Source organism: Methylobacterium sp. Leaf118 (assembly GCF_920984675.1).
Classification (GTDB): domain Bacteria; phylum Pseudomonadota; class Alphaproteobacteria; order Rhizobiales; family Beijerinckiaceae; genus Methylobacterium.
The window spans coordinates 1-55,194 of record NZ_CAKLBV010000006.1 but is presented as its reverse complement, the minus strand read 5'-3'; the positions used below and the strand labels follow the sequence as shown (position 1 = coordinate 55,194).

General features: G+C 70.9%; 54 protein-coding genes, 2 tRNA genes and 2 pseudogenes (1 of these 58 only partly in view). 27 read left to right on the top strand and 31 right to left on the bottom strand.

The window, feature by feature from the left end:
• Positions 1–6: the 3' portion of a hypothetical protein gene (locus tag LW587_RS04380; protein ID WP_232628377.1), read on the top strand. 741 nt of this gene lie to the left of the window's left edge; only the last 6 of its 747 coding nucleotides appear in the window; the start codon falls outside the window, past its left edge; the stop codon is at positions 4–6.
• A gap of 144 nt (positions 7–150) precedes the next feature.
• Here LW587_RS04380 and LW587_RS04375 read toward each other — a convergent pair whose 3' ends face one another.
• From LW587_RS04375 to LW587_RS04355, 5 genes and pseudogenes are all read right to left on the bottom strand, one after another.
• Positions 151–432, bottom strand: coding sequence for a DUF2312 domain-containing protein (locus tag LW587_RS04375; RefSeq protein WP_232628376.1), 282 nt, complete (start codon positions 430–432; stop codon positions 151–153).
• A 596-nt stretch (positions 433–1,028) separates the two neighbouring features.
• Complete coding sequence (locus LW587_RS04370; protein WP_232628375.1) at positions 1,029–2,288, bottom strand: extracellular catalytic domain type 1 short-chain-length polyhydroxyalkanoate depolymerase; 1,260 nt, start codon at positions 2,286–2,288, stop codon at positions 1,029–1,031.
• A 75-nt stretch (positions 2,289–2,363) separates the two neighbouring features.
• Positions 2,364–2,783, bottom strand: coding sequence for a CopG family transcriptional regulator (locus LW587_RS04365; protein WP_232628374.1), 420 nt, complete (start codon positions 2,781–2,783; stop codon positions 2,364–2,366).
• Positions 2,784–3,067: 284 nt separating this feature from the next.
• Positions 3,068–4,164, bottom strand: a pseudogene (locus LW587_RS04360) (IS630 family transposase).
• Positions 4,165–4,554: 390 nt separating this feature from the next.
• Positions 4,555–5,166, bottom strand: a complete 612-nt coding sequence (locus tag LW587_RS04355) for a TetR/AcrR family transcriptional regulator (protein WP_232628373.1) — start codon at positions 5,164–5,166, stop codon at positions 4,555–4,557.
• 82 nt (positions 5,167–5,248) lie between these two features.
• Between LW587_RS04355 and LW587_RS04350 the strand changes: the two genes are divergently transcribed.
• Positions 5,249–5,719, top strand: coding sequence for a cupin domain-containing protein (locus LW587_RS04350; protein ID WP_232628372.1), 471 nt, complete (start codon positions 5,249–5,251; stop codon positions 5,717–5,719).
• Positions 5,720–5,794: 75 nt separating this feature from the next.
• A pseudogene (locus LW587_RS04345) lies at positions 5,795–6,558 on the top strand (IS5 family transposase); the annotation flags it as partial.
• A 153-nt stretch (positions 6,559–6,711) separates the two neighbouring features.
• Here the strand turns inward: LW587_RS04345 and LW587_RS04340 are convergent.
• From LW587_RS04340 to LW587_RS04325, 4 genes are all read right to left on the bottom strand, one after another.
• Positions 6,712–6,801, bottom strand: a tRNA-Ser gene (locus LW587_RS04340).
• A 334-nt stretch (positions 6,802–7,135) separates the two neighbouring features.
• On the bottom strand, positions 7,136–8,743 hold the full coding sequence (locus tag LW587_RS04335) for a heme biosynthesis protein HemY (protein WP_232628371.1): 1,608 nt from the start codon (positions 8,741–8,743) through the stop codon (positions 7,136–7,138).
• Positions 8,744–8,867: 124 nt separating this feature from the next.
• On the bottom strand, positions 8,868–11,222 hold the full coding sequence (locus LW587_RS04330) for a COG4223 family protein (protein WP_232628370.1): 2,355 nt from the start codon (positions 11,220–11,222) through the stop codon (positions 8,868–8,870).
• 135 nt (positions 11,223–11,357) lie between these two features.
• The gene (locus tag LW587_RS04325) at positions 11,358–12,068 is read right to left on the bottom strand and encodes a uroporphyrinogen-III synthase (protein ID WP_232628369.1); all 711 of its coding nucleotides are present in this window, start codon (positions 12,066–12,068) and stop codon (positions 11,358–11,360) included.
• A 178-nt stretch (positions 12,069–12,246) separates the two neighbouring features.
• Between LW587_RS04325 and tsaD the strand changes: the two genes are divergently transcribed.
• Positions 12,247–13,290 carry a tRNA (adenosine(37)-N6)-threonylcarbamoyltransferase complex transferase subunit TsaD gene (tsaD, locus tag LW587_RS04320; RefSeq protein ID WP_232628368.1) on the top strand — a complete coding sequence of 348 codons (1,044 nt, stop codon included), beginning with the start codon at positions 12,247–12,249 and terminating at the stop codon, positions 13,288–13,290.
• Between the two features lie 184 nt (positions 13,291–13,474).
• On the opposite strand, the gene LW587_RS04315 is transcribed toward tsaD, so the two are convergent.
• The 4 genes from LW587_RS04315 to LW587_RS04300 form a co-directional block, all read right to left on the bottom strand.
• Positions 13,475–14,449 carry a tripartite tricarboxylate transporter substrate-binding protein gene (locus LW587_RS04315; protein ID WP_232628367.1) on the bottom strand — a complete coding sequence of 325 codons (975 nt, stop codon included), beginning with the start codon at positions 14,447–14,449 and terminating at the stop codon, positions 13,475–13,477.
• Positions 14,450–14,485: 36 nt separating this feature from the next.
• Positions 14,486–15,991: a tripartite tricarboxylate transporter permease gene (locus LW587_RS04310; RefSeq protein WP_232628366.1), complete on the bottom strand. Its 1,506-nt coding sequence runs from the start codon at positions 15,989–15,991 to the stop codon at positions 14,486–14,488.
• 16 nt (positions 15,992–16,007) lie between these two features.
• Positions 16,008–16,673: a tripartite tricarboxylate transporter TctB family protein gene (locus LW587_RS04305; protein WP_232628365.1), complete on the bottom strand. Its 666-nt coding sequence runs from the start codon at positions 16,671–16,673 to the stop codon at positions 16,008–16,010.
• 317 nt (positions 16,674–16,990) lie between these two features.
• Positions 16,991–17,980, bottom strand: a complete 990-nt coding sequence (locus LW587_RS04300; protein WP_232628364.1) for a Bug family tripartite tricarboxylate transporter substrate binding protein — start codon at positions 17,978–17,980, stop codon at positions 16,991–16,993.
• 263 nt (positions 17,981–18,243) lie between these two features.
• Between LW587_RS04300 and LW587_RS04295 the strand changes: the two genes are divergently transcribed.
• The 4 genes from LW587_RS04295 (at position 18,244) to LW587_RS04280 (ending at position 21,037) form a co-directional block, all read left to right on the top strand.
• Positions 18,244–18,906, top strand: a complete 663-nt coding sequence (locus LW587_RS04295) for a Maf-like protein (RefSeq protein ID WP_232628363.1) — start codon at positions 18,244–18,246, stop codon at positions 18,904–18,906.
• Positions 18,903–19,106 (top strand): DNA gyrase inhibitor YacG, encoded by a 204-nt coding sequence (locus tag LW587_RS04290; protein ID WP_232628362.1) that lies wholly within the window; start codon positions 18,903–18,905, stop codon positions 19,104–19,106. The genes LW587_RS04295 and LW587_RS04290 overlap by 4 nt, the downstream gene beginning before the upstream one ends.
• Before the next feature lie 128 nt (positions 19,107–19,234).
• Positions 19,235–19,310, top strand: a tRNA-Phe gene (locus LW587_RS04285).
• A 392-nt stretch (positions 19,311–19,702) separates the two neighbouring features.
• Positions 19,703–21,037: an LLM class flavin-dependent oxidoreductase gene (locus LW587_RS04280; RefSeq protein WP_232628361.1), complete on the top strand. Its 1,335-nt coding sequence runs from the start codon at positions 19,703–19,705 to the stop codon at positions 21,035–21,037.
• An 8-nt stretch (positions 21,038–21,045) separates the two neighbouring features.
• Here LW587_RS04280 and LW587_RS04275 read toward each other — a convergent pair whose 3' ends face one another.
• Positions 21,046–21,369, bottom strand: coding sequence for a hypothetical protein (locus LW587_RS04275; protein ID WP_232628360.1), 324 nt, complete (start codon positions 21,367–21,369; stop codon positions 21,046–21,048).
• A 70-nt stretch (positions 21,370–21,439) separates the two neighbouring features.
• Positions 21,440–21,682, bottom strand: coding sequence for a hypothetical protein (locus LW587_RS04270; RefSeq protein WP_232628359.1), 243 nt, complete (start codon positions 21,680–21,682; stop codon positions 21,440–21,442).
• A gap of 355 nt (positions 21,683–22,037) precedes the next feature.
• On the opposite strand from LW587_RS04270, the gene LW587_RS04265 reads away from it, so the two are divergent.
• The 3 genes from LW587_RS04265 (at position 22,038) to LW587_RS04255 (ending at position 24,597) form a co-directional block, all read left to right on the top strand.
• Positions 22,038–22,241, top strand: coding sequence for a hypothetical protein (locus LW587_RS04265; protein ID WP_232628358.1), 204 nt, complete (start codon positions 22,038–22,040; stop codon positions 22,239–22,241).
• 19 nt (positions 22,242–22,260) lie between these two features.
• Complete coding sequence (locus LW587_RS04260) at positions 22,261–22,563, top strand: hypothetical protein (RefSeq protein WP_232628357.1); 303 nt, start codon at positions 22,261–22,263, stop codon at positions 22,561–22,563.
• A gap of 144 nt (positions 22,564–22,707) precedes the next feature.
• On the top strand, positions 22,708–24,597 hold the full coding sequence (locus LW587_RS04255; protein ID WP_232628440.1) for a tetratricopeptide repeat protein: 1,890 nt from the start codon (positions 22,708–22,710) through the stop codon (positions 24,595–24,597).
• Between the two features lie 87 nt (positions 24,598–24,684).
• Here LW587_RS04255 and LW587_RS04250 read toward each other — a convergent pair whose 3' ends face one another.
• On the bottom strand, positions 24,685–25,146 hold the full coding sequence (locus LW587_RS04250) for a hypothetical protein (RefSeq protein WP_232628356.1): 462 nt from the start codon (positions 25,144–25,146) through the stop codon (positions 24,685–24,687).
• A gap of 254 nt (positions 25,147–25,400) precedes the next feature.
• Here LW587_RS04250 and LW587_RS04245 point away from each other — a divergent pair, with 254 nt between their 5' ends.
• Positions 25,401–26,210 carry an enoyl-CoA hydratase/isomerase family protein gene (locus LW587_RS04245; protein WP_232628355.1) on the top strand — a complete coding sequence of 270 codons (810 nt, stop codon included), beginning with the start codon at positions 25,401–25,403 and terminating at the stop codon, positions 26,208–26,210.
• A 123-nt stretch (positions 26,211–26,333) separates the two neighbouring features.
• Here the strand turns inward: LW587_RS04245 and LW587_RS04240 are convergent, their stop codons facing one another.
• Positions 26,334–27,008 (bottom strand): GntR family transcriptional regulator, encoded by a 675-nt coding sequence (locus LW587_RS04240; protein ID WP_232628354.1) that lies wholly within the window; start codon positions 27,006–27,008, stop codon positions 26,334–26,336.
• Between the two features lie 230 nt (positions 27,009–27,238).
• Between LW587_RS04240 and LW587_RS04235 the strand changes: the two genes are divergently transcribed.
• The gene (locus LW587_RS04235; RefSeq protein ID WP_232628353.1) at positions 27,239–28,288 is read left to right on the top strand and encodes a threonine aldolase family protein; all 1,050 of its coding nucleotides are present in this window, start codon (positions 27,239–27,241) and stop codon (positions 28,286–28,288) included.
• A gap of 73 nt (positions 28,289–28,361) precedes the next feature.
• Here the strand turns inward: LW587_RS04235 and LW587_RS04230 are convergent, their stop codons facing one another.
• The 5 genes from LW587_RS04230 to LW587_RS04210 form a co-directional block, all read right to left on the bottom strand.
• On the bottom strand, positions 28,362–28,901 hold the full coding sequence (locus LW587_RS04230) for a DUF4142 domain-containing protein (protein ID WP_232628352.1): 540 nt from the start codon (positions 28,899–28,901) through the stop codon (positions 28,362–28,364).
• Between the two features lie 83 nt (positions 28,902–28,984).
• Positions 28,985–30,112, bottom strand: coding sequence for a carboxylate-amine ligase (locus tag LW587_RS04225; protein WP_232628351.1), 1,128 nt, complete (start codon positions 30,110–30,112; stop codon positions 28,985–28,987).
• Between the two features lie 79 nt (positions 30,113–30,191).
• Positions 30,192–30,551 carry a hypothetical protein gene (locus tag LW587_RS04220; RefSeq protein WP_232628350.1) on the bottom strand — a complete coding sequence of 120 codons (360 nt, stop codon included), beginning with the start codon at positions 30,549–30,551 and terminating at the stop codon, positions 30,192–30,194.
• On the bottom strand, positions 30,548–32,158 hold the full coding sequence (locus tag LW587_RS04215) for a S10 family peptidase (RefSeq protein ID WP_442919093.1): 1,611 nt from the start codon (positions 32,156–32,158) through the stop codon (positions 30,548–30,550). Before LW587_RS04215 ends, LW587_RS04220 begins: the two co-directional genes overlap by 4 nt.
• 62 nt (positions 32,159–32,220) lie before the next feature.
• Positions 32,221–32,673, bottom strand: a complete 453-nt coding sequence (locus LW587_RS04210; protein ID WP_232628348.1) for a DNA polymerase III subunit chi — start codon at positions 32,671–32,673, stop codon at positions 32,221–32,223.
• A gap of 175 nt (positions 32,674–32,848) precedes the next feature.
• On the opposite strand from LW587_RS04210, the gene LW587_RS04205 reads away from it, so the two are divergent.
• A complete protein-coding gene (locus LW587_RS04205; RefSeq protein WP_232628347.1) occupies positions 32,849–33,154 on the top strand; it encodes a hypothetical protein in 306 nt (101 codons plus the stop codon).
• A gap of 68 nt (positions 33,155–33,222) precedes the next feature.
• On the opposite strand, the gene LW587_RS04200 is transcribed toward LW587_RS04205, so the two are convergent.
• The 5 genes from LW587_RS04200 to secG form a co-directional block, all read right to left on the bottom strand.
• A complete protein-coding gene (locus LW587_RS04200) occupies positions 33,223–34,386 on the bottom strand; it encodes a glutathionylspermidine synthase family protein (protein WP_232628346.1) in 1,164 nt (387 codons plus the stop codon).
• Positions 34,386–34,991 (bottom strand): DUF1190 domain-containing protein, encoded by a 606-nt coding sequence (locus LW587_RS04195; RefSeq protein WP_232628345.1) that lies wholly within the window; start codon positions 34,989–34,991, stop codon positions 34,386–34,388. The genes LW587_RS04200 and LW587_RS04195 overlap by 1 nt, the downstream gene beginning before the upstream one ends.
• 4 nt (positions 34,992–34,995) lie before the next feature.
• Positions 34,996–35,394, bottom strand: coding sequence for a DUF350 domain-containing protein (locus tag LW587_RS04190; protein ID WP_232628344.1), 399 nt, complete (start codon positions 35,392–35,394; stop codon positions 34,996–34,998).
• A gap of 116 nt (positions 35,395–35,510) precedes the next feature.
• Positions 35,511–37,139, bottom strand: a complete 1,629-nt coding sequence (locus tag LW587_RS04185) for a CTP synthase (protein WP_232628343.1) — start codon at positions 37,137–37,139, stop codon at positions 35,511–35,513.
• Positions 37,140–37,317: 178 nt separating this feature from the next.
• Positions 37,318–37,803 carry a preprotein translocase subunit SecG gene (gene secG, locus LW587_RS04180; protein WP_232628342.1) on the bottom strand — a complete coding sequence of 162 codons (486 nt, stop codon included), beginning with the start codon at positions 37,801–37,803 and terminating at the stop codon, positions 37,318–37,320.
• A 220-nt stretch (positions 37,804–38,023) separates the two neighbouring features.
• Between secG and LW587_RS04175 the strand changes: the two genes are divergently transcribed.
• Positions 38,024–38,305: a hypothetical protein gene (locus LW587_RS04175; protein ID WP_232628341.1), complete on the top strand. Its 282-nt coding sequence runs from the start codon at positions 38,024–38,026 to the stop codon at positions 38,303–38,305.
• Between the two features lie 178 nt (positions 38,306–38,483).
• Here the strand turns inward: LW587_RS04175 and LW587_RS04170 are convergent, their stop codons facing one another.
• Positions 38,484–38,954 (bottom strand): Tsi3 family protein, encoded by a 471-nt coding sequence (locus LW587_RS04170; protein ID WP_232628340.1) that lies wholly within the window; start codon positions 38,952–38,954, stop codon positions 38,484–38,486.
• Positions 38,951–39,715 carry a triose-phosphate isomerase gene (tpiA, locus tag LW587_RS04165; protein ID WP_232628339.1) on the bottom strand — a complete coding sequence of 255 codons (765 nt, stop codon included), beginning with the start codon at positions 39,713–39,715 and terminating at the stop codon, positions 38,951–38,953. Before tpiA ends, LW587_RS04170 begins: the two co-directional genes overlap by 4 nt.
• 232 nt (positions 39,716–39,947) lie before the next feature.
• On the opposite strand from tpiA, the gene LW587_RS04160 reads away from it, so the two are divergent.
• From LW587_RS04160 to LW587_RS04105, 12 genes are all read left to right on the top strand, one after another.
• Complete coding sequence (locus LW587_RS04160) at positions 39,948–41,849, top strand: peptidylprolyl isomerase (RefSeq protein WP_232628338.1); 1,902 nt, start codon at positions 39,948–39,950, stop codon at positions 41,847–41,849.
• Between the two features lie 8 nt (positions 41,850–41,857).
• Positions 41,858–43,375, top strand: a complete 1,518-nt coding sequence (trpE, locus tag LW587_RS04155) for an anthranilate synthase component I (RefSeq protein ID WP_232628337.1) — start codon at positions 41,858–41,860, stop codon at positions 43,373–43,375.
• A 176-nt stretch (positions 43,376–43,551) separates the two neighbouring features.
• Complete coding sequence (locus LW587_RS04150) at positions 43,552–44,154, top strand: anthranilate synthase component II (protein WP_232628336.1); 603 nt, start codon at positions 43,552–43,554, stop codon at positions 44,152–44,154.
• Between the two features lie 202 nt (positions 44,155–44,356).
• Positions 44,357–45,370, top strand: coding sequence for an anthranilate phosphoribosyltransferase (trpD, locus tag LW587_RS04145; RefSeq protein WP_232628335.1), 1,014 nt, complete (start codon positions 44,357–44,359; stop codon positions 45,368–45,370).
• A 31-nt stretch (positions 45,371–45,401) separates the two neighbouring features.
• Positions 45,402–46,250 (top strand): indole-3-glycerol phosphate synthase TrpC, encoded by an 849-nt coding sequence (gene trpC, locus LW587_RS04140; protein WP_232628334.1) that lies wholly within the window; start codon positions 45,402–45,404, stop codon positions 46,248–46,250.
• Positions 46,247–46,738 carry a cyclic pyranopterin monophosphate synthase MoaC gene (gene moaC, locus LW587_RS04135; RefSeq protein ID WP_442919089.1) on the top strand — a complete coding sequence of 164 codons (492 nt, stop codon included), beginning with the start codon at positions 46,247–46,249 and terminating at the stop codon, positions 46,736–46,738. Before trpC ends, moaC begins: the two co-directional genes overlap by 4 nt.
• Positions 46,739–46,811: 73 nt before the next feature.
• Positions 46,812–48,041, top strand: a complete 1,230-nt coding sequence (locus tag LW587_RS04130) for a molybdopterin molybdotransferase MoeA (RefSeq protein ID WP_232628333.1) — start codon at positions 46,812–46,814, stop codon at positions 48,039–48,041.
• 156 nt (positions 48,042–48,197) lie between these two features.
• Complete coding sequence (gene fabZ, locus LW587_RS04125) at positions 48,198–48,674, top strand: 3-hydroxyacyl-ACP dehydratase FabZ (protein ID WP_232628332.1); 477 nt, start codon at positions 48,198–48,200, stop codon at positions 48,672–48,674.
• 5 nt (positions 48,675–48,679) lie between these two features.
• Positions 48,680–49,486 carry an acyl-ACP--UDP-N-acetylglucosamine O-acyltransferase gene (lpxA, locus tag LW587_RS04120; protein ID WP_232628331.1) on the top strand — a complete coding sequence of 269 codons (807 nt, stop codon included), beginning with the start codon at positions 48,680–48,682 and terminating at the stop codon, positions 49,484–49,486.
• A 3-nt stretch (positions 49,487–49,489) separates the two neighbouring features.
• The gene (locus LW587_RS04115) at positions 49,490–50,338 is read left to right on the top strand and encodes an LpxI family protein (RefSeq protein ID WP_232628330.1); all 849 of its coding nucleotides are present in this window, start codon (positions 49,490–49,492) and stop codon (positions 50,336–50,338) included.
• Entirely contained in the window at positions 50,335–51,498 is a 1,164-nt protein-coding gene (lpxB, locus tag LW587_RS04110) for a lipid-A-disaccharide synthase (protein ID WP_232628329.1), read from the top strand. The genes LW587_RS04115 and lpxB overlap by 4 nt, the downstream gene beginning before the upstream one ends.
• The gene (locus LW587_RS04105; protein WP_232628328.1) at positions 51,495–51,974 is read left to right on the top strand and encodes a YaiI/YqxD family protein; all 480 of its coding nucleotides are present in this window, start codon (positions 51,495–51,497) and stop codon (positions 51,972–51,974) included. Before lpxB ends, LW587_RS04105 begins: the two co-directional genes overlap by 4 nt.
• A 93-nt stretch (positions 51,975–52,067) precedes the next feature.
• Here the strand turns inward: LW587_RS04105 and gltA are convergent, their stop codons facing one another.
• Positions 52,068–53,357, bottom strand: coding sequence for a citrate synthase (gltA, locus tag LW587_RS04100; RefSeq protein ID WP_232628327.1), 1,290 nt, complete (start codon positions 53,355–53,357; stop codon positions 52,068–52,070).
• A gap of 251 nt (positions 53,358–53,608) precedes the next feature.
• The gene (gene gltX / locus LW587_RS04095) at positions 53,609–55,033 is read right to left on the bottom strand and encodes a glutamate--tRNA ligase (RefSeq protein WP_232628326.1); all 1,425 of its coding nucleotides are present in this window, start codon (positions 55,031–55,033) and stop codon (positions 53,609–53,611) included.
• Positions 55,034–55,194 lie beyond the last annotated feature (161 nt).

Genomic DNA, 55,194 nt, shown 5'->3' with positions numbered 1-55,194 from the left:
GCCTGATCGCGGCCGAGACGGTGGATGCAGCGTTGCGCATGCCGAAGCGGGCGACTGATGCCGGGCCCCTGATCGACGCTCAGCGCCCGCGATGTCGTGCTTGTTTGCGCACCGGGCCCGATGAACGTGGCCCGGTGGCGGGGCTGTCGATTAGGCTGCCTGGGCGACGGGCGCGGGCGACGGCGCATCCATTGCACGCAGATAGAGGTCGAGCAGCGTCTCCTGCTCGTCACGCTCGTCCTTGTCCTGCTTGCGCAGCTTGAGGATTTCCTTGAGCACCTTGACGTCGAGCCCCTCGCCCTTGGCCTCGCCGAAGATCTCTTTCTTGGTTTCCATGAGATCCTTGATCTCCTCGTCGATGCGCTCGATGCGCTCGATGATGGAGCGGATCCGGTCGCCTGCGATGCCCACGGTGTCGGTCGTGTCGGACATGCCTACTCCTCGCGCTGATCAGGGCCGGCAAACTGGCGGGTCAGGGTAAGCGGGAGGTTAAAGCGATCTCCCAGATAACGGTGGGCGCCATCGGCAGGGCGGATGAACGGGTTCCAGGGGTGGATCGCTGCGATGGCCGCCGGGGTTCGGTCCCGCCTGGCCTCGGTCCGATCGGCAGCGACACGGTACGCGAGCCGGAGGCGGAAAGGGCGCCCTCGGTGACTCGCGGCGAGACACGACCGCGTCGGCGGCCTCGCCATGCATGGCCGCGCTTCGGTCGATTCCGCCCCGGAAGACCGGCTGCCCGTGATCCTGGTCCACGGGCTCGGGATGTCGAACCGCTACATGATCCTGCTCGCGGAGCATCGCGCTCCTGAGCTGAGCGCCTCTCGTACCTCTGCCGCCGGCAAGGTGGGCGGGGGAGCACGGCTGGCGAATATCAGGCCGCCCTCTGCATCGAGAGCGGACCGCCCGCCGGTTATGAGCGAGGGTCCGCTGTTGGCGCTCACCGTCGATCGCATTCGCGGCTGCCGCGCGTTCGGGCTCGCAGCCGCGCTGCCGTGGTTCCCGTCTCAAGCGGATCGGGAGCCTTGGCCTCAATGCTGTGTCGGATCGCTTCGGCCTGCATGAGCCAGGAAGAAGCGCACCATCTCGCGGCTGGCATCGGGACCGCGCGGATCCGTGTAGGTGCCGTTCGGGCTTCCGCCGGACCAGGCATGGCCCGCCCCATGGAGGACCCACTGTTCCAGAACCTCTCGGCCCGAACGGTCGGACTGGACGCTGCGGGTGTAGGCGGTGCCACCCGGGCTCTCCCCGTGGGTGACGACCGTCCCGGACGCTCCCTCCAGCCCGGCCTGTGCGATGATCCGGTCGCCGTTGGCCGAGTTGACGGTGCGATCCGCATCACCGTGGAAGACGATGGTTGGGACCAATTCGTGCGATCCCCGCAGCGGGGCCGTCCCGCCGCCGTTCATGGCAGCGAAGGCGGACGGCATGTCCCTGGCGGCCCCATAGGGAAGTCCCGAGTGGACGCCGATGGCCGCGAAGAGATCAGGGTAGGTCGCCGCCATGATCGCGGCGGCCGCGCCGCCGGCCGACAGCCCCGCCGCGTAGACCCGCCTCGGGTCGGCCGAGAACTCGCGGATGACGTCACGAGCAATGCCCGCGATCAGCGACGGCTCGCCCGAATCGCGCTGCTGATCGGCAGCATTGAACCAGTTCCAGCACCTCTGCATGTTGGCCGACTGAGGCTGGGCGGGATAGGCCACCAAGAAGGTGTGCTCTTCGGCAAGCTCGTTCATCCGCGTCCCGGACGCGAAGTCATCGGGCGACTGGGTGCAGCCGTGCAGCATGACAACGAGCGGAAGGGCCTGGCCGCGATAACCGCTCGGGACATAGATCTTGTACGTCCTGCTGCCCGCCGCGCCAGAGAATGTCCGCTCCTCGTAGCGAGCCCCATCGGGTACCGTGACCGGAGATCGCTGAGGCGATCCGAAGCCGTCCCCCAGGCCAGAGATCGAGCCCATTTTGGGAAAGCGCTCACGGAGGGACCGCAGGGTCTCGGCGAGCCCCTGCCTTTCCGAGGCACCGGTCCTGTCAGCGGGTGTTTCGCCCACCGTCCCCTCGCCGAGGCTCGTTGCGGTCCACGCTCCGCCCGGGGTCCGAGGGGCGACCATGTCGATGATCGACCACGGTCGTGCGGTGCGGCCGTCCTTGCGCGGCGCTCCCTCCCGGGCGTCCGCCTGCGGCTCGGCGGAGGGCGGGCGCCCTTGAAGAAGGGCCATGGCTTCCGCGAGTTGGCCGGCGCGGGTGAGACGGGTCACCTCGCCCATATCGATGTGGGAGAACGCGTTCATGGTGATGATCCTGGATGAGGTCGATGGGTCGGCGCGGAAAGGCTGGCCGCACCGCGGATGGGTCGGGGCGAACGATCAGGCCGTCCGGTCAGCCAAGGCTGCCTTGACCGCCGGTCTGGCGTGGAAGGCGCCGAGCACTTGCACGGACGCGATGGCGGCACGGGCGAGTTCCGGCGTCACATCAGGGGCGATGCTGACGAGGCCGAGAACCTGGATCTGGAGCGGGGTGCCAGCGTCTCTCGCCGCCTCCAGATCCTGCCGGGTGTAGTGAGAGAGGCCGAGGCTCAGTTTCTTACGGGCCAAGGACTGCGTCACGGCATCGCCCTGACGGTCGAGCTGATTGCGCACGGCCGTTCGGATGAAGTCGGCGCGATTGGCATAGAAGCCGTCGCGGACCAGCAGATCGATGCGGCCGAGATCGACGAAGCCGAGGTTGATCGTCAGCTTCTCGCTCTCGGGCACTTTGGGTCGGGGGTCTGGAACGTCACCTGCCATCTTTGCGCCATCCTCAGACCATCCGGTTGGATGGTCCTGAGATGGTATGCGGAGGTTGGCATACAAGGGCCAGCCCTTGCTGCTGACATCGTTGGGATTGGGGTCGCATCGACGGATGGCGAGCGTTTCTGGGGGATGTGGCCTCGCCACAAGTCCGACCCCTTCGGTCCTGGCTGATCCACTCCATCAGCACGGTCCAAAGCCAGCCGGTCAGGTCGAGCCAGGGCAGGCTCATGCACGACATCTGCACGATATTCCCCGGGGCTCAAACCAATTCTGATCGATCAGAACACATGTGCCCAGTCTCGGTGTCCGATGCACATGATGCGCCAGGGTCGGTCGATGAGGGTGTTCCAAGCGTCGCAGCAGTGATCGAGGATGTCGGCGTAGGATTTGAAGATGTGGTTGCCGAGCCAGTTGTCGCGCAGGAACTGCCGGAGGTTCTCGACCGGGTTGAGGTCGGGGGAGCGGGCCAGCAGCGACAGCCGCGTGATGTTGGCGGGCACCGCGCGTTTCTTCGTCGTGTGCCAGCCGGCCTGATCGAGCGGCAGGACGGCGTGTGCGCCGGGGGCAACGGCCTGGGCGATCTCGGCCAAATGCAGGCCCATCGCCTCGGTGGTTCAGTGGGACATGACGAGACCGGCGCCCGTGCCCCGTGCCGGGCAGATCGCGCCGAAGATGAAGGCGGAGGCGGTGCGCTGGTCCTTCGGGGCCGAGGGGCGCGTGCCGCGCTTGGCCCAGCGCCGGACGATCGTGTTCTTCTGGCCGACGCGGGCCTCGTCAGCGAACCAGACCTCTATTGGCTTGCCGCCGACAGCCTGCGCGATCTCCGCCCAGCGGGCGGGGAAAGCTTTTTCAAAGCCGGGATGGCGTCCGGGGCCTGGGCGTGATGGCGCGGGCGGGCCGAGGGCGTCCGATAGCCCATGCCCCGCAACACCCGGCTCAAGGTCTGCTCGGACACCGACACGCCGTGATCTTCGAACAGGATCTGGGCCAGATCGATCAGCCGCCAGCGGACCACCCCGTGCGCGGCCGGCATTGGGCCCTGCTCGACCAACGCGCGCAGCGCCTCCCGCCGCTCGGCGTCCAGGCGCGGGCGGGCGCCAGGGGCCTTGCCATCGATCAGCCCGTCGGGGCCGCATGCGTTGAAGGCCATCACCCGGTCCCGCACAGTCTGGAGCCCGACCCCGCCGAGCGCGGCCGCGGCCGAGCGCGAACCGCCCGCGTCGATCGCCGACAGCACCAGCAGGCGCCGGGTCTGGGCGGGATCGCGCGCGCCCTTGGCCAAGGCGCGCAGGCCCTCGGCGTCGAAGTCCGGCCGCAGCGGCACAGGAGCAGCCATGACATCCTCCTCAGGCTCCAAACCCGAAGATAGAATCACCCCTCGGACGCCGAGGCTACCCCGTGAGTCCCGATCGGAGAGGGTTGGTATTACGGCCTCTCGGTCTTTGAGTTGAAGCTGGCGGGCCGCGCCCGATGATGATGAGCACTATAATTTAATGATAAGCCTCTCACAATTGTGCGGATACTCAAGCCTATGCGGCAATCGGCGGTTTCCGGGGAGATTTGGGTATCCAACCACGACGATATCGAGCATTTGGCGGCAGGTTTGCGCCGTCATATCGGCAGGTCGCAAAAAAAGCTGGTTTCGCTGCGGATATTCACGCGACACCCGTAAGAAGGCGTTCGACGCTCACGACCGGGTTTGCCTTCTTCGGGAGCCCCCTCAGTCGCGGCATCTACGGATACATGAACCGTAGACATGAGCGGGTTATCCCGCCGAGATGATGGCGCATCGGAGGAGCCTCGTGACAAGGAGTCGTCGCTCCAAGTCATCACACTCTATTCGTTGCATCGAACCCCAAACCGGGAAATCCGTCAACGCAAGCACAAGCTGAAGAGCAGTGCCCGACATGGCCTCGTTCTTCAACGCCTCGCGGACCAGGGCCGCAACGCCCGCCTCCACGGCCCGCAGAAATTGGTCCAGTTCCGGGATGAGATGCCGATCGGCATATGCCCTTTTGAGGCGGAGCGCACCGCGCCGATAAAAATCGTCCAGTTCATCGACAAGGCGCTGCAGGCGATCCTCGAACCGGTCGAGTCCCTCGAAGATCACCGGTGCCCGTTCAGGGATCGGCGGTGCCATCTCCTGCCAGACATGGGCACCGCAGGCCGCGACCAAGGACCCCAGATTGGGAAAATGCCTGTAGACCGTCGCCGCACCGATGCCGGCGCGCTTGGCGACGTCGACGAAAGACGTTCCGGCGACGCCCTGCTCATCGTGCAGCAGCATCGTCGCGGCAACAATGCGCTCGCGGGTGTCGTCCTGGGTCTTTGCGCGCTCCTTCATGCGATAGGCGCGGCGGTTTGTTCGATCTTCCATATTGACGATAGAGATATTCCGTGGAATCTATGTTCCGCTAAATTGCCTCATGATGAGCCAATTGTCCATCGAGGATCGCGCCGTGAACCTGACTGCGCCCACTGCCACGAACGTCACACCGCGTGTCGAGGAACGCCGGTTTCTCGGCCTGCCGACCTGGATCAAGGCTGGTCGGGAACTGACCGGCGGTCATTTCAGCCTGATCGAGCAGATCATCCCGGCCGGCTTCGAGTCGCCGTGGCATATGCATCATTCTGAAGACGAGTCGTTCTACGTCATCGAAGGACAGATGTCGGTGATCCTGGAGGGTGGCAGAACCTTGCTTCAGGCCGGGGACTTCGCCTTCGGTCCGCGCGCTATTCCGCATGGATTTCGTATAGAAGGAGAAGGCCCGGCGAGAATCCTGCTGATGACGACGGGAAGCGATTTTGCTGACTTTATCGCCGAGGCGAGCGTGCCGAGCGATGCTCCGCCGGCCGCTCCCGATATGGCGTTCTTGGTGGCGGCAGCCGAACGGCACAACTTGGCGATCCTCGGGCCACTACCGAAATAGGACGGCGGATTAGACAGCCTGTTTAACCAGGGGGGTGCTTTCGCGCGTTGGGTTCGGAAGGAAAAGCCGATGAGGACGGATGCAGAATGGGCAACGGTCGCGCCTTTGCTGGCCTGCGACGATCTGCTGGCGGGGGACCTGCGGGAGATGGTGAACGCCTGCCGGTCCCTGGAGAAGACAGGCTGCCCCTGGCGCTACCTGCCGACGGACTTGGGTCCGTAAGAGACCGCGCGTACGTGGCATGACCGCTTCCGCGCCGACGGGCACTGGTCGGAGATCGCTGCCCTGCCGACGCGGGCGGTGCGACAGAAGCGCGGGCGTCCCGCCGAACCCAAGACTGCGATCCTGGACTCACAGAGCGTGGTGTCGGGTCCGCAGGCCGGGGTGCGTGGGACGGATGGCAAGAAGAAGGTCCGGGGCATCAGGCACCACGTGCCGACCTGCTCGCACGGCTTCGTTCTGGCGGCGCTCGTTACGGCCGCCAACGTGCACGACACCCAGACGGCCGGCGGGCTGTTCGACCGTGCGGCGCAGGCCGGCTGGGCACCCGAGGGGGTGAAGGTCGATGGGCATCTACATCGGCGCACGCATGGACGAAGCCGCCGCGCGTCAGGGCCTCGACGTTTCAGGTCTCGACCCGCCCACCCGAGATCAAAGGCTTCGAGCCCTTGCCGCTTCGCTGGCGCATCGAAGCGACCTTCGGCACGCTGACCACGCGTTACCGCCGCCTGACCCGGCATTGGGAGCAGAGCCCGGCGGCCGCCGAAGATGCTGTCAGCATCGCGAATTGCAACCGCTTGCTGCGCACCTATCACCGACCCCAGGACTGCGCAACGTAGTCAAACAGGCTCTCATATTGGCAGCAGAACGGTCGTCAACACAACAGAAGGGGATCGGTGGCCTTCCGTACAGCACGATGTCATGCGGTGATCGGCGGTAATATCAGGTGATCGGCGACAAATTGTTCGCCCAGAAGGCGATTTTAGCACAGATGGCGGAGGGAGCGGGATTCGAACCCGCGATACCGTTTCCGGTATACACACTTTCCAGGCGTGCGCCTTCAACCACTCGGCCACCCCTCCAGTGCCCACCGGAAACCGCGGCGAGTATGCAAACTCGGCGACGGTTCCGCGCGGCAGGCGCCGTGCTGTAGCGGGGGCGCCGGGTTCTGGCAAGCTGCAAACGGCGTTCCGTCGGGCATTCGCCGCGAGGCCGGCGGACCGTGTTTCCGGAGTCACCGAAAGGGCCGCGTCGGTGTGGCCGGCCCAGGGGCGGTCATGGCCGCATGGGGGTCGTGGGCAGCGTGTTGGCGGACGGCGCATCACCGGGCGGACGGCCCTTGGCCGCCCCGTCAAGCCGGCGGCGCTCAGGCGACGATGGGGGCCCAAGGGAGCTCCCCATCGTCGGAGGTGGGGTTCAGGCGATGCGCCGGGGACGCACCGACGGCGTCCCGGGCGGGACCGGGGCAGGCACCGGAGCGGCGGCCGGGGACGTCCCCGCGCCCGTTTCCAGGAAGCCCGGGACCGGCGGCGTCGGCTGCGGGGGCACCGCGGGGGGTAGCACTGGGGACGCGTCGAGCGTCTTGGCCTCAAGCGCCTTGGCCTCCGGAGCAGCGCTCTCGGATGGGCCGAGGTCCGGCTTCGAGAGATCGACCCTGCCGAGTTGCGGCGGGTGACGATCGGACTTCGCCGCCGAGGGCGCCTCGGGAAGCGGGGCGTCGTCCTCGTCCGGCCCGGCCAGGATCTCCGGCGGGGTCTTCCACACGAAGGCGTCGAGGCGCCCCGTGGTCGGCGAGAGGGGCGCCCAGCGCTCGGAGATCACCCCGTCGGCGACCCAGGCCGGATCGCGCGGCGCGCGGGCGGCGCGGGCGAGCCACTCGCGCGACCGTCCGCTGTCGGGACCGTGCTCGGCGGCCTCGATCCGCGCCATCATCCGGCAGACCCGGACGGTCGGGCGCTCGTCGAGGATGGGGGCCAGCGCGTCGCGGGCCCAGCCGAACTCCTTCGCCTCGGCGGCAGCCTGGGCGATCACGAGGCGGGCCTCCGGATCCCAGGAGGAGAGCTTGGCCAGCGTCTCGGCCCGGGCGAGCCGGTCGCGGGCAGAATCGCCGGTGCGGAGGTTGAGATAGACCTTGCCGAGTTCCGGATGCGGCGAGGCCTTCCAAGCCGTCTCGACGATCTTGGCGGCCTTGCGCAGGTCGTTGCGGCGGGCGAGCAGGCGCCCGGCGATGACGGCGGCGGGGACGAGATCGGGGGCGAGCTTGACCGCCTTGAGCGCCTGCTCGGTGGCCGTGTCGGGCTCACCGGCCTCGTGGCTCTGGGCGGCGGCGGTGAGCAGCACCGCGCGCTGGCGGCGGGCGGCGTATTTGTCGGTCAGACCCAACGCGGCCCGGCGCTCGACCGTGGCGGTCGCGGCGGACCAGTCCCCGTCGGCGCATTGCGCCTCCATCACCGCCTCGTTGGCCCAGGTCACGCTGGGGGCGAGGCGCGCGGCTTCCGTCGCGTAGGCGCGGGCGGCGCCCTCGTCCTCCCGGCGGCGGGCCTCGACGAACAGGCCGCGCAACCCGAGCACGCGGGTCTCGGGATCGTCCGCCATGCGCTGGAAGGCGAGCTCGGCGGCGTCGCGGTCGCCCGAGATCTGGGCGGCCTGCGCCTTGAGCAGCAGGGTCAGCGGCTGCGCGCCCAGCAGGCGCTCGGCATCGCCCGCGTGCCGGCGCGCGGCGAGCGGATCGCCCGAGCCCACCGCGATCATGCCGCGCGAGAGCGAGGCGAGGCCCTTGTTGCGGCGACGCTCGCGGGTCGCGCGGCTGATGCTCGCCGGCAGGCCGATCACGCCGGTGACCAAGGCCCAGATGATGCCGAGAACGATCGCCGCCACCAGCACGCCGGTCAGCGCGATGGCGAGGCTCATGCCGATCTCATAGCCGCTCCAGACCACGGTCACGGTGCCGGGATGGTCGGCGATCCAGACGGCTCCGTACGCCGCGACGGCGAGCAGAGCCAGGAAGACGAGGGCGCGCCACATGGATCAGGGCCTCCTTGGAAGCACGGCGAGCGGGCGCTCGCGGCCCGGGCGGAGTGGAATGAAGCGGGCCGGCGCGGTGCGCGGGCCCAGCGGATACGGATGCGTCATGATCGCGGCGGCAGGGTCAGCGCGCCGGAGGCAGGCCGGTGAAGGCATCGGCCAGCAGCGACTGGGCGGCTCGACCGGCCTCGGCACGGGCCGCGAGCCGCGCGCCGAAATCGCCGGCCTGCGCCTTCGCCTCGTCCGGCAGGCCGGCGAAGGCCTGGGCGGCGGCCGGAAGGTCACCCCGGTCGAGGGCGGCCTGGACCTGAGCCGTCGAGGCCTCCCCGCCGGCGCTGGCGGCACCGGACGCGGTCGGCGCCGCGGGGGCGTCGCTGCGCTTCACCTGCACGATCGAGCTCGCCATGTTCATCAGCCGGTCGCCGACGCTGCCGGTCTCGGCCAAAGCCTTGGCCTGCGCGGCGCGCTTCGCCTCGGCGATCTTGCCCGTGACACCGTGGAACTCGGCGGCGAGCGCCTGGGCGGTCGGCGCGCCCTTGTCGGCGAAGGGCGCGAGCGAGCCGATGCGCTTCGAATCCGCCGGCTCGAGGTTGCGCAGGCTCGACAGCGCCTCGGGATAGGGCTGGCCGGCATCGAGCGCGGTGGCGATCCGGTCCGCCGCGACGATCCGCAGGGCGGATTGGACGGTCGCCGCCTTGGCGCTCTGGTCGAGCGCCTTGTCGAGGCCGGCGATCCGCTCAGCCTGCTCCTGGAGGCGGCGGTCGATCCCCTTGGCGACCTCGTCGGCCCGCGCTTGGCCAGCTTCCGCCGCCTGCTTGCCGGCCTGGGTGGCGTCCTGGACGGCCTGGGTCGCTGCCGCCACCCGGCTCTCGAGGGCTTTCTGCACCTCGTCGAGACGCTTGGCGAGGCCGTTCTCGGCGCTCTCGTTGGCCTTGGTGCGAGCCTCGATCTCGCTCTGGAGGGCCGCGAGCTTCTGGCTGAAGTCGGGCGCCGCCGCGCCCTTGTCCCCGGCGCTCTCCAGCGCCTTGAGGCGCCCGTCGAGGGCGGCGAGCGCCCCGGCATCGGCCGGGGACCCCTGCGCGGTCTTCACCTCGGCCGTGCCGTCGCGCCCCGGCTCCTCCTGCAGTGCCGAGACGCGCTGGTCGAGGGCATCGAGCCGCGCCACGAGATCGGCAGGCACCGCCGGGGCCTGGGCAGTGGCGCCGCCCTCCGCAGCCGGTGCGGCCCCCTCCGCCGCAGGGGCGGTACCGCCCGCCTTGCGCAGGGCGTCCTGGGCCCGCTCGTCGGCCGCCTTGGCGGAGGCCTCGGCCCGGCCGACGGCGTCCTTGAGGGGCTTCAGCGCCTGCTCGTCGGCGGCGATGCGCTTCTCGAGGGCGCCGAGCGCGTCCTTCGAAGCGAGCCCGGCCACCGTCTTGTCGAGCCCCGCGAGGCGCGGGTCGCTGCCGCGCTGGAAGGTCGTGACACCGTAGAGGAGACCCGCGCCGATCAACCCGCCGAGAAGCCCGGAGGCCGCCACGGCGCCGACGCCCGGCCCCGCCTTGGCGGCGGCCGGTGTGGAGGCACCGCTCGCAGGACCGGTCGAGGGTTTGGCCGCCGCCGGGCCATTGCCCGCCCCATCCGGCTTAGAGCCCGCCTTCCCGGCCTCGGACGGCTCGGACAGACGCTTGGCCTTCATGTCGAGGATCGGTCCCTCGGTCAGCGAGGCGGTCTCGGTCACGCGGGTCGGGCCGGAGCCCGGCCGGCCGTCCGTGGCCTTCGCGTCCGAAGTCTTGGAATCGGAGGACTTGGTATCGGAGAACTTGGTATCTTCGGGCTTCGTGCCGGTCGCCGGAGCTTCGGGCTTGATCGCGCTGCTGCCGGTGGCGCCGGCCTTGACCGGGTCATCCGCCTTCGCAGCGATCGGGCCCACGGAGGCCGGGGACGGGGGCACGGCGCTGCTGCCCGTAGCGCCCGGCTTCAGAGGCACGGCGCCGGCGGGCGAGAGCGAGGACGGACGGGGAGGCGCGCCCGACGACGTCCCGATCGGCGGCACCGCGGCGCCGGGCTTGGCCGCCTCGGAGGGTTTTGCGGGATCGGACGGCTTGGCGAGGTCCGACGGCTTGGCGAAGTCCGACGGCTTGGCAGGATCGGACGTCCTGGCGCCGACCGGCGGAACGGCGCCGCCCGCGAACGACCCGGGCCGGGGCGGCTCGCCGGGGCGCGCGTCCCGCGACCGATCGGACGGGCCGGCGGGTCCGCCGGGCAGCGCGCTGCTGCCGGTGGTGCCGGGCTTGAGCGGCTCGGATTTAAGCGGCTCGGACTTGCCCGGCACGAACTTACCTGGCTCGAACTTGCTGGGCTCCGGCTTGGCGAGCTCGACCGTCTTGGAATCGGGTTTGGCGGCTTCAGGCTTGGAGGCCGGCGGCGTGGCCGATGAGGGAGAGGCGGGGGAAGCGCCCTTGTTCGCGGGCTTCGGACCATCGTCCCTGGGTGAAGTCACGGGCGTCCACTCCCTTAAGCCGCCGTTCCGGCGTTGCCCTCCCATAGGAGGGTTTGCCGCCGCTATCCATCACAACATCGCCGCGTTTCCACCCCCGACTGAATGCAGCTTCCTCCCGATCAGGGAAGGCGCCGCTCAATCCGGGGCCGGAAGTCCGGCAAGGAGAGACTCCTCGCTCGGTCGCGCCGCCACAAAATGGGCCGCGAGGCCGAACTCGACCAGTCCCGCTTCCACATCCGGCGACAGGCAGTAATGCGCGAGCGCCCGAAACGCTCCGGCGAGCCCCGCCTCCCGGCACAGATCGGCCGCGATCCCGGCGCTGCGTCGGGAGAAGTGCAGCACCGCCCGCAGCGGTTCCCCCTCCCTGTCCAGTAAGGCGTGGGCCACCGCCTCGGGAAGCGCCGGCGCGGGGCGCGCGGCGTAGGCGGTCCAGGCCGCAACCCGGTAGCCCGCCGCCGCGAGGCTCGCTCCCGGCTCGGCCTTTCGGTCCTCGCCCGCGGCGTGGAGCAGGGCGCGGCCCGGCGGCAGGCTCGCGGCGACCAGCCGGGCGAGGTCGCCCGCGTCGCCCTCGGCGCAGACAATCCGGGTCAGGCCCGCGCGCCGGGCTCTTTCCGCGGTGCGCGCCCCCACCGCGAAGACCGGCCAGTCGGAGAATCCCGCCTCGGCTAGTGCGGCGACGGCGTTGCCGCTCGTCAGGATGACGCCGTCGAAGGGGCCGGCGGGTGGGGGCGCGCCCGTCGGGACGACGTGCAGCACCGGCGCGACCAGGGCGGAATGCCCCCCCGCCTCGAGGCGGCGCGCCGTGCGCGACGCGCCCGGTTCCGGCCGTGGCACCCAGATCCGCATCGGCCTCTCCCCAGGATGGCGTGACGCGCGAACCCGCATGTTTTCCCTGTCGGAACACGCCGATTCTGCGTAAACCGACTCCGCGCGACGGCGGAGACCGCCCCCCGTGTGCGGGGCGATCGAGGGCGCGCGCAAGCCCCGAGCACGCGATGCACCGAGCGGAGCCCCCGAAGAGCCGATGAAGATTCTCGGGATCGAGACGACCTGCGACGAGACCGCCGCCGCCGTGGTGGCGCTCGGCGAGGGCGAACGCGGGCACATCCTCGCCAACGAGGTTCTGAGCCAGATCGCCGAGCACGCGGCCTATGGCGGCGTCGTGCCCGAGATCGCCGCCCGCGCCCATGTCGAGGTGCTCGACCGGCTGATCGCCCGGGCGCTCCAGCGGGCCGGCACCGACCTCGCCGGCCTCGACGGCATCGCGGTCGCCGCCGGGCCCGGCTTGATCGGCGGCGTCCTGATTGGGCTCGTCACCGCCAAGACCCTGGCGCTGGTCGCGCGAAAGCCGCTCCTGGCGGTCAACCACCTCGAGGCCCACGCGCTGACGCCCCGGCTCACCGACGGGCTCGCCTTCCCCTACCTGCTGCTGCTGGCCTCCGGCGGCCACACCCAGCTCGTCGCCGTCAAGGGCGTCGGCGAGTATGTCCGGCTCGGCACCACGATCGACGACGCAATCGGCGAGGCCTTCGACAAGGTCGCGAAGCTCCTGGGTCTCGGCTATCCGGGCGGACCGGAGGTCGAGCGGCTGGCCGAGGAAGGGGATCCGGAGCGCTTCGCCCTGCCCCGCCCGATGATCGGACGCCGGGAGGCCGACTTCTCGTTGTCCGGCCTCAAGACGGCGCTGCGCCTCGAGGCCGAGCGCCTCGCGCCGCTCGCCAGCCGCGACGTGGCCGATCTCTGCGCGAGTTTCCAGGCCGCGGTGGTGGATGTGGTGGTGGACCGGGTGCGGGTCGCCCTGCGGGCCTTCGGCGGCGTCGCCGGCCACCCGACCGCCCTGGTGGCGGCGGGCGGGGTGGCGGCCAACGGCGCGATCCGTCGGGCCCTGGCGGCACAGGCCGGCGAGGTCGGTCTCGGCTTCGTCGCGCCGCCCCTGCCGCTCTGCGGCGACAACGGCGCCATGATCGCCTGGGCCGGGCTGGAGCGCCTGCGCCTCGGCCTCATCGACGACTTGACCGTGCCGGCGCGGGCCCGCTGGCCCTTCGCGCAGGCGCCCCAGGCGTCCTGAAGCGCGCCGCCTCCCGGCAGCGGGGGCGTCCCGACGCCGCGCACGACACGCAAAAAGCCCGGCCAGCGGCCGGGCTCTTTCGTGATTTTCCAGGACCCCAGGCCCACGACCATCCCCGGCCTCGCGAAAGGCCGGGGATGGCGCCGTCATGGGTGTGGAACCGCCGAAGCGGTCCGCATCCCGATCAGGGATTGCTGCCTTCGACGGCCGAGCGCAGCACCGGCGTCCAGCGGGCGACCTCGCTCTCGACGAGCTTCTGCAGGGCGACCGGGCCGGCCTCCTCGGTCTTCGGCACCGTGCCGCCGAGTTCGAGGATGCGCTTTGTGGCGTTCGGGTCCTTCACGGCGGCGTCGAGCGCGTCGACGAGCTTCTTGCGGACGTCCTCCGGCAGGCCCTTCGGAGCGAAGACCGCGTTCCAGGCGCTGACCTGGTAATCGGGCAGGCCCGCTTCCTTGGTGGTCGGCACGTTGGGCAGGCTCGGCGAGCGCTCCGGCGTCGCGATGGCGTAGGCCTTGATGGTGTTGCCGGCGATCTGCGGAGCGACGTTGACGATCTGGTCGGTCATGAAGTCGACCTGACCGGCCACGAGGTCGTTCAGGGCCGGGCCGGTGCCGCGATAGACGACCAGAGTCGGCTTGGCGCCGATGATCGAGTCGAACAGCACGCCGGTCGAGTGGGAGACCGAGCCGACGCCCGCATGGGCTTGGTTGATCGACGAGCCGCCGGACTTCAGCGCCTCGACGAGGCCCTTCAGGTCGGTGGCGGCCATGGTCTTCTTCGCGACGATGACGATCGGCGTTCCGGCGGCGAGCCCGATCGGGTCGAAGCTCTTGGCCGGGTCGTATTTCAGGCCCTTGAACAGCGCCGGAGCGGCGCCGTGCGTGCCCATATGGCCCATCATGATGGTATAGCCGTCGGGCGCGGATTGCGAGGCACGGGTGATGCCGGTGGTGCCGCCGGCACCCGCCACGTTCTCGATGACGACCTGCTGACCGAGCACCTTCGACATGGGCTCGGCAACGATGCGGGCGATGACGTCGGTCGGGCCGCCGGCCGCGAACGGCACCACCATGGTGATCGGCCGCTGCGGATACGAGTCGGCCCGGGCGGCGAAGGCCGTCATCGCCGCCAGGAATCCGAATGCGAAAGCCTTCTTCACTGTGTTCCCCCTTGATCGTTGAAGCGGCCTCAAACCTCAGGCCTCGGTGAAGACTTCGTCGCGGCTCTTGCGCAAGGATGGCAGCAGGGCGGCGGCGACGATCGCGAAGGCGATGATGAACAGGACGGCGCTGACCGGACGCTCGAGGAACACCATCGGATCCCCGCGCGAGAGCGTGAGCGAGCGGCGCAGATACTCTTCCATGAGCTTGCCGAGGACGAAGCCGAGCAGCAGCGGGGCCGGCTCGAACCCGAACTTGATCAGCAGATAGCCCATGAACCCGAAGAAGCCGATCATGATGACATCGGTCGGCAGCGAGTTGATGGAGTAGATGCCGATCGAGCAGAACATCAGGATTGCCGGGAACATCAGCCGGTAGGGCACCTTGAGCAGGCGCACCCAGACGCCGACGAGCGGCAGGTTGATGACCAGCAGCATCAGGTTGCCGACCCACATCGAGGCGATCATGCCCCAGAACAGCTCGGGGCTCTTGGTCATCACGCCCGGCCCCGGGATGATGCCGTGGATCGTCATGGCGCCGACCATGAGCGCCATCACCGCGTTCGGCGGGATGCCGAGGGTCAGGAGCGGGATGAAGGCGGTCTGCGCGCCGGCGTTGTTGGCGCTCTCCGGACCCGCCACGCCCTCGATGGCCCCGCGGCCGAACCGGCTCGGATCCTTCGCGAGCTTCTTCTCGATCGTATAGGCGGCGAACGGACCGAGCACCGCGCCGTTGCCGGGCAGGATGCCGAGGGTCGCACCGATGGCGGTGCCGCGCAGGGTCGCGGGCGTCGCCTGTTTCAGGTCGGCGAAGCTGGGCAGCAGCCGGCCGATGCGCTCGCGCATGACGTCGCGGGTCTCGGTGCTGTCGAGGTTGCGCAGGATCTCGGCGACGCCGAACAGCCCCATGGCCAGCACCGAGAAATCGACGCCGTCCGTCAGGAACGAGAACCCGAAGGTCATCCGCTCCTGGCCGGTCTCCAGATCGGTGCCGACGACGGCGAGCAGCACGCCGAGGAGGATCATGGCGACGGCCTTCAGGACCGAGCCGTGAGCCAGCACGATCGCGAAGGCGAGGCCCATCACCATCAGGGCGAAGTACTCCGCCGGACCGAAGATGAGCGCGAGCTGCGTCAGCGGCGCCCCCAACGCGGCGATCAGCAGGGTCGCCACCGTGCCGGCGAAGAAGGAGGCGATGGCCGCCGTGCCGAGCGCGATGCCGGCCTTGCCCTGGCGCGCCATCTGGTGGCCGTCCAGCGCCGTGACGACCGAGGTCGCCTCGCCGGGGATGTTGACGAGGATCGCCGTGGTCGATCCGCCGTATTGCGCGCCGTAATAGATGCCGGCGAGCATGATGAGGGCGCCCACCGGGTCGAGACCGAAGGTGATGGGCAGGAGCATCGCGATCGTGGCGATGGGCCCGACACCGGGCAGCACGCCGATCAGGGTCCCGACGAGGCACCCGAGAAAGCACAGGGCGACGTTCTGGAGGCTGAGCGCGACCGAGAAGCCGAGGCCGAGGTTTGAGACAAGATCCGGCACGGGGCCTGCTCCAGGGTCAGGTCGTCAGGGAATGGCGCGCGACGTCGACCGTCCCACGCTTGTGGGAGCGGCGCTGCAGGAGCATCAGCAGCAGCCCGAAGAGGGCGAGCGCGCCCGCCGCGATCCGCAGCATCGTGCGGGCCGGGATCGTACCGGTGAGGGCCTGCACCACCGCATTCGGGAAGATCGGGATCGGCAGGTTCAGCAGGTCGCCGAACAGGATCATGCAGCCTGCGGTCAGGAGGAGGGCCAGCGTCACGAGATCGAGGAAACGGGCCTCGTGCGTGGCGTAGCCGCCGACGATGACGGCGAGCGGGCCGGCGACGATGAGGCCGAGGCCCGGCGTCGTGATGCCGCCGAAGGGGAAGGGCCGGATCGTGATGGCGAAGAGCAGGATCGCCAGGATCACCACCACGGGCCCCCGCAGGGTGAAGGATTGCAGCGGCGCCCCGTCATGGGTGAAGCCGGCGACCGCCAGCGCGATGCCGCAGGCGATGACGCCGAGGGAGAGCCAGAACGGCATCAGACCCGGGCCGATGGCGCGGAGCGAACCGTATTCCAGATCGCTCGACGCCCAGATTCCGAACAATCCGAGCAGGATGAGGCCGATCCCGGCCACCAGGCTCTGAGGGGCGCGCACCACGCCGCGGCGGCGCTGCGCGCCGTCGAGGGGCCCGTCCATTCCGTATCCTCCCTGTCCCGTACCGCCCTCACAGGCGGGTTGCAGTGGTTCCTGCTTGCCGGACGCGTTGCAAACTCGCTTGTCCGGCATCGACCGCGGGTTCCGCGGTCCGTCATCTCTTTCTCACAAAACCCACCCCGCGCCATCATTGCGAGCGAGGAAAGATGAGGACATTCATGTCTTTGTAAGCGTCTTCAGTAGCACGTCCGGCAGCGGAGCGTGCACACGCCAAGCGCGAACCGAGCGGGGTCTCGGCCATCGGGACGGGGATCGTGGCCGCCCCACCGACATCGGCGGGGCGCGTCGGGCGCGGAGGGTCAGTCGGCCTGGATGCCGGCTTCCTTCACGACGGGCGTCCACTTGGCGATCTCGGCTTTGACGTGCTCGCCGAGCGCCTCGGGCGTCGAGGGGGAGACCTTCGCGCTGAAGGCCTTCATCCGCTCGGCGAGGCCCGGATCGGCCAGGGCCTTGGTCGCGGCGGCGTTGAGCACGTCGATGACCGGGCGTGGGGTCTTGGGCGGGGCGAACAGGGCGTTCCAGGTGTAGGTCTCGTAGCCCGGCAGACCCGCCTCGGCGATGGTCGGGACGTCGGGGAAGGACGCGGCGCGCTCCTTCGTCGTCACCGCGAGCGCCCGCAGGCTGCCGGCCTTGATGAATTCGGAGGCCGAGGGGAGGTTGTCGAACTGGATCGATACCTGACCGGCGACGACGTCGTTCAGCGCCGGACCGGAGCCGCGATAAGGGATGTGCTGCATCTGCACGCCGGCCATGCTCTTGAACAGCTCGCCCGAGAGGTGCAGCGGCGTGCCGACACCGGAGGAGGCGTAGTTGTACTTGCCCGGGTCGGCTTTGAGCAGGCCGATCAACTCCTTCACGTCCTTGGCCGGCAGCTTCGGATTGACGACCAGGACATTGGGCACCACCGCCAAAAGCGCCACCGGCGCGAAGTCGGTGACCGGATCGTAGGGCTTGCGCTTGAGGATCAGCGGGTTGAGCGCGTGGGTGGCGACCGTGCCCATCAGGATCGTGTAGCCATCGGGCTCCGCCTTCGCCACGCGCGCCGCGCCGACGTTGCCGCCCGCGCCGACCACGTTCTCGACGACGACCTGCTGGCCGAGGATCTCCGACATCTTCTGCGCGACGAGGCGCCCGACCACGTCGGTCGAGCCGCCGGCCGCGAAGGGCACCACCAGGGTGATGGGCCGCGTCGGATAGGCCGGCTGCTGTGCCAGACCCGCGTTCGGCAGGGCGGCCGCGACCAGGCCGCCGACGACGAGCGCCCGGCGCGAGAAACGTGAAAGGCCCATCCAACTGACTCCCGGGAGGTTTCTTGTCCGCTGCCGCGACTCACGGCACCGTGTCCGCGCATGAGGGGCATGAACCGGATGCAATGCAAGTCGAGCCCCATGCGGCGCGGAGGTCGAACGTTTCAGGATTTGCCCGCCGTCACCGGCCTCCGAACGGGTTCCCGCCTTGGCGTGCCGAGCCGCCGTATCGGCTGCGGTCCGGTCCGTGCCGGGCGGAGCATGGCGCTTTGCGGCGCCGATGACCTGTGCGTAAGACCTCGCGGATGATCGACGCTCCGCTCTCCGAAGGCTCCCCGTCCGGCGCTCCCGGCCGTCCGCTCCTCGTGCTCGCCTCGGCCTCGCCCCGGCGGCTCGCCCTGCTCCAGCAGGTCGGCATCGAGCCGGACGCCCTCCTGCCGGCCGACATCGACGAGACGCCGCGCAAGTCCGAATCGCCGCGCGAACTCGCCCGCCGCCTCGCCCGCGAGAAGCTGGCGGCGGCGCAGGCCGCGGCCCGGCGACGCGACGAACTGCGGACGGCCTATCTCGTCTCGGCCGACACCGTCGTCGCGGTGGGCCGCCGGGTGCTGCCGAAGGCCGAAACCCTCGACGAGGCGGCCGATTGCCTGCGCCTGCTCTCGGGCCGGGCGCACCGCGTCTATACCGGCGTCTGCGTGCTCTCGCCCAAGGACCGGCAGCGCGAGCGGATGGTCGAGACGCGGGTGCGCTTCAAGCGCCTCTCCAACCGCGAGATCGAGGGCTACCTCGCCTCGGGCGAGTGGCGCGGCAAGGCCGGCGGCTACGCCATCCAGGGTCTCGCGGGGGCCTTCGTGGTCAAGCTGGTCGGCTCGCACAGCGCGGTGGTCGGCCTGCCGTTGCACGAGACCATGAGCCTCCTGGAGGGCGAGGGCTTTCCGGTGCGCGGCGCCTGGGGCGCGGCCACGTGAGCGGCAAGACCGCGCCCGCCGGCGGACCCGCCTGCCCGATCTGCGGCAAGCCCGCCCAGGCCGAGACGAAGCCGTTCTGCTCGCCGCGCTGCGCCGATGTCGATCTCGGTCGCTGGCTCGGCGAGCGCTACGCCATTCCGACGCCCCTGGACGACGACGCCCGCCCTCCCCCCGAGGATGAGGACGACGGCGCCCGTTAGGCCCTCTCGCGAGGCCCTCTCCCGCGCCGGCAAAAAAGCCTCCGCCGGGAGCCGAAACGAGGCTGGACAGGCCCGCCGGGCTTCACTATACCCCCGCTCCGTCGCCAGCGCCCAGCGCGGCGGCCGATGCCCAGGTAGCTCAGTTGGTAGAGCATGCGACTGAAAATCGCAGTGTCGGCGGTTCGACTCCGTCCCTGGGCACCATTCTCCTGAGATCTTTGATCGTCTCGAGAAAGCGGCTCGTTCGGTAGGGCCCGTGCCATGCGCCCCGCGATCTCCCCGGCACCGCATTCGGCGCGTCCCCCGTGGCCGACGCGGCCCCCTGATCCCGAAGACGCTCAGGGCGATCGCCTCCGCCGGCTGGACAGCGGCGCCGGCAGCGCATTCCGTTCGCCCCGGTCCAACCGGCCGGCACGCCCGGCTCGGGCGAGACAGGGCCTCCCGGAAACGATCGGCCCCCGCGTGACTGCCCCCCGAAACCCGGGCCGGCCGTCCGATGGTGCGCGCCTGCCGCCGGGGACCGCGGCCCCCGATCGGCGGCATCCGATGGCCCCGTTCCCAAGTCCCCTTCCCGCTCACCCGTGCCGGAGGACGCCTTGAGCCAACCTCGCAAACGCCTGCATCTCGGCGCCTTCATGCGTCCCGTCGGCATCCACACGGCCTGGTGGCGCTACCCCGGCGGCTTTCCGGACGCGAATTTCAACCTCGACCATCTCGTGCGCTTCGCCCGCAAGCTGGAAGCGGGGCGGTTCGACGCCTTCTTCATGGCGGACCATCTCGCCGTGATGAACATGCCGATGGACGCGCTCAAGCGCTCGGCGACGGTGACCTCGTTCGATCCCCTGACGCTCCTGCCGGCCCTCGCCATGGTGACCGAACGGATCGGGCTGATCGCCACCGCCTCGACCACCTATAACGAGCCCTATCACGTCGCCCGCAAGTTCGCCTCGCTCGACCACATCTCGCGTGGCCGGGCCGGGTGGAACCTCGTCACCTCGAGCAATCCCGACGAGGCGCTGAACTTCGGCCGCGACGCCCATCTCGACCACGCGACGCGCTACGAGCGGGCGCGCGAATTCTTCGACGTCGTGACCGGATTGTGGGATTCCTGGGCCGACGACGCCTTCGTCCGCAACAGGGAGGAAGGGCTGTATTTCGATCCCGCCAAGCTGCACACCCTCGACCACCGGGGCGAATTCCTGACGGTGAAGGGCCCACTCAACGTGGCTCGCCCGGTTCAAGGCTGGCCGGTGATCGTCCAGGCGGGGGCCTCGGAGGCCGGGCGCCAGATCGCGGCGGAGACCGCCGAGGTGGTGTTCGGCTCAGCCTCTTCGCTGGAGGCGGGCAAACGCTTCTACGCCGACGTGAAGGGCCGGATGCCGCCGGTCGGACGCGATCCGGATTCCCTGAAGATCCTGCCCGGCGCCTTCGTCGTGGTCGGGGCCACCGAGGCGGAGGCGATCGAGAAGAAGGCGCGGCTCGACGCCCTGGTGCCGGTCGAGAGCGGGCTCGCCAACCTCTCCGTCAGGCTCGGCATCGACGCTTCCGGCTTCGATCTCGACGCGCCTCTCCCCGAAATCCCCGAGACCAATGCCAGTCGGAGCGGCCAGGCACAGATAGTCGACTATGCCCGCCGCACGGGGGCCAGCGTCCGCCACCTCGCCCAGCGGGTCGGCGGCTATGGCGGGCTGACCTTCGTCGGCACGCCGTCGCAGGTCGCCGACCGGATGCAGGAATGGCTCGAGGCCGACGCCTGCGACGGCTTCAACGTCATGTTCCCGTTCGTCCCCGAGGGGCTCGACGCCTTCGTCGACGACGTCGTGCCGGAATTGCAGCGCCGCGGCCTGTTCCGCACCGCGTATGAGGGCACGACGCTGCGTGACCATCTCGGGCTGAAACGGCCGGGCAACCGCTTCTTCGACGGCGCCTGACCGCCGCCTCAGCGGCGGTTGGTCAGCCCGTAGAGGGCGAACCCCGCGAGCGCCGCGACGCCGAGGGCGAGGAGCGGGTGCGAGCCGAGCCCGTCGGCGGCGGCCCAGCCGCCGCGCTTGGCGCTCTCGACGAGCGCCCAGCCCTTCAGGATGCGGGCGGCGCGGTTGCGGTTCTCCTCCCGGGTCGGGAGATGCACGACGTAGTCGTCGCCCCGGCGGTAGATGTCGATGCTGTTGCGGGCGAACCCCGCCCGCACGAGCCGAGCCTTGGCGGCATGGGCAGCCTCGCGGCTCGAAAAATCGGCTTCGACGCCGACGGTGTCGTGGGACATCTCCCCTCCTCGCGGATCACGGTTTCGGGAGGAGGAAGCCCGTCGCCGGCCCGTCGGTTCCGGGCGCCGCTCACGCGGCCCTGTCGGCCTCGCAGGCATCGATCCGCACGGCGCCGTCCGCGGTCAGCGAGCAGATCACCTCGGTGCCGTCCTCGAGGGCGAAGGCGTGGAACAGCCGCCGCTCCAGTTCCTCGAGACCCTCGCCGGGCAGATCGGCGATCGCATCGCGGGCCCGCTCTTCGATCTCGGGCAGGACGCCGCGGCTCTCGCCGATGTCCTGGGCGGACTTCGTGAGGATCACGTCGAAAGACATGGTCGCCTCCTTCAGCAACGATCCATCGGGCCGGGGAAAACAAGCCGGTCATGCGACTTTTTTGGGGCGGGCATCGTCGCGCCTCCGCACGGGCCCGGGAACCCGGCCCGGCGGGCCGGCGCGACGGGCCCCCACGCGCCGCGCCCCTGTGCCGCAGCCGGGTCGCGGGATGTTATCGCCGCATCCCCCGTGCGGATCGACGCCCGATCGCAGGAGAGTGGATGATTCGTCAGTCACTTAGCACGGCTGGACACCGTGCCGCCCGATCCCGTCCGGCATTTCCGTTCCGCGGGTCGACGGGACTACCCTCCTCCGTCCCTGGCCGCTTCCGGCCGGGCCAGGAGCCCGGGTCCGCATGAACCCCATCCTCGTCGTCGCTCTGATCTGCGCCTCCTCGGTTCAGGTCCCGGACTGCTCCCGCGAGACCGCCCTCGACGTCATCATCGGTCCGGCCAACACGCTTCAGGAATGCCTGATTCAAGGCCCGGTGCTCGCGGCGAGCGCGGGACCTGCGGACGCCAACACCTATGTGAAGACCCGCTGCGAGCGGCGCCGCTGATTTTACGAAGGGGACGACCATGGCCGATGAGGGCAAGGGGACGGTCGATCCGGCCCGGGCGGTGGAGATGCGGCTGCGGGCGCGCCTCGCCGTGGTGGAGCGGGCCGCGTGGTTCGGCTTCGTCGCGGCGATGCGCGCCGATCCCTCCGGAACGGAGGCCGCGATCGACGCCGAGCGGGCGCGGTGCCGCGAGGGGTTCGGCAGCGGCGCCTGGGCCCGGGACCTCACCACGGCCGAGCGCGCGCTCCTCGGGGACGAGGTCGAATCCGGCCTCGCCCGGCTCGTCGAGGACGCCCGCGCCGAGATCGAACCGGGCGCCTGAACGCCGCTCCCGGCCGGCCCGGCCGCGCCATCCTTTCGCCTTGCGGTCATGGCGGGATGGGTACAGTGTCCCCGCAAAATGGGCGCCGGTCGACTGGAAGGGCTCAGCCCCGTCGGCGCCGCAAGGAGCCCGCGACTGGTGATCATGAACGGATACGCCGCCCGCCGGAGCGCCTCGGCGCTCGCCCTGCTGCTCGCTGCCTCCGTGGCCGGCAGCCTGCCGGCCGCCGCCCTGCAGCCGCGGGAATCCTCACCGATCTCCGAATACGAGCCCGCGGAATCCCTCGAAGGCAACTTCCTCTCCGCCTACATCGCGGGCGCCTCGAAGGACACCGCCGCCGCCGCGAGCTTCTACCGCGAGGCCGTGAAGGGTGACCCGCGCAACGCCGAATTGCTGGAGCGGGCCTTCGTCTCGCTGCTGGCCGACGGCGCCATGACCGACGCGTTCCGGGCCGCCGAACGGCTCGCGACCCGCGAGGGCTCGAACGGGCTCGCCCACCTTGCCCTGGGCGTGCGCCAGCTCAAGGCCGGGCAGTTTTCCGCCGCGCGCCAGAGCTTCGGCCGCAGCGGGCGGGGCGCGGCCGCCGACCTCACCGCGACGCTTCTCACGGCCTGGGCCTATGCGGGCGCGAATGACGGCAAGCGCGCCAACGACACCCTGAACCGCCTGCGCGGCGAGCGCTATTTCAACGTCTTCCGCGACTACCATGCGGGCCTGATCGCCGCGCTGGTCGGCGACAAGGGCGAGGCCGAGCGCAAGCTGAAGGCGGCGTTCGAGGCGGACCACAACACCCTGCGCATCGTCGACGCCTATGCCCGCTTCCAGGCCGGCGCCGGACGGACCGACCTCGCCATCGACGCCTACAGCCAGTTCGAGAAGGTGATGCCGCGCCACCCGATGGTGGTCGACGCCCTCGAGAAGCTCAAGGCCGGCAAGCCGCTGACGCCGCTGATCAGCTCGGCCCAGGAAGGCGCGGCGGAGGTGCTCTACGGGCTCGGCTCGGCCGGCTCGACCCAGGGCGACGAGCTGCCCGCCGTGGTCTATCTGCGCCTCGCCCTCTACCTCGCCCCCGAGCACGCGGTGGCGCGCCTGACCCTCGCCGACACCCTCGACCGGATGAAGCAGGCGGAGCGCTCCAACGAGGCCTACGCCCAGATCCCGGCCAGTTCGCCCCTGAAGCTGAATGCCGACATCCAGGTTGGCCTCAACCTGGAGCAGATGGGCCGCGGCGACGAGGCTCTGGAGCACCTGAATACGGTGCTCAAGAGCAACCCGGACAACATCGACGTCATCTCCGCCCTCGGCAACGTGCAGCGCTCGCGCAAGAAGTTCCCCGAGGCCGCCGAGACCTATTCCCGCGCCATCAAATTGGTCTCCGCCGACAAGGAGGCCCAGCACTGGACGCTGTTCTACTTCCGCGGCACTGCCTTCGAGCGGGCCGGCGACTGGCCGAAGGCCGAGGCCGACCTCAAGAAGGCGCTCACCCTGCTGCCCGTGACCCAGCCGAACGCCAAGGCGCAGGTACTCAACTACCTCGCCTATTCCTGGGTCGACCGGAACATGAACATCGACGAGAGCTTCAAGATGCTGAAGCAGGCCGTCGATCTGTCGCCCCGCGACGGCATGATCATCGATTCCCTCGGCTGGGCCTATTTCCGCCTCGGCCGCTGGGACGACGCCGTGCGCGAGCTGGAGAAGGCAGTCGAGCTGAAGCCGGGCGATCCGACCATCAACGACCATCTCGGCGATGCCTATTGGCGCACCGGCCGCCGGCTCGAGGGCAAGTTCCAGTGGCAGCACGCCAAGGATCTGAACCCCGAGCCCGACGATCTGGTCAAGATCAACGCCAAGCTGAAGGACGGCCTGCCGGAGCTCGACAAGCCGACCGCTACCGCCGAGAACCCCCAGGCGCCCGCCGATCCGGTGCCCGCGCCCGTGGCGGCGCCCCACAACCCGCAGAATCCGGAACTGCCGAAGGGCGCCCCGGCTCCGAACGAGCCCCCGGGTTCGGCGGACAGGAAGCCCGGCGGCTGAACCCGGGCCGATCCCCCGCCGGGTCGGGCGGCCCCGATCCGATGGATCGGGCTGTCCCCGACCGGTCGGGAACGGCGCGGGTCAGGATCAGTAGCGGGCCGTGATCGCGCCGCGCTCCACGGCGCAGGCGCCGGCCACGGGCCCGACGACGAGGTCACCCTGGCGCGGATTGTTGAGGGCGAGCGGCCCCGTGTCCTTGCGACCGAAGAAGCCGCCGCCGAGCTGCGGCTCGAAGAACCCGTCTCCGAACGCGATGTAGCAGCGGTCGATCACCGCCACCGTGCCGTAGCTCGCCCGGAACGCCGCCGCCTCGGGCCCGGCCCCGCGCCCGCAGGTCAACGCCACGTCGATACGGCCCGAATCCCGGTAGCGGATCGATTGCGAGCGGCGCGGGCCCACCGCGACCCAGGGGCCGCCGTCTCGGCTGACGAGGGCGGTGTAGCCGGAGCGGTTGATGATCTGCCGGGTGCAGCCGGCCTCGGCCGAACCCGCCGCGATCAGGCCGCCGAGCGTCGCCGCGATCCCGGCCGCAATGCTCAAACCCCGCATGGTGCTTCTCCCTCGCCGGCCCGGCACGGCCACGCTCGGGCCGTCAACCGGGCGCGGGCCGCGAGCGTTCCACGCCCCATGAGAGGCGATCACGCCACCGGCCGGACCGGATGGCCGAAAAGGGCGGCGAAGTGGGCGCGAACGAAGGCGCCGGGGCCGGGCGATCGTCCCGGACGAGCCCGTGCTAGAGCTCGATCGGTGCGGCCCGCCTGTGCGAAACCCGCCTCCGAACACCCGGCCGAAGAGACCCCGTCATGAGTGCCATCCCCCACGATTCCGCGCCCACCGACGCGCTGCTGTTCTCGGTCGATGCGGCGGGGATCGCCCGCATCACCCTCAATCGCCCGCAGGCGCGCAACGCGCTGACCTTCTCGATGTACGAGGGGCTGATCGCCCTGTGCGAGCGGCTTCAGGGCGACTGCTCGGTCCGGGCGGTGATCCTCACGGGCGCGGGCGGGAAGGCCTTCGCGGCGGGCACCGACATCGCCCAGTTCCGCGGCTTCGCCACCGGAGCGGACGCCATCGGCTACGAGCGCTTCATCGATCGGGTGCTGGACGCGATCGAACGGCTGCCGATGCCGACCATCGCGGCGGTGGCCGGGGCCTGCACGGGCGGGGGCGCCGTCATCGCGGCGACCTGCGACCTGCGCATCGCCACGCGGGACGCGCGCTTCGGCATCCCGATCGCCCGCACCCTGGGCAATTGCCTGTCGCCGCGCACGCTGGGGCGGCTCGCCGCCCTGATCGGCCCGGCCCGGGTCAAGGAAATCCTGTTCACCGCCCGCTTGGTGGAAGCCGAGGAGGCTCAGGCGATCGGCCTCGTCCACGAGATGGTGGCGGACGGGCCGGCCCTGGAGGCCCGCGCGACCGAACTCGCGACCCTGATGGCGGGCCATGCCCCGCTCACGCTCCAGGCCACCAAGGAAGCCCTGCGCCGGCTCGCCGCCAACGACCCCGACCAGTCTGGGGACGACCTGATCGCGCGATGCTACACGAGCGATGATTTTCGCGAAGGCATGGAAGCCTTCCTGGCGAAGCGCCCGCCGAACTGGACGGGGCGCTGAGGGAGCGCGCTCCCGGCACCCGGACCCGGGCGGCGGAGGCCGGCGCTCGGGACACCGCCGGGATGGCTCAGGATCGCGGACGGACCCGTCCGGATCCGGGACGATGTCCTGACTCTCCCGGTCCTAGCTCTCTTCGCCGTAGGTCGCCGCGATCACCGGCTTCTTCGAGCGGATGTGTTTGCGCATCAGCGCGGCGAGCGCATCGCCGTTTCGGTCGCGTAGCAGCGGGATCATCCGCTCGTGCTCGTCGACGGCCCGGGCCCATTGCTCGTCGGTCTGATGGGCCGAATAGCGGGTGCGCTGGATGCGGCCGGTCAGGCCGATATAGAGGCTGCGCAGCTTGGCGTTGCGACTCGCCAGCATGATCGCCTCGTGGATCTCCCGGTTGAGCCGAAAATACTCGGCCTCGTGGCGTCCCCGCCAGGCGACCATCATCGCCTCGTGCCGCGCCTCGATGGCGGCCAACTCGGCCTCGGTGATGACCCGGCAGGCGATGTCGCAGGCGGTCGCCTCCAGCCCGGCGACGACCTCGATCATCTCCTCGAGTTCGGTGCGGGAGATGCTGGCGACCCGCGCCCCGCGATTCGGGAGCAGCTCGAGCAGCCCTTCGGTTGCGAGGATCTTGATGGCCTCGCGAAGGGGCGTGCGCGAGATGCCGAAGCGCTCGGTCAGCTCGCTCTCATTCACCCGCGCGCGCGGTTCCAGCTCGCCGTCGTTGATCAGCTCGCGCATGCGGTCCGCCACCTCATCGTGGAGGTAGCGGCGGCTGATCCCGATACTGGGCTCAATTCTATTCATCGACAAGTCAAATCATTCTTGAAGGCGAACCATTGCGTCTCAACGTCTAGGCATCGATCCGCCTTCTGTCGAGACTCCGGACTCGTGCCGACTTCGTGAGTCACACGAAAAGCTTGACATTTCTGCCCCGCCTTACACGGGCCCCGACCCTAGCACGGGCTTGGCACGGATCGTATTTTTAATGCACATTCAACGCCATCGAAGGCCGACGGCCGCGACCGAGACCCCGCATGATCGACCTGTACAGCGACACCCAGACACGGCCGACGCCCGGCATGCGCGAGGCCATGGCCCGCGCCGAGGTCGGCGACGAACAATCCGGATCGGACCCGACCACCAACGCCCTGTGCGAGCGCGTGGCGGCCCTCCTGGGCATGGAAGCCGGGGTGTTCATGCCCTCGGGCACGATGTGCAACCTCGCCTCGATCCTGGTCCATACCCGCCCCGGCGACGAGATCATCGTCGACGATCAGTCCCACATCTACAACACCGAGGCCGCGGGCTCGGCGGCGATCGGCGGCGTCTCGGTCCGAGCCCTGCCGACGCGGGTCGGCCTCTTCACCCTGGCCCAGGTCGAGGCGGCGATCCGCCCGCCCCAGCGCACGGCGCCGCGCTCCGCCCTGGTCTCCGTCGAGCAGACCACGAGTTTCTCCGGCGGCACGGTCTGGGACGTGGCGGAGATGCGGCTCATCCGCGACTACGCGCAGGCCCGGGGCCTCAAGGCGCATATCGACGGGGCCCGGCTCCTCAATGCGGTCACCGCGACCGGGATCCCGGCGGCGGACTACGCGGCGGGCTTCGACAGCGTCTGGATCGACCTCAGCAAGGGACTCGGCTGCCCGGTGGGCGCGGTGCTGTGCGGCTCGGCCGCCTTCGTCGAGGCGGCCTGGCAGTGGAAGTACCGCCTGGGCGGCGCCATGCGCCAGTCGGGCGTGCTCGCGGCGGCCGGCCTCTACGCCCTGGACCACCACATCGCGCAGCTCGCCGAGGACAATGCCAACGCGGCTTGGCTCCATCGAGCCATCGCCGATGCGCCGGGCCTGAGCTTCGACCCGACGGCGGGGCAGTCGAACATCCTGTGCTTCACGGTTGACGGGCTCGGCGTCACCGCTTCGGCCTTCGCCGCCGCCTGCCTGGAGGACGGGGTCCGCATCCGGGCGCTCGGCCCGCGCCAGATCCGTGTGACCGCCAATCTCGATGTCGACCGCGCCGGCATCGAGCGGGCCGCCACGGTCATCCGGGCACGGGCGAGCGCGTTCGCCACGCGCGCCCGGACCTAGACCGGTCCGCGATACGCTCCTCGCGCAGGGGTCTGGACGCGGCGTGCATGGCTCGCCGCGTCATCGCCGATCCCTATTTCTTGTCGAGGTCCTGGGCCATTGTCAGGTGCGCGTCGAGATGGGGCTTGTGCTTGGCGGCGAAGGCCTTGAGCTCCGGATTGTCGCCGCCCTCGGCGTAGCGCTTGTAGAGGTCGGTGGCGTTCTTGTGCCCCGTCACCTGATCGTCGTGGTACTGCTTGGTGAAGTCCGCGCCGTTCAGACCCTTCAGCTTGTCGAGTTTGGCCTGGTGGGCCGAATCGAGCGCGGTCGGCAGCTCGGCCTTCACCTTGCCGCCCTGGAGGAGGGTCTTCATCTCCTGCGAGACCTTGCGGTGATCCTCGATCATCTTGCGAGCGTAGGCCTTGGTCGGCTCATCGGCGCGCTCGACGGCGAGTTCGCTGGTCTGGATCTCGAACAGGTCGCTGATCGCGGCCTGCGTGACGAAATCCTGGGTCGAGGGGCTGACGCCGATCAGGGAATTCACGCCGGTCTTCTCGCCGACGGACTGGGCCTGTCCGGGACCGGCGGCTCCGAGAAGGAGCAGGCCGGCGATGGCGGCGGTGGACGTTCTCATGGGGCTCTCCTGGCGCGGCGCCTGGACGGGTGGTGGGAACCGGGGGGCCCCCTCCCGGTTCCTGACACCGCCGCGGGCCGAGCCTATTCGCCGCAATCGGCGGTCTGCCGGGCGAGCCAGTCGATCACGCTGGAGAGCGCCTTGCGCTCGCTGCCGCCCGCCGCCAGAGACGCCTCGTAAGCCGCGATCTGGCCGTCGGCGCTGGAGCCGCACGACACGATGGTCAGGGCGTGTGCAACCTGCGCGGCGCAGCCCAGCGCCGCCGCATCCTCCGCCGCGAGGTCGAGCAGTTGCTCGACGAGGCGGAGCATCGGCACCGCCTCCTCCGTCGCCGGGTCGATGAGCGCGGCATGGACCCCGTCGCGCTGGGCCCGCCACAGATTCTCCATCGCGAAGCCCCGCGCGGCGCCGCTCGGCGGGGGGGCGAGGTCCGGCCGGCGCACGCAGAGGCGCACGAGGCAGCGGTAGAGCGCGGCGATCGCCAGGGTGTCCCGCAGGCGGGTGCAGCTGTCGGCGACCCGCAATTCCAGGGTCGGATAGCGAACGGAGGGGCGGATGTGCCACCAGAGATGGGTCGCATCCTCGATGGCCCCGGTCCGGGTCATGACGCGGACGTAGCGGTCGAAATCGGCGGCATCCGTGAAGGATTCCGGCAGGCCCGTGCGCGGCAGTTCGGCATAGGCCCGCAGGCGATAGCCGGCGAGCCCGGTGCGGTGCCGATCGTAGAACGGCGAGGAGGTCGAGAGGGCGAGCAAGACCGGCAGGTAGGGCGTGAGCCGGTTGATCAGGGCGATGCGCGCGTCGGGCTCGGGCACCTCGACATGGATGTGCAGGCCGCAAACGACGGAGCGGCGTCCGACCATCTGCAGGTTGTCGATCATCTTGCGGTAGCGCAACGTCGCGGTCTCGCGCTGCTTGGCCCAGATCGCGGTTGGATGGGTGCCGGCGGCGAAGACCTTCAAACCGTGCTCGCGCCCGATCCGGCCCAGGCTCGTGCGCAGCCGGGCCAGCGCCTCGTGGGTCTCCGCGAAGCTCACCGACGGCTGCGAGCAGATCTCGGCCTGGTTCTCCAGAAGCTCGCGCTCGACACCCTCCAGGCGATGGCCGGCCGCCCGGTGGAACGCCGCGACCGAGCCCTCCGGCGCCGCCCGGGTGCGGGCCGTGGCCAGGAACAGCTCTTCCTCGATGCCGAACCGGTACTCGTGGGCCATCGCGCGGTCACCTTCCTGCCCGGCGATCCGCCCAGGCCGGTCGAGTGGCAAGCAATCCTGCGCCCAGTCCGGCTGCGCGTTAACGTACGATGCGATCGAGGCGGTTGTTCACGAAGAAATACAGCTCCCGGGCCCCGGGCTCGGCATAGAGCACCTGCACCTCGCGGCCGGCGCGACCCTCCCCGACCAGCACGTCGGTCGGCGGTCGCCCCTTGAGCCGCACCAGCGCGCACTCGCCGATGCCGGGCTCGATCGCCGTGGCCGTGCCGGGATCCGTCGCGGTGCAGGCCCCGCTTCCGTCGAGGACCGGGCCGACAAAGGCCGGCGCCGCGGGCGGGGCGATGCGCGGCGCCGGCGGAGCCGCGACGGGGGCCGCCCGCTCGGTGGCCGTGCAGGCCGAGAGAGCGAGGGCCGCGATCAGCGCCGGGACGAGCCTCACGGGGTCGGTCGGTCGCGCTCGAGCGCGGGGCCCTCACCCGCCGCGCTGCCGTCCGAGCGCGCCTTCACGGCGCGGGCGAACAGGTCCGCCGCGTCGTCGTGGAAGGCTTTTCGCGAGTCGGGCCGAGTGTAGAACATGTGGCCGCCGGGATAGACCGAGAGCGTGAGCCGGTCGGCCGCGCCGTAGACCGGCATCTGGTCGATCAGCATCTTCGAGGCGAAGTAGGGCGTCACGAGGTCCGTGAAGCCGTGGACGACGAGGACCCGCAGGGTGCCGTCGAGCGCCAGGACATCCTTCAGGGCGCCCATGGCCTCCGGAGCGGAGCGGCCCGAGCCCCAGCTCCAGCCGCGATTGACCGCGTTGTTCAGGAGTTCGTAGCGCATGGTGTCGATGCGCCAGCCGAGACGCTCGGCGTAGAGGCGCACCATGGCGCCGGTGAGGGGGGCCTGGAGGGCGGTGAGCACCGGATCCTCGAAGCCCGAATGCGCCGAGGTCGGGTCCGGGTCCCAGCCCGTCACCCCGGTGTCGTAGGCCGAGGCGACCCGGCCGGCGGCGCGGCCGATCTCGCGCTGGTAGCTGCCCGCACTGAGCCGTCCGGCCTGCCGCCGCACGGTCTCGGGGTCGAGGCCGGTCAGCGCCGCGACGCGGTCGGTGAGGCGCGCCACCGCCTCCGGGTCGGAGGGGCCCTTGAGCAGGTCGGCGAGATAGGCGCCCGAGGCATAGGCCTCGGCGTCCCGCATCAGGGCGCGCGTCGGTGTGGCGCCGGTGCGCTCGAGGGCGGCGGCCGCGAAGGAGGGCAGCCGGGTCACGAAGCCCCAGGGCGTGGTGCGGGGCGTCTGCAGCCACGCGAAGTCGAGCACCGGCGAGAGCAGCACGAGGCCCGACAGGCCGATGCCGACATCGTCCTGGAGCTTGCGGGCGATGAGCGGCCCGCGGAAGCCGCCATAGCTCTCGCCGACGAAGAATTTCGGCGAGCCGAGCCGGTCGTTCTGGCGCAGGTAGCGGGCGATGGCGGCAGCGAGGATCGAGGCATCCGCATCGACGCTCCAGTACTTCTTGCCGTCCCCGTCGGCGGCGCGGCTGTAGCCGGTGCCGACGGGGTCGAGGAAGACGAGGTCGGTGAAGTCGAGCCAGGTCGAGGGGTTCGGCTGGAGAGCGAGGCTCTGGGACGGGCTGATCGTCGGCCCGTCGGTCGGCAGGCGCCAGGGACCGATCGCACCGATGTTGAGGAAGGCCGAGGACGCCCCCGGCCCGCCATTGACCGCGAAGGTCACGGGGCGCGACGCGACCTCCTCCGGCTTGCCGGGCCGCTGATAGGCGATGAAGGCGATCTCGGCCTGGAGCTTGCCGTCCTCGTCGACGAGGGCGAGGCTGCCCGCGGTCGCCTTGAAGGCGAGCGATCCCCCCCCCGGCAGGGTCAGGCTGTGGTCGGTGGTGGAATCGGGTGGCAGGCGCCGGCCCTCGCGCTCCGGAGCCTTGCGGGCCTGGCCCTGCGGGGGGCCGGACTGGGCGAGCCCGGGCACCGGGGCGAGGCCCACGGTCAGGGCGAGGAGCCCCGCGAGGCAGGCCCGGGCCACCCGCGACGGGCAGGGCTTGGTCGGTGGCATCATGGGCTCGTGTCCGATCCTCGATCGCGCGTCCCCGGCCCCTCGGCCGGCGACCCGTCGCCTCACGCCTTCTTGGTCCAGCGCCCGCTCTCGTCCTGCTGCCAGTAGGCGACCGCGTGGCCGGCCTGCTTGGCGCCGCGCCACTGCTCCCGGGCATGGAGCAGCGCGTCGGTGTCGGTGCCGTCGAACAGGATGCAGATGCGCGCGTAGCCGCTCGCATCCTCGGGCAGTTCGGCGCCTTCCACGAGGAAGCGGATCGACGCACCGTTGGGGTTCACGTCGCGCAGCGTCAGCACCACCGGCTGCGTCGCCGCATCGGTGTCGCGGTCGGTGCCATGGGGGAGGAAGCTCTCGTCCGCGTAGGTCCACAACCCGTCATCGAGGGCCTGGAGCCGCTCCTCGCTCACCGCCTGGATAGCCGCCTGCCAGCCGCGCTCCAGCGATTTCTCGAGGAGGCTCGGCAGCACCTTCTCGAGGGGCTGGCGCTGGAGGTGGTAGAACAGGATCTCGGTCACGGCCCCCTGATATAGCGCCCGCGCCCGTCGGCACAGCGCGGACGCAGCGTCGCGGGCGCCGAAGGTTTGCGGCCGGGCCTTCCGGCACCGTCGCCCCGGCGGAGACGATTGTTCTGAACAAAGCCGTCGACCGTGGGGTTCGCTCCTCCGACACTCATCAGGGATGGACACCATCATGCGAACCACCACGATCGCCCTCGCCGCCTCGCTGACCCTGGCCCTTTCGGGCGCCGCCCTCGCGCAGACCGGCACGGCGCCGGGCGCGGGTGCCGCCGGAGGCAGCGCGCAGGACAACATGAACAACCCCGGCAGCGTGAAGAGCAATTCCGAGAAGGGCATGGAGCGCGCGACCGGCTCGGCCACCGGCGGCACGACGGGCTCGACCGGAACCGGCATGGCCCCGGGCGCCCCGGGCGCGGCCGGCGGCACCACCGGCGGCAACATGGGTGCGAGCGGCGCAGGCGGCGCCGCCGGCCGCTAAGCGAGTCCGTCACGAATCGCACGGGGCCGGGGATCACCCGGCCCCGTGCCCACGACCCTGCGCGATCGTCAGCCCGGCTCGATCAGATGCGGCACGAACAGGGCGCCGTCCCCGGTGATCGGGCCCTCGCTCTCCCGGATGCACAGGCCGGCGGGCGCATCGCCGACCATCCAGGCGCCGACGAGGGGGCGCCGGCCGTCGAAGGCCGGCAGTTCGGCGAGCGCCTGCCGAACGAAGCCCTCGGCGCCGTAGGGCCCCTCCGCCCCGGCGATCCGCAGGTCCCCGGAAAACATCTCGATATTGGCGCCCTCGCGGGACAGGAGCGGCTTGCGCACGTAATCGCCCGCGAGCCCGGCACAGGCCGGGTCGTCCTCGAAGAAGCAGGGCAACAAGTTCGGATGCCCCGGGGCGCGGGCCCAGAGATGGGCGAGCAGCCCCTTGTTCGAGAGCACCATCTTCCAGGGCGGTTCGAGGAAGCGCGTCGATGCGGCGCCGATGGCCGCCCCGAAGGCATCGCGAAACGCCCATTCCCACGGATAGAGCTTGAACAGGGTGGCGAGCGGGCGCTCGTCCGGCCCGCAGAAGGCGCCGTCGGCGCGCAGGCCGATCTGGGCGAGGTCGAGGAGGATCGTGGCGCAGCCCGCCTGAACGGCGCAGTCCTGAAGGTAGGCGGCGGTGCCGATGTCTTCCGGGGCTGCCGCCTCCGCGGCGAACCCCGTGAGACCCGCAGGCGCCAGCCGTCGAAGCCGGTCGATCAGCCGCTCGTGGACCGCGTTGAACTGGTCGCTGCCCGGCGGCAGGCGCCCGTCCCGAAGCCCCTCCTCCAGCCAGAGCCACTGGAACACCGCCGTCTCGTAGAGGGCGGTCGGCGTGTCGGCATTGTACTCCAAGAGCTTGGCCGGGCCGGTTCCCCCGTAGGAGAAATCGAGCCGCCCGTAGAGGCTCGGATCGCCCCGGTGCCAGCTCTCGCGCACCGCGTCCCAGGCGGATTCGGGAATGCGGAGCGAGGCGAGGATGCGCTCGTCCGCGACGGCGGCGGCGGCGAAATCCAGGCAGAGGGCGTGGAGGTCCCCGGCCGGGCCCTCGATGTCGTCCTCGATCTCACGGAGCGTGAAGGCGTAGGCGTGGCTCTCGTCCCAGTAGGGCGCGCCGTCGATCGTGTGAAAGGTGAAACCGGCCTCCTGCGCCCGCGCGCGCCAGTCCGGGCGCTCGCCGATGGGGATGCGGCGCATCAGGAGCCGAACGAGGAGAAGCTCTTGCCGCTCCCGCCGAAGCCGCCGAACGCGGTCTTGCCCTTGGACGCGACGAGTTTTCCCGACGAGGCCGAGCCGCCGGACCCCGTCGAGACCCTCGAGCCGGAGCCGGTGCAGTAGCTGCCGCCATGCCCATTATGCCCGCCATGGCCGCTGGCGTGATCGTAGACGGGCTCGGGCGTCACGCCCTGCGCGGCCGAGCGGCCGATCATGTAGCCGGCCATGCGGGGCACGATGCCTTGCGGGCCGGTCGCCGTCGCGTCGGTGAGGCAGCGGAAGCTGCCGTGGTGGCGCGCGCAGGCGTCCAGCGTGTCGTAATGCGGTGCCGTGCGCGGATAGGCGGCGCGGGCGGTGGCGTATTCGCTGCGGCACGCGTCGGCCGGGCGGATCCCCTCGGCGGCGCAGGCCGCGGGATCGGGATAGACCAAGACGTCCTTGGACGGGGCGGTCCGGGTCAGGCTGCCGAGGCCGAGGGCCGCGAGACCGGCGCCCGCCACCAGCATCGTCGAGACGGTCTGCGAGCGCTTGGTCGCGGCGCGCTCGGTCGCTGCGACGGTCCGGGCGCGGGGATCGCCGTCGCCCACGGCCTCAGTAGCTCATGCAGGCGGCGTTCAGCAGCCCGGCCGCCAGCGAGGCCGCGCCGAGCAGCACCGCGGGCGCCGTCTCGCCCGCGTCGATGCGGCGCGACAGGTCCGGCAGAAGCGGGCGCATCAGCCAGTAGATGACGACCTGGACCACGAGGGCGACGAGCCCCCAGACCACGCAGTCGAGAAGCGAGCCGGCGTAGCGGATCGCCGCCGAGAGCGGGATGGCGTAGCCGAGGAGGCTGCCCCCCAGCGCCAAAGCCGCGGCGAGGTTGCCCTGCCGCACCAGGGCGATCTCCCGATGCGCCGTCGCGGTGAGGTAGGTCGCGAGGTAGAGCGCCGTCAGGGCCAGCGAAACGGCGAAGTAGGCCAGGAAGGCGGGCAGGCCCGCGAGGGAGGTCACGGGCGTGCGGTCTCCTAGAGCATCGGTCCGATAGGTGGGAACCGGCTTTCGGAAAAAAGCCGATGCGGCACAAGAACCTAGCGCATCGTCCTGGATACGATATCCAGGACGATGCGCTAGACCAGGCGGCTCTGCTCGACCGCGGCGGCGACGAAGCCCTTGAACAGCGGATGCGGCTCGAAGGGGCGTGACTTCAGTTCGGGATGGAACTGCACGCCGATGAACCAGGGATGGCCCTCGTGCTCCACGGTCTCCGGCAGGAGGCCGTCCGGGGAAAGGCCGGAGAAGCGCAGGCCCTTGGCCTCCAGGCACTCCCGGTAGGCCATGTTGACCTCGTAGCGGTGGCGGTGGCGCTCGGAGATTTCGGTGTCGCCGTACATCTGCGCGATCTTGGTGCCGGCCTGGAGCGTCGCCCCATAGGCGCCGAGCCGCATGGTGCCGCCGAGATTGCCTGCCGCCGCGCGCCGCTCCCGCTCGTTGCCGCGCATCCATTCGGTCAGCAGGCCGACCACCGGCTCGGCGGTCTCGCCGAATTCGGTGGAGTTGGCGCTCGCGATGCCGGCGAGGGAGCGGGCCGCCTCGATCACGGCCATCTGCATGCCGAAGCAGATGCCGAAATACGGAATGCGCCGCTCGCGGGCGTAGCGGGCCGCCTGGATCTTGCCCTCGGCGCCGCGCTGGCCGAACCCGCCGGGTACGAGGATGCCGTGCAGGCCTTCGAGGAACGGCGCCGGGTCCTCGCGCTCGAACACCTCCGCCTCGATCCAGGCGAGGTTGACGCGGACGTTGTTGGCGATGCCGCCGTGGGTCAGCGCCTCGGTGAGGGATTTGTAGGCGTCCTTGAGGCCCGTATACTTGCCGACGATGGCGATGGTGACCTCGCCCTCGGGGTTGCGCACCCGCTCCAGGATCCGCTGCCAGCGGTCGAGCTTCGGCTCCTGGGACGGCTCCATGCCGAAATGGGCCAGGATCTCCCGGTCGAGGCCGGCCTCGCGGTAGGAGAGCGGCACGGCGTAGATCGTGTCGACGTCGCGCGCCTCGATCACCGCGCTCTCGCGCACGTTGCAGAACAGCCCGAGCTTGCGGCGCTCGTCCTGCGGGATCGGCCGGTCGCAGCGGCAGAGGAGGATGTCGGGCTGGATGCCGATGGAGCGCAGCTCCTTGACGGAGTGCTGGGTCGGCTTCGTCTTCAGTTCGCCGGCCGAGGGGATGTAGGGCAGCAGCGTGAGGTGCAGGTAGCAGACGCTGCCGCGGGGGCGCTCCTGGCCGATCTGGCGGATCGCCTCGAAGAAGGGCAGGCCCTCGATGTCGCCCACCGTGCCGCCGATCTCGACGAGGACGAAGTCGTAATCGTCGTTGCCGTCGAGGACGAAGGCCTTGATGGCGTTGGTGACGTGGGGGATCACCTGGATCGTGGCGCCGAGATAGTCGCCGCGCCGCTCCTTGGTGATGATGTCGAGATAGATGCGCCCCGTGGTCACGTTGTCGGCCCGGGAGGCCGGCAGGCCGGTGAAGCGCTCGTAATGGCCGAGGTCGAGGTCGGTCTCGGCGCCGTCGTCGGTGACGAAGACCTCGCCGTGCTGGGTCGGGCTCATCGTGCCCGGATCGACGTTGAGATAGGGGTCGAGCTTGCGCAGGCGGACGCGATAGCCGCGGGCCTGGAGCAGCGCCGCGAGGGCCGCGGAGGCGAGACCCTTGCCCAGGGAGGATACCACGCCGCCGGTGATGAAGACGTACCGCGTCATGGGCTTTGGTCCATAAAGGGGCTCGAGCGATTCGCCAAACCACAACGGTTACCGCGCCCCGCCGGCCGTGCGGGACGCGGCACGGGCCTGCGGGCCCCGCGCCGTCGCGGACGTGTCTTTAGAAATGCTTGCCCTGTCGGCGGGCGCCGCCAGGGGCTCCGCCGTCTTTGGCGGCGGTTCAGCGCGATTGCGGCGCTTCCGGAGTCGAAGGCGCCGCTTCGGGGGTCGAAGGCGCCGCGGCGGGCGGGGTGGTCTCGGCGGGCGCGGTCGGAGCCGGCGCGGCGGGCGAGCCGCCCTGCGGCACCGTCGCCGGCGCGCCCGGGGCAGCGCCGCCGCGGAGGGTGTCGAGCAGGTTGTCGGCGGTGACCGGCTTGTCGGGCTGGGGCGCCTGCCCCTGCTGCGCGGTGCCGTCGAGGATCGAGCGCGGGGCCGCCGTGCGATGGGCCATCACCGCCAGCGCCATGCTGGTGGTGAAGAACAGGGCGGCCAGGATCGCGGTGGCGCGGGTGAGCGCGTTCGCCTGGCCCCGGCCGGTCATGAAGCCGGAAACGCCGCCGCTGCCGCCGCCGCCCAGGCCCAGACCGCCTTCCGAGCGCTGCAGCAGCACCACGGCGATGAGCGCCAGGACGATGAGGAGGTGGACGACGATCAGGAAGGTTTGCATGGTGATTCCGGTGTCCGCCTGAGGCGGAGCCTCGCTGTGCGGTGAGGCGCACGGTCGCGCGAAAAACGCGCGCCCGCGTTGCCGCCGCACGAAGTGGGGGCTCCTACACCGTTTGACCAGCCGCGCCAACCGTTCCCGACGAGCGGCGGGCGGGACGACCCGCACGATTTCCCGCTTGTGCCGACTCGCCAGGGGGCTCGGGTCCGTGCGAGGAAAGCCCATGAGCACTTTCGAGACCGACGCCGCGCGCCTCGCGGCCTTCATCGACCGCGCCGACCGGGACGAGATGGCCGCGGTCCAGACCGACCTCCTGCGGGTCGCCCTCGAACGGCCCGACCCGGCCGGACGGGCGGCGGCGATGGACGGATTGCAGGCGGCTTTGTCGGACAAGATCCGGCCGGACAGGATGAGCCCGCTGCAGCAGGCCTTCTACGTCGCCGTCCTGTCGATGATCGAGCGGACGAAGGACGCTGTGTCGAAGACGCCGGTGCGCGCCGACTAAGGAGCGTCCGTGGCAGCGCGGCACGTCGGTGACGTGCAGCCGAGCCTGCGGGCACGACTCCGTGTCGTCTCGTCCCTGGGCCGTTCGAGCGCCTTCGAGGCGCCTCCGGCGCCACCACTTCGGGACCGTGCTCGACGCTCCCGTAGCGCTCGGGTTGCCGGATTGAGCAGCATGACGCTCACGGGACGGCGGGAACGGTGCAGCGCACCGTCGCGAGGGCGTGCCACGCCGGCCCGAAATCGGGCGGCCCGCCCTCGTCCCCCTGAATCGAGGCCTCGAGCCGGATGACGCCGCCGGCCACCGACCGCTCGGCGACCAGGAGACTCTCTGGCCCACCCGACCCACCGGATTCCGGGCTCAAGCGATAGCGGGCGACGGTCGGGCCCAGGGGCCTCACTGTTTCGAGGGAAGCGGAGGGCGCGCTGCGGGCGAATGTCAGCCCGATCTCGGAGACGTTTCGCAGGCCCTCCCCTCCGATCGGGCGCAGAACGGTGCGGTCCCCGTCGCGCCGCGCTTCGAACCCGGCGGGGACCGCGACGGTCAGGCCGCAGAGGTCGTCGGACGCCCTCTCCTGCCGATCCGATGCGGCGGCGGCGGCGAGGAACAGCAGGACCGCGCCGATCGCGCCCGGCGCGATCGCGGCCGTCATCCCTCGTAGGCGCGGCAGATCCCCAAAAAGTCCTCGGCGACGAGGCTCGCGCCGCCGACCAGCGCGCCGTCGACGTTCTCAACCGCCATCAGCTCGCGGGCGTTCGAGGGCTTCACCGAACCGCCGTAGAGGATGCGCATCTGCTGCGCCTCGTGGCCGACCATCTTGTCGAGCATCTCGCGGAGCGAGGCGTGGACCTCGGCGATCTCCTGCGGGGTCGGGGTGCGGCCGGAGCCGATCGCCCAGACCGGCTCGTAGGCGATCACGGTGTCGGCGGCGGTGGCGCCCTTGGGGATGCCGATCGCGAGCTGCGCCCGGACGATGTCGAGCGCCCGGCCCTGCTGGCGCTCCTCCATGGTCTCGCCGACGCAGATGATGCCGCGCAGGCCGGCACGGCGGGCGCCGAGCGCCTTGGCGTGCACGCCGTCGTCGGTCTCGTAATGGTAGGCGCGCCGCTCGGAATGGCCGACGATGACGTAAGTGGCGCCGAGATCGGCGAACATCTCCGCCGAGATCGACCCGGTGAAGGCGCCGCTGGGGCGGGCATGCAGGTTCTGGCCGCCGATGGCGATGGCCGAGCCGTAGACCGCGGCCACGCAGGAGGAGATCAGCGTCGCGGGCGGACAGATCAGGACGTCGATCGTGTCGACGAGCGTCGGCGACAACCCGTCGCGGATCGCCTCGACGATCGGGACCGAGCTGCGCACCCCGTTCATCTTCCAGTTGCCGGCAACCAGCGGACGTCGTCCCTCGCTTGCCATGGCGTCCCGGCCTCTCCGCGCTCGCGTTCCATCAGAATTGAGGCGCGGACCTAGCAGAGCAAGCTTGGGCGCGCAAACCGTTCGGGTCCGGTCCCGGGTGTCGTGCCCCGCGGCCTGTCCGGCGCCGCGCAGGCCCTTTGCGGGAGCGGCGCCGATCGTCTATCGCGTGCCGGACGGTCGGTCCCGCGCAGTGCGCCCGGGGCGATCAGGGTTTTGTAGGTCCGGGCCAACGATGCTCCAGTCCATTCGCAGCGCCAGCAAACACTGGCTCGGCAAGATCGTCCTGTCGGTGATCTTCGCTTTCCTCATCGCGGGCGTGGCGATCTTCGGCGTCGAGGAGTTCTTCCGTGGCGGCTCGAGCACGACGGTCGCCACCGTCGGCAAGACGCCGATCTCGGCGGAGGAAGTGCGGACCGCCTACCAGAACCAGCTCCAGCGCTATCAGGCCCAGCTCAAGCGGACGCTGACGCCGGAACAGGCCCGCGCCATCGGCCTCGAGCGGCAGGTCCTGTCCCAGCTCGTGACGGAGGCGGCGCTGGACCAGAAGACGACCGATCTCGGCCTCGCGGTCTCGGACGCCGCGGTGCTGCGCGCCATCCAGGACGAGCCGAGCTTCAAGGGCGCCAACGGCAGCTTCGACCGCACACTCTTCTACCAGACGCTCCAGCGCGCGGGCCTCAACGAGGCCCTGTTCGTGCGCGAGCAGCGCTCGGTCATCGCCCGCCTGCAACTCGCCGACGCGATCGTGGCCGATCTCCCCGTGCCGCAGGCGATGCGCGAGGCGGTGCACCGCTACTCGACCGAGCGGCGCGGCGCGACGGTGCTGACGCTGGCGCCCACCGTGGCGGGCGAGATCGCGGCCCCGACGGACGAGGCGCTGACGAGCTATTACGATTCGAACAAGGCCGCCTTCCGCGCCCCCGAATACCGCACCCTCAACCTGCTGGTGCTCGAGGCCGACGCCCTCGCCAAGCCGGACGCGGTGTCGGAGAGCGATGCCCGGACGGCCTACGAGGCCAACAAGGGGCGCTTCGGCAAGCCCGAGCGCCGCACCATCCAGCAGATCAGCTTCCCCGACGAGGCCGCCGCCGAGGAGGCCCGGGCCAAGATCGAGAGCGGCGCGGAGCCCTTCGAGGCGGTCGCGGCCGCCCGCGGCCTCGATCCGAAGCAGCTCGAACTCGGCACGCTCGCCAAGTCCGAGCTGTTCGACCCGGCGGTCGGCGACGCGGCCTTCGCCCTGGAGCAGGGCACCGTGAGCCGCCCGGTGAAGGGCCGCTTCGGCACGGTGCTGCTGCGGGTGACGGGCATCGAACCCGGCTCGGTCAAGCCGTTCGAGGAAGTCGCCGGCGAGGTCCGCCAGGAAGTGGCCCTGCGGCGCGCCCGCGAGGGGCTCGACAAGGTGCAGGACGCGATCGAGGATGCCCGCGCCTCGGCCAAGCCGCTGGCGGAGATCGCCCAGGAGCGCGGCCTGCCGCTGGTCGCGATCGCCTCCGTGGATTCCCGCGGGCTCGACCCGGCGGGCAATCCCGTCGAGGGCATCCCGGACAAGGACACCACGCTTCCGGCCGCCTTCCGGGCCGATGTCGGCAACGACACCGAGGCCCTGCGCACCAAGGACGGCGGCTCGATCTGGTACGACGTGGTCAAGGTCACGCCCTCCCGCGAGAAGCCGCTGGACGAGGTGCGCGACGAGGCGGTGAAGGGCTGGACCAAGGCGGAGATCGAGAAGCGCCTCGTCGCCAAGTCGCGGGAGCTCGCCGAGCGCCTGGACAAGGGCGAGGCGGTCGAGGCCGTGGCGCAGGAGGCCGGCGTCACCGCCAAGGCGGTGACCGATCTCGGACGCAACCAGAGCCGGGACGAGCTCCCCTCCGAGGTGATCGAGCGGATCTTCGTGACGCCCGTCGGCAAGGCGGCCTCGGCGCCCGCGGGCGAGGGCCGGGCGGTGTTCAAGGTGACGGCCGCGACCATGCCGGCCTTCGTGCCCGGCACGCCGACCGACACGCAGCTGGTGAACTCCCTGCGCACGGCGCTCGCCGACGACGTGCTCGGCCAGTTCATCGCCGAGGTGCAGAAGAGTGCGGGCGTGAACGTCAACCAGGCCGCCTTCCGGCGGGCGCTGGGCGGCGAGTACTGAGGCACACGATGACCGAGCCCGCCCACCTTGCCGTCCTGCGCGCCTACGAGGCGGGCCGGCCGAGCCTGCTCGGCCTGACCCTGGTGGCCGACCTCGAAACCCCGGTCGCCGCCTTCCTGAAGCTGCGGCGGGGCCATGCCGGTCCCGCCTTCCTGCTGGAATCCGTCGAGGGCGGGGCCGTGCGCGGTCGCTACTCGATGATCGGGCTCGACCCGGACCTGATCTGGCGCTGCCGCGACGGCCGCCCGGCCATCGCCCGCGACGCCGCCCTCTCGGATTTTCAGCCGGACGACCGCGCGCCCCTCGACTCGCTGCGGGCCCTCATCGCCGAGAGCGCCATCGGCGAGGCCGGCACCGAGGCCCTGCCGCCGATGGCCGCCGGCCTGTTCGGCTATCTCGGCTACGACATGGTCCGGGCCATGGAGCGGTTGCCCGAGCCGAACCCCGACCCGCTCGGGGTGCCGGACGCGATCCTCGTGCGCCCGCGGACCATGGTGGTGTTCGACGCGGTGGCCGACGCGCTCACCGTCGTCACCCCCGTGCGCCCCGCTCCGGGCGTCGCCGCCGGGGCCGCCCTCGAGGCCGCGCAGGAACGCCTCGACCGGGTCGCGGCGGCGCTGGAAGGCCCGCTGCCGATCGAGACGCGGGCGGACCCCACGGGTCTTCCCGCGCCGACGCCGGTCTCGAACACGACGCACGAGGCGTTCCTCGGGATGGTCGCGCAGGCCAAGGAATACATCGTCGCGGGCGATATCTTCCAGGTGGTGCTGTCGCAGCGCTTCGAGGCGCCCTTCACCCTGCCGGCCTTCGCGCTCTACCGCTCCCTCCGGCGCACCAATCCGGCCCCGTTCCTGTGCTACCTCGATTTTTGCGACTTTCAGGTCGTCTGCTCGTCCCCCGAAATCCTGGTGCGGGTGCGCGACGGTCGGGTCACGATCCGCCCGATCGCCGGCACGCGGCGGCGCGGCGCCACGCCTGCCGAGGACAAGGCGCTCGCCGACGAACTGCTCGCCGATCCCAAGGAGCGCTCCGAGCACCTGATGCTCCTGGACCTCGGCCGCAACGATGTCGGCCGGGTCTCCAGGATCGGCAGCGTCACCGTGACCGGCTCGTTCTTCCTCGAATACTATTCCCAGGTGATGCACATCGTTTCGAACGTCGAGGGCGACCTCGATCCGTCCCACGACGCGCTCTCGGCGTTGGCCGCGGGTTTCCCGGCCGGCACGGTCTCGGGCGCGCCGAAGGTTCGGGCGATGGAGATCATCGACGAATTGGAGCGCGAGAAGCGCGGCCCCTATGGCGGCTGCATCGGCTATTTCGGGGCGCGGGGCGAGATGGACACGTGCATCGTCCTGCGCACCGCCATCGTGAAGGACGGCCGCATGCACGTGCAGGCCGGCGCCGGCATCGTCTACGATTCGGACCCGCATTCCGAGCAGCAGGAATGCGTGAACAAGGCCAAGGCCCTGTTCCGGGCCGCGGAGGACGCGGTGTCCTTCGCGAGCCGGGCCAAGCGGGGGCAGTAGGCGTCGCGAACGGGGGACGTGGCACCCGTTCGCCTTGACTTCGCGGACCGCCCTCGTCACCCCGGAGCCCGGCCCTTCCCGTTCCCGCACGCCGTCTCAGGGCGCCCCCTCGCGCGGGCCTCGACGGAGGGGAATGGGAGGACACGCCGACGAACTTCGCCGCAAGGCCGTGCCCGATGTCCAACGTCCTCGTCATCGACAATTACGATTCCTTCACGTGGAATCTCGTCCACCTGATCGGCCCGCTCTGCGGCCGGATCGATGTGGTGCGCAACGACCGGATCGACGTGGCGGGCATCCGGGAACGGGCACCGGACGCGCTGGTGCTGTCGCCGGGGCCGTGCACGCCCAACGAGGCCGGCATCTGCCTCGACGTGGTGCGGGACCTCGGCGCCGAGATCCCGATCTTCGGCGTGTGCCTGGGGCTCCAGACCATCGGCCAGGCCTATGGCGGCGCGGTGGTGCGGGCGCCCTCCCCCATGCACGGCAAGGTCTCGACCATCCGCCACGGGGCGACCGGCGTGTTCCGCGGCATCAACGAGGGATTCTCCGCCACCCGCTACCACTCGCTGGTGGTCGACCGGGCGAGCTGCCCCAAGCACCTCGCCGTCACGGCGGAGGCGGACGGGCTCATCATGGGGCTGCAGCACCGCGACCTGCCGGTCCACGGGGTCCAGTTCCATCCCGAGAGCATCCTGTCGAACCACGGCACGCAGATCCTGCGCAACTTCCTCGACCTCGCGGCCGCGTGGCGGGTGGAACGCACCGCCCACGCGTGACAAGCACGGCCTCGCCGTGCATTGACGCGACACGACCCTCCTCCCTCCCCCCTCTGCGGGGGAGGGTGCCTCGCGGATGCGAGGCGGGAGAGGGGCCGGCTCAGGTCCATCCGAAGGCGGCGCTCCCCTCACCCGACCCTCGCTGACGCGAGGGCCACCCTCTCCGGCGGAGGGGCGAGGGGTTGAGCAGAGCCCGACACCCATGGATTCCTTCAAACCCCACCTCGCCACCGTGGCCGCCGGCACCGCGCTGACCCGCGATCAGGCCCGCGCCGCCTTCGACGATCTGCTCTCCGGCGCGGTCACGCCGGTCCAGGCCGCCGCCTTCCTCACGGCGCTTGCGGTGCGCGGCGAGAGCGAGGACGAGATCGTGGGGGCGGTCTCGGCGATGCGGGCCAGGATGCTGCCCGTCGCAGGCCCGGACGGCGCCATCGACATCGTCGGCACCGGCGGGGACCATTCGGGCAGCTACAACGTCTCGACGCTGGCCGCGATCGTCACCGCCGCCTGCGGGGTGCCGGTGGCCAAGCACGGCAACCGCGCCGCGACCTCCCGCTCGGGCGCCGCCGACGTGCTGGCGGCTTTGGGCGTGAAGATCGGCCTGCCGCCCGACGCCCTGGCGCGCTGCCTCGCGGAGGCCGGCCTGTGCTTCATGTTCGCACAGACCCATCACGGCGCCATGCGCCACGTCGCGCCGGTGCGCTCCGAGCTGCCGTTCCGCACGATCTTCAACATGCTCGGGCCGCTCTCGAACCCGGCGGGCGTGACCGCGCAGGTCTTCGGCGTGTCGCGTCCCACCTGGGCCGAGCCGCTGACCCGGGTGCTGGGGCAACTCGGCAGCCGCCGGGTCTGGACCGTGCACGGCGCCGACGGGCTCGACGAGATCACCACGACCGGCCCCACCGCCGTCGTCGCCCTCGAAGACGGCGCGATGCGACGCTTCACCGTCGATCCGCGCGAGGTCGGCGTGAAGCTGGCGACCCTCGAGGATCTGCGTGGGGGCGATCCCGACCACAACGCCGCCGCGCTCCGCGCCGTGCTGGAAGGCGCGCCCACCGCCTATCGCGACATCGCCGTGCTGAACGCGGCGGCGGGCCTCGTCGTGGCGGGGGCCGTCGGCACCCTCGCGGAGGGCGTCGCCCGGGCGCAGAGCGCGATCGAATCAGGGGCGGCGCGGGCGACGCTGGCGCGCCTCGTCGCCGTCTCCAATGCGTGATAGAGGCCGCTCAGGCGCCGAGGATGAACCGATGGACGACATCGTGGCCGACGTGATCGCGAGCCCGACGCCCGACCGCGCCAACGTGCTCGCCCGGATCGAGGCCTACAAGCGCCGCGAGGTCGCCGAGGCGCAGCTGCGCGTGCCGCTCGCCACATTGGAGAAGCGCGTTGCCCGCGCCGCCCCACCCCGCGGCTTCGCCGAGGCGATCCGGGCCCATGTGGCGGAGGGCCGTCCGGCGCTGATCGCCGAGATCAAGAAGGCCTCGCCCTCCAAGGGCCTGATCCGCGCCGATTTCGACCCCGCGACACTGGCCAGGGCCTATGCCGAGGGCGGCGCCACCTGCCTCTCGGTCCTGACCGACACGCCCTCCTTCCAGGGGGCGCCGGAATACCTGGTCGAGGCGCGCGCCGCCTGTGCGCTGCCGGTCCTGCGAAAGGATTTCCTGTTCGAGCCCTATCAGGTGTTCGAGGCGCGGGCCTGGGGCGCGGATTGCGTGCTCGTGATCATGGCCTGCCTCGACGACGCGGAGGCCGCCGCCCTCACGGAGACGGCGCATGATCTCGGCATGGACGTGCTGGTGGAGGTCCACGATGCCGCGGAGCTGGCGCGGGCCCTGCCCCTCGGCACCGCCCTGGTCGGCATCAACAACCGCAACCTCAAGACCTTCGACGTCTCGTTCGAGACGGCGATCCGCCTCAAGCCCGGCATCCCCGAGGATCGCATCGCGGTGGCCGAGAGCGGCATCGGCGGCCATGCCGACGTGGCGCGGCTGCGCGCCCACGGCCTGAACACGATCCTCGTCGGCGAGAGTTTGATGCGGCAGGCCGACGTGACCGCCGCGACGCGGGCGCTGCTGTTCGGGGACGCGGCGCCGTGAGCGAGGGCCGCCTCACCCATCTCGATGCCACGGGCGCGGCCAACATGGTCGATGTCTCGGACAAGGCGGCGACCACCCGCACGGCGCGGGCCGAGGGCGTCGTCGTGATGCGGCCCGAGACGCTGGCGCTGATCCGCGAGGGCGACGCCAAGAAGGGCGACGTCATCGGCACTGCCCGGCTCGCCGGCATCATGGCGGCCAAGCGCACCCACGAGCTGATCCCGCTCTGCCACCCGCTGCTCCTGACGAAGGTCCGGATCGCCTGCGAGCCCGACGACGCCCTGCCGGGCCTGCGGCTCACGGCGGAGGTGCGGGTGCAGGGCCAGACCGGCGTCGAGATGGAGGCGCTCACCGCCGTCTCGGTCGCCTGCCTCACCGTCTACGACATGGTGAAGGCCGCCGATCGCGGCATGCGGATCGAGGGCATCCGCCTGCTCTCCAAGGAGGGCGGCAAATCGGGGGAATGGCGGGCGGAGGACGGGGCGTGAGCCGGCCGCGGCCTGTCGCCCCGCCCCCACCCAGGCCGAGGACGACGCGGGCGGGCCGCGTGAGGCCGCGTCCATGACCTCTCTCCTCCCCGTCGCCGAAGCCCTCGCGCGGATCCTCGCCGCCATCCCCGGCCCCGTCGCGGCGGAGACCGTGCCTGTCGCGCAGGGGGCCGGCCGCACCCTCGCCGCCGATCTCGGCGCGACCCGCACCCAGCCCCCCTTCCCGGCTTCCGCCATGGACGGCTACGCCGTGCGCGCCGCCGACCTCGCCGCGATCCCGGCGCGCCTGCGGCTGGTCGGCACCAGTGCCGCCGGTCACGGCCATGCCGGGACGATCGCGCCCGGCGAGGCGGTGCGCATCTTTACCGGCGCCCCCGTGCCGGAGGGCGCCGACGCGATCCTGATCCAGGAGAACGCCGAGGCCGACGGCGACACGGTGATCGCCCGCGAACCCGTCGCCGCCGGACGCTTCCTGCGCCGGGCCGGACTCGATTTCTCGCAAGGGCAGGTCCTGCTGCGGGCCGGGGACACCCTCGAGGCCCGCCGCCTCGCCCTCGCGGCGGCGGCCGGCCACGCGGAGCTGCCGGTGCGGCGCAGGCCCCGCGTCGCGGTGATCGCCACCGGCGACGAATTGGTGCGCCCGGGCGCGACGCCCGCCTGGGACCAGATCGTGGCCTCGAACGGCCTCGCTCTCGCGGCGCTCGCGACGGAAGCGGGAGCCGAGGCGATCGACTTCGGCATCGCCGCCGACGATAGGGGCGCGCTGCGGGAGGCGGTCGGGCGCGCCCGCGCGGCGGAGACCGACCTCCTCGTCACGCTGGGGGGCGCCTCCGTCGGCGACCACGACCTCGTCCAGGCCGCCCTGCGCGACGAGGGGCTCGAACTCGGCTTCTGGCGGGTGGCGCTGCGCCCCGGCAAGCCGCTGATGCACGGGCGGCTCGGGGGCATGACGGTGATCGGCCTGCCCGGCAATCCGGTTTCCTCGATCGTCTGCGGCCTGCTGTTCGTGGTGCCGGCGATCCGGGCTCTGCTCGGCGATCCCGGCGCGGGGGCCGACCGCAGCGAGCCGGCCCTGCTCGGGCGCGATCTGCCCGAGAACGACGGGCGCCAGGATTACCTGCGCGCCCATCTCGAGACGGCGCCGGACCGGCTGCCCGTGGCCCACCCCGAGAACCGCCAGGATTCCTCGATGCTGGCCGTCCTCGGGACCAGCGAGGCCCTGTTGATCCGCCCGCCCCACGCCCCCGCGGCGCGGGCGGGAGAGCCCTGCCGCATCCTCCGGCTCGACCGGCGCATCGTCTGATCGGAGCCGGCTTGGGCCCGGCCCGTACGGCGGCTGGCGTAAAAGTCTTGCATCCGCCCGATTTTCTGCCGAAGAGGCGGCCTTCACCGGACAGGGTCACCGGGTCGGGGCGGCAACGGCCGCCGCAGAGGCGTTGAGCGGGGAGCGTTGGGACCGATGAGCGAGACGCCGCGGGAGCTGGGATCGGCCGATATCCAGAAAGTTCTGGAGTTGCTGCCGCACCGCTATCCGTTCCTGATGATCGACAAGATCATCGAGATCGACGGCGACGAGAGTTGCATCGGCATCAAGAACGTCACCGCCAACGAGCCGCAATTCACCGGGCACTTTCCCGGGATGCCGGTGTTTCCGGGCGTGCTCCTGATCGAGGCCATGGCCCAGACCGCCGGCGCGATCTGCTGCCGCCACGTCATCGGCGAAAAGGCGGCGGAGCTGAAGACCAAGCAGGTCTTCTTCATGACGATCGACAAGTGCAAGTTCCGCAAGCCGGTGGTCCCCGGCGATCAGGTGCGGCTGCACATGACCAAGATGAAGCAGCGCAAGACCATGTGGTGGTTCCGCGGCGAGGCCCGCGTCGACGGCGTGCTGGTCGCCGAGGCCGAGATCGGTGCCATGCTGGTGACCGAGGAGTGAGCCCGGTGCAGGACGGCATTCATCCGAGCAGCATCGTCGAACCCGGCGCCCGCCTCGGCGAGGGCGTGCGGATCGGCCCCTTCTGCCATGTCGGCCCCGAGGTGAGCCTGGGCGACGGCTGCGAGCTCATCAGCCACGTGGTCATCGCGGGCGCCACGACGATCGGGGCGCGCACGAAGATCTATCCCTTCGCCTCGATCGGCCATCCGCCGCAGGATCTGAAGTATCGCGGCGAGCCCTCGACGCTCACCGTGGGCTCGGATTGCCTGATCCGCGAGGGCGTCACCATGAATCCCGGGACGGCCGGCGGCGGGCTGACCACCACGGTCGGCAACCACTGCGCCTTCCTGGCCAACAGTCATGTCGGCCATGATTGCCGGGTCGGCGACCACGTCGTCTTCTCCAACAACGTCATGCTCGCCGGTCACTGCACGGTCGGCAATTACGCGATCCTGGGCGGCGGCGCGGCGGTGATCCAGTTCGCCCGGGTGGGCGACCACGCCTTCGTCGGCGGCCTGTCCGGCCTCGAGAACGACTGCATTCCCTATGGGATGGTGCTCGGCAACCGCGCCTATCTCTCGGGGCTCAACATCATCGGCCTGCAGCGCCGCGGCTTCTCCCGCGAGGACATCCACGCCCTGCGCCGTGCCTACCGCCTGCTCTTCGCGCAGGAGGGCACCCTGATGGAGCGCGTCGAGGACGTGGCCACCGAGTTCGACACCCATCCGGCCATCCACGAGGTGCTGGCCTTTATCCGCGAGGGCGGCAAGCGCTCGATCTGCACGCCGCGCCCCGTCGCCGCGGCGCTCTGAGCGGTGGACGCGACCGCCGGGCCCCTGGCCCTGGTGGCAGGGGCGGGCCGCCTGCCGGAACTCGTCGCGGCCTCGCTCGACCGGGCCGGACGGCCCTTCCGGGTGCTGGCCGTGCGCGGCTTCACCGAGCGGGCGATGCGGCGGCGCGCCGACGCGGTGGTCGATCTCCTCGACATCCCGGGCACCCTGCGCATCCTGAAGGCCTGGGCGCCCGAGGCGGTGGTGCCGGCCGGCAGCGTCGCCCGTCCGAGCCCGGCGGCGCTCCTCAACGCCGCGCACGCCGTGCGCAACCGCGACATCCTGCGCGCGCTGGCGGGCGGCGACGACCGCCTCCTGCGCGCCGTCCTGGCGCTGCTGGAGGAGAACGGCCACCGGGTGCTCGGCGTGCACGAGGTCGCCCCCGATTTGCTCGGCCAGGCCGGCCGCCTCGGTCGGCACGCCCCGGACCAAGAGGCGGAGCGGTCGATCGCCACCGGCCGCGCTATGCTGGCCGCCCTCAGCCCGTTCGATGTCGGCCAGGCGGCGGTGGTCACGGCCGAGCGTGTGATCGCCGTGGAGGGCCCCGAGGGCACCGACCGGATGCTCGCCCGGGCCCGGACGCTCCTGCGCAAACCCTTCGGCTACGGCACGGCGGGCCTCGGCGCGGTCCTCGTCAAACTGCCCAAGCTCGGCCAGGACCTGCGCATCGACCTGCCGGCGATCGGCCCGCGCACCATCGACCGGGCCGCCGCCGCGGGCTGCGCCGGCCTCGCCATCGGAGCCAGCCACACGCTGGTGATCGATGTGGAACGGACGGTGGCGGCGGCGGATGCGGCCGGGCTCTTCCTGATCGGCTTGGAGGTGACCCCGTGACCGGTCACACGACCCTCTGGCTCGTGGCGGGCGAGGATTCCGGCGACCAGCTCGGCGCCAAGCTGATTCGCGCCCTGCGCGCCCTCTCGCCCGAGCCGCCGAGGCTCGGCGGCGTCGGCGGCGAGGCCATGGCGGCGGAGGGCTTCGCCTCGCTCTTTCCCATCGATGACGTGGCGGTGATGGGCTACCTGCCGGTGCTGGCGCGGGCCCGCACGCTGTTGCGCCGCATCCGCGAGACCGTGGACGCGGTGGTGGCGGCCCAGCCCGACGTCCTCGTCATCATCGACAGTCCGGGCTTCACCCATGCGGTCGCGACCCGGGTGCGCCGGCGGCTGCCCGATCTGCCGATCGTGGACTACGTCTCGCCGAGCGTCTGGGCCTGGCGGCCGTGGCGGGCCAAGGGCATGGTGCCCTTCATCGACCACGTGCTCGCCCTGCTGCCGTTCGAGCCGGAGGCGCATCGCCGGCTCGGCGGCCCGCCCTGCTCCTATGTCGGCCACCCCCTGATCGAGCGGCTGGCCGAGCTTCGCCCCTCGCCCGCAGAACAAGCCGTCCGCGAGGGGCGCCCGCCCGTCCTCGCGGTGCTGCCGGGATCGCGCCGCTCGGAGATCGAGCGGCTGATGCCGGTCTTCGGGCGCACGATCGCCGAACTCGCCAAGCGCGTCGGCCCGTTCGAGATCGAGCTGCCGGCGGTCAACCGCCACAAGGCCCTGATCGAGCGGCTCGCGGTTGCCTGGGAGCGGCACCCCCGCATCGTCCATGGCGAGGCCGCCAAATACGCGACCTTCCGGAGAGCGCGCGCGGCGCTCGCGGCCTCGGGCACCGTGACCCTCGAACTCGCCCTGTCCGGCGTGCCGATGGTGGTGGCCTACAAGGTCTCGCGGGTCGAGGAGGTCATCGCCCGCCGCCTGATCCAGGTGCCGACGATCGTGCTGCCGAACCTGATCCTCGCCGAGAACGCCATGCCGGAATTCGTACAGGCCGAGTGTACGCCCGAGCGCCTGGCCGACACGCTGGCGCCGCTGATGGCCGGCGGCCCGGCCCGCCGCGCGCAGCTCGACGCGCTCGGCCGCATCGATAGCCTCATGCGGCTGCCCGGGGACGAGGAGCCGAGCCGGGCCGCCGCCCGGATCGTGCTCGCGGCGCGGCGGTCGGCATGAGCGCGGCCGCGCCGGAGCCGATCCGGATCTACGTCGATGCCGATGCCTGTCCGGTCAAGGACGAGGTGTTTCGCGTGGCCGGCCGCTACGGGCTCCACGTCTTCGTCGTCTCGAACAGCGTCCTGAACCTGCCGCGGGAGCCCTGGATCGAGCGGGTGATCGTCGGGGACGGGTTCGACGCCGCCGACGACTGGATCGCCGAACGGGTCGGCCCCGGCGCCGTCGTCATCACGGCGGACGTGCCGCTCGCGAGCCGCTGCGTGAAGGCCGGCGCGACGGCCCTGAGCCCCACCGGCAAGGCGTTCACCGACGCCTCCGTCGGCATGGCGCTCGCCACCCGCAACCTGATGCAGGAGCTGCGCGAGGCCGGGGCGATCACCGGCGGGCCGAAGCCGTTCTCCCGCAGCGACCGCTCGGCCTTTCTCGGCGCCCTCGACCGGGCGGTGGTGCGCCTGCGGCGCGAACGCGGGCTCTGAGCGCCGGCCCCGGCTTCAGACCTTGCGCGGGTCCAGGGCGGAGCCCAGGAGGAACCGGGATTGCGCCCGGTTCCTTCGTGTGCCGCGTTCCGTTCAGCTCCGCTGGCCGATCGCCACGTAATCGCGGCGGTCGGCGCCGACATAGAGCTGACGCGGGCGGCCGATCTTCTGCGACGGATCCTCGATCATCTCGGCCCACTGGGCGATCCAACCAACGGTACGGGCCAGCGCGAACAGCACCGTGAACATCGAGGTCGGGAAGCCGAGCGCCTTGAGGGTGATGCCCGAGTAGAAGTCGATGTTCGGGTAGAGCTTCTTCTCGATGAAGTACTCGTCCTTGAGGGCGATCTGCTCGAGCTGGACCGCGACCTCCAGCAGATCATCCTTGATCCCGAGCTCGTTCAGGACCTCGTGGGTGGTCTTCTGCATGATGCGCGCGCGCGGGTCGTAGTTCTTGTAGACCCGATGGCCGAAGCCCATCAGGCGGAAGGGGTCGTTCTTGTCCTTCGCCTTGGCGACGTATTTCTGCACATTCTCGGGATGCCCGATCTCCATGAGCATCTTGAGCGCCGCCTCGTTGGCGCCGCCATGGGCCGGACCCCACAGGCAGGCGATGCCGGCGGCGATGCAGGCGAAGGGGTTGGCGCCGGAGGAGCCGGCCAGACGCACCGTCGAGGTCGAGGCGTTCTGCTCGTGATCGGCGTGAAGAATGAAAATCTTGTCCAGCGCGCGGGCATAGATCGGGTTGATGACGTATTCTTCGCACGGCACCGCGAAACACATCCGCAGGAAGTTCGAGGTGTAGTCGAGATCGTTCTTCGGATAGACGAACGGCTGGCCGATCGTATACTTATAGGCCATCGCCGCCAGGGTCGGCATCTTGGCGATCATGCGCAGCGAAGCGATCATCCGCTGCTGCTCGTCCGAGATGTCGGTCGAGTCGTGGTAGAAGGCCGAGAGCGCGCCGACGCAGGCCACCATCACCGCCATCGGATGGGCGTCGCGGCGGAACCCCTGGAAGAAGCGGTTCATCTGGTCGTGCACCATGGTGTGGCGCGTGACCCGGTAGTCGAAATCGGCCTTCTGGGCGGCGGTCGGCAACTCGCCGAACAGCATCAGGTAGGCGGTCTCGAGAAAGTCGCCCTGCTCGGCGAGCTGTTCGATCGGGTAGCCGCGGTAGAGCAGCACGCCCTCGTCGCCGTCGATATAGGTGATCTTCGATTCGCAGGAGGCGGTCGAGGTGAAGCCCGGATCGAAGGTGAACTTGCCGGTCTGGGCGTAGAGTTTACCGATATCGACCACGTCGGGACCGATGGTGCCGGACTTGACGGGGAGCTCGACGTGTTTGTCGCCCACGATGATGGTGCTGGCGGAAGCGCTCATGGGAACGCGGACCTTTCTCGCGACGGGGACAGCACCGGAGCGGTGGCCGAACCGACCCTCCACCCCGTTGTGGCACCGCAGCGGGGCGCTGCGCCTGCTCACTGGAATACCGGGTTAGCGGATCGGTCGGCGACCAGCAACGGGCCGCTGTCCCTCGTCCTTCGCAGATGCGAGAAAAGGGCCGAGTTGTCAGTCCGGTGCGTCGCGCCGCCGCAAGATTCGGGCAGAGAGGGGGCTCCGGCGCGATGCCGTCACGCCGGCAGCTGGTCCCGCAGCCGGGCCAGCGCCTCGTCGCGGCCGAGCACCGCCAGCACGTCGAAGACCGGTGGCGAGGTGGCCCGGCCGGTGAGCGCGGCACGCAGGGGCTGGGCGATCTGCCCGAGCTTGACGCCCTGCTCTTCCGCGAAACGCCGCACCGCCGCCTCGGTGGCGGGCGCCGACCAGTCCGGAAGGGCCTCCAGGGCCGGCAGGAGGGCGCGCAGGCGCTCCGGAGCATCCCCGGCGAGCAGCGCCTCCGCCTTGGCGTCGAGGGCGAGCGGGCGGGGCGCGTAGAGGTAGTAGGCGCTGTCGAGGAGTTCGACGAGGGTCTTGGCGCGCTCCTTCAGCCCCGGCATCGCCGCGATCAGCGTGGCGCGAAGCTCCGGGGTCAGGCTCGTCGGCAGGCCGCGCTCCGGGCCGCGGGCCGGGAGGATCGTCGCGATGGCGTCGGCCAGGGCGGCGTCGTCGCTGCCGCGGATGTAGAGGCCGTTCAGGCTCTCGAGCTTGTTGAAGTCGAACCGCGCCGCCGAGCGGCCGATCGCCTTCAGGTCGAAGGCGGCGATCATCTCGTCCGTCGAGAAGACTTCCTGGTCGCCGTGGCTCCAGCCCAGCCGGACCAGGTAATTGCGCAGTGCACTCGGCAGGTAGCCGCGGTCGCGGTATTCCTCGACGCCGAGCGCCCCGTGGCGCTTCGAGAGCTTGGCCCCGTCCGCACCGTGGATGAGCGGGATATGGGCCATCGCCGGCACGTCCCAGCCCAGCGCGCGGTAGATCTGGCTCTGGCGGGCGGCGTTGGTCAGGTGGTCGTCGCCGCGGATGACCTGGGTGACGCCCATGTCGTGGTCGTCCACGACGACCGCGAGCATGTAGGTCGGCGTCCCGTCCGAGCGCAGCAGCACGAGGTCGTCGAGATCGCGATTGGCCCAGGTGACACGCCCCTGGACCGCATCCTCGACCACGGTCTCGCCCTCGGTGGGGGCGCGCAGCCGGATGACGGGTCTCACGCCCGCGGGCGCCTCGGCCGGGTCGCGATCGCGCCAGCGCCCGTCGTAGCGCGGCGCCCGGCCCTCGGCGCGGGCCGTCTCGCGCATCTGCGTCAGTTCCTCGGCGGTGGCGAAGCAGTGATAGGCGTGGCCTGCGGCCAGCAGGCTCTCGGCGACGGCGCGGTGCCGCTCCGCGCGGGCGAACTGGTAGATGACCTCCCCGTCCCAATCGAGGCCGAGCCAGCGCATCCCGTCCAGGATCGCGTCGATGGCGCCCTGGGTCGAGCGTTCCCGGTCGGTGTCCTCGATGCGCAGCAGCATCCGGCCGCCGAAGCGTCGGGCATAAAGCCAATTGAACAGGGCCGTGCGCGCGCCGCCGATATGGAGGTAGCCCGTGGGCGAGGGCGCGAAGCGCGTGACGACGGGTGACGACATCGATGCTTCTTGAAAAAGATCCGGGAAATCGGGAGGGCGACCGCGAGCGGTGACGGCGGGCGTGTAGCACGCGGACGCGAATGCGTTAAGAAATTGTCGCCGGTGGCGTCGCGGCGGGCCGCGGCCGGCGGCGGAGCGCGCGCGGGCGATGGCGGAGGGCG

Bases quoted from the DNA above. Each gene is read 5' to 3' on its own strand.
- LW587_RS04375 (WP_232628376.1), bottom strand. From the start codon at position 432: ATGTCCGACACGACCGACACCGTGGGCATCGCAGGCGACCGGATCCGC.
- LW587_RS04370 (WP_232628375.1), bottom strand. From the start codon at position 2,288: ATGAACGCGTTCTCCCACATCGATATGGGCGAGGTGACCCGTCTCACC.
- LW587_RS04365 (WP_232628374.1), bottom strand. From the start codon at position 2,783: ATGGCAGGTGACGTTCCAGACCCCCGACCCAAAGTGCCCGAGAGCGAG.
- LW587_RS04355 (WP_232628373.1), bottom strand. From the start codon at position 5,166: ATGGAAGATCGAACAAACCGCCGCGCCTATCGCATGAAGGAGCGCGCA.
- LW587_RS04335 (WP_232628371.1), bottom strand. From the start codon at position 8,743: ATGTGGCGCGCCCTCGTCTTCCTGGCTCTGCTCGCCGTCGCGGCGTAC.
- LW587_RS04325 (WP_232628369.1), bottom strand. From the start codon at position 12,068: ATGCGGATCTGGGTGCCACGGCCGGAACCGGGCGCGTCGCGCACGGCG.
- tsaD (WP_232628368.1), top strand. From the start codon at position 12,247: ATGAAGATTCTCGGGATCGAGACGACCTGCGACGAGACCGCCGCCGCC.
- LW587_RS04305 (WP_232628365.1), bottom strand. From the start codon at position 16,673: ATGGACGGGCCCCTCGACGGCGCGCAGCGCCGCCGCGGCGTGGTGCGC.
- LW587_RS04300 (WP_232628364.1), bottom strand. From the start codon at position 17,980: ATGGGCCTTTCACGTTTCTCGCGCCGGGCGCTCGTCGTCGGCGGCCTG.
- LW587_RS04295 (WP_232628363.1), top strand. From the start codon at position 18,244: ATGATCGACGCTCCGCTCTCCGAAGGCTCCCCGTCCGGCGCTCCCGGC.
- LW587_RS04275 (WP_232628360.1), bottom strand. From the start codon at position 21,369: ATGTCCCACGACACCGTCGGCGTCGAAGCCGATTTTTCGAGCCGCGAG.
- LW587_RS04270 (WP_232628359.1), bottom strand. From the start codon at position 21,682: ATGTCTTTCGACGTGATCCTCACGAAGTCCGCCCAGGACATCGGCGAG.
- LW587_RS04265 (WP_232628358.1), top strand. From the start codon at position 22,038: ATGAACCCCATCCTCGTCGTCGCTCTGATCTGCGCCTCCTCGGTTCAG.
- LW587_RS04260 (WP_232628357.1), top strand. From the start codon at position 22,261: ATGGCCGATGAGGGCAAGGGGACGGTCGATCCGGCCCGGGCGGTGGAG.
- LW587_RS04255 (WP_232628440.1), top strand. From the start codon at position 22,708: ATGAACGGATACGCCGCCCGCCGGAGCGCCTCGGCGCTCGCCCTGCTG.
- LW587_RS04250 (WP_232628356.1), bottom strand. From the start codon at position 25,146: ATGCGGGGTTTGAGCATTGCGGCCGGGATCGCGGCGACGCTCGGCGGC.
- LW587_RS04245 (WP_232628355.1), top strand. From the start codon at position 25,401: ATGAGTGCCATCCCCCACGATTCCGCGCCCACCGACGCGCTGCTGTTC.
- LW587_RS04240 (WP_232628354.1), bottom strand. From the start codon at position 27,008: ATGAATAGAATTGAGCCCAGTATCGGGATCAGCCGCCGCTACCTCCAC.
- LW587_RS04235 (WP_232628353.1), top strand. From the start codon at position 27,239: ATGATCGACCTGTACAGCGACACCCAGACACGGCCGACGCCCGGCATG.
- LW587_RS04230 (WP_232628352.1), bottom strand. From the start codon at position 28,901: ATGAGAACGTCCACCGCCGCCATCGCCGGCCTGCTCCTTCTCGGAGCC.
- LW587_RS04225 (WP_232628351.1), bottom strand. From the start codon at position 30,112: ATGGCCCACGAGTACCGGTTCGGCATCGAGGAAGAGCTGTTCCTGGCC.
- LW587_RS04215 (WP_442919093.1), bottom strand. From the start codon at position 32,158: ATGCCACCGACCAAGCCCTGCCCGTCGCGGGTGGCCCGGGCCTGCCTC.
- LW587_RS04205 (WP_232628347.1), top strand. From the start codon at position 32,849: ATGCGAACCACCACGATCGCCCTCGCCGCCTCGCTGACCCTGGCCCTT.
- LW587_RS04200 (WP_232628346.1), bottom strand. From the start codon at position 34,386: ATGCGCCGCATCCCCATCGGCGAGCGCCCGGACTGGCGCGCGCGGGCG.
- LW587_RS04185 (WP_232628343.1), bottom strand. From the start codon at position 37,139: ATGACGCGGTACGTCTTCATCACCGGCGGCGTGGTATCCTCCCTGGGC.
- secG (WP_232628342.1), bottom strand. From the start codon at position 37,803: ATGCAAACCTTCCTGATCGTCGTCCACCTCCTCATCGTCCTGGCGCTC.
- LW587_RS04175 (WP_232628341.1), top strand. From the start codon at position 38,024: ATGAGCACTTTCGAGACCGACGCCGCGCGCCTCGCGGCCTTCATCGAC.
- LW587_RS04170 (WP_232628340.1), bottom strand. From the start codon at position 38,954: ATGACGGCCGCGATCGCGCCGGGCGCGATCGGCGCGGTCCTGCTGTTC.
- tpiA (WP_232628339.1), bottom strand. From the start codon at position 39,715: ATGGCAAGCGAGGGACGACGTCCGCTGGTTGCCGGCAACTGGAAGATG.
- LW587_RS04160 (WP_232628338.1), top strand. From the start codon at position 39,948: ATGCTCCAGTCCATTCGCAGCGCCAGCAAACACTGGCTCGGCAAGATC.
- trpE (WP_232628337.1), top strand. From the start codon at position 41,858: ATGACCGAGCCCGCCCACCTTGCCGTCCTGCGCGCCTACGAGGCGGGC.
- LW587_RS04150 (WP_232628336.1), top strand. From the start codon at position 43,552: ATGTCCAACGTCCTCGTCATCGACAATTACGATTCCTTCACGTGGAAT.
- trpD (WP_232628335.1), top strand. From the start codon at position 44,357: ATGGATTCCTTCAAACCCCACCTCGCCACCGTGGCCGCCGGCACCGCG.
- trpC (WP_232628334.1), top strand. From the start codon at position 45,402: ATGGACGACATCGTGGCCGACGTGATCGCGAGCCCGACGCCCGACCGC.
- LW587_RS04130 (WP_232628333.1), top strand. From the start codon at position 46,812: ATGACCTCTCTCCTCCCCGTCGCCGAAGCCCTCGCGCGGATCCTCGCC.
- fabZ (WP_232628332.1), top strand. From the start codon at position 48,198: ATGAGCGAGACGCCGCGGGAGCTGGGATCGGCCGATATCCAGAAAGTT.
- LW587_RS04105 (WP_232628328.1), top strand. From the start codon at position 51,495: ATGAGCGCGGCCGCGCCGGAGCCGATCCGGATCTACGTCGATGCCGAT.
- gltA (WP_232628327.1), bottom strand. From the start codon at position 53,357: ATGAGCGCTTCCGCCAGCACCATCATCGTGGGCGACAAACACGTCGAG.
- gltX (WP_232628326.1), bottom strand. From the start codon at position 55,033: ATGTCGTCACCCGTCGTCACGCGCTTCGCGCCCTCGCCCACGGGCTAC.